Annotated in this window: 53 protein-coding genes (2 of these 53 cut by a window edge); 23 read left to right on the top strand and 30 right to left on the bottom strand. The window is 60.9% G+C overall.

Annotation, left to right across the window (positions count from 1 at the left end; genetic code table 11):
* A protein-coding gene (locus LOY68_RS13020; protein ID WP_265044991.1) for an MFS transporter crosses the window boundary here: on the bottom strand, positions 1–1443 show its 5' portion. Its footprint begins 222 nt before the window's first position; 1443 of the gene's 1665 nt are visible here — the first part of the coding sequence; it begins with the start codon at positions 1441–1443; the stop codon falls past the left edge of the window.
* Between the two features lie 293 nt (positions 1444–1736).
* Here LOY68_RS13020 and LOY68_RS13015 point away from each other — a divergent pair, with 293 nt between their 5' ends.
* The 7 genes from LOY68_RS13015 (at position 1737) to LOY68_RS12985 (ending at position 9002) form a co-directional block, all read left to right on the top strand.
* Positions 1737–3032, top strand: a complete 1296-nt coding sequence (locus LOY68_RS13015) for an OprD family porin (RefSeq protein ID WP_265044990.1) — start codon at positions 1737–1739, stop codon at positions 3030–3032.
* Between the two features lie 321 nt (positions 3033–3353).
* Positions 3354–4172 carry an NAD-dependent epimerase/dehydratase family protein gene (locus LOY68_RS13010; protein ID WP_265044989.1) on the top strand — a complete coding sequence of 273 codons (819 nt, stop codon included), beginning with the start codon at positions 3354–3356 and terminating at the stop codon, positions 4170–4172.
* A gap of 26 nt (positions 4173–4198) precedes the next feature.
* Positions 4199–5092 carry an SMP-30/gluconolactonase/LRE family protein gene (locus LOY68_RS13005; protein ID WP_265044987.1) on the top strand — a complete coding sequence of 298 codons (894 nt, stop codon included), beginning with the start codon at positions 4199–4201 and terminating at the stop codon, positions 5090–5092.
* 61 nt (positions 5093–5153) lie between these two features.
* Positions 5154–6125 carry a TRAP transporter substrate-binding protein gene (locus LOY68_RS13000; protein WP_265044986.1) on the top strand — a complete coding sequence of 324 codons (972 nt, stop codon included), beginning with the start codon at positions 5154–5156 and terminating at the stop codon, positions 6123–6125.
* Positions 6126–6203: 78 nt separating this feature from the next.
* A complete protein-coding gene (locus tag LOY68_RS12995; protein ID WP_163909693.1) occupies positions 6204–6731 on the top strand; it encodes a TRAP transporter small permease in 528 nt (175 codons plus the stop codon).
* Positions 6732–8012, top strand: a complete 1281-nt coding sequence (locus LOY68_RS12990) for a TRAP transporter large permease (RefSeq protein ID WP_163909692.1) — start codon at positions 6732–6734, stop codon at positions 8010–8012.
* Between the two features lie 123 nt (positions 8013–8135).
* The gene (locus tag LOY68_RS12985) at positions 8136–9002 is read left to right on the top strand and encodes an aldose 1-epimerase (protein ID WP_265044984.1); all 867 of its coding nucleotides are present in this window, start codon (positions 8136–8138) and stop codon (positions 9000–9002) included.
* Here the strand turns inward: LOY68_RS12985 and LOY68_RS12980 are convergent.
* The 13 genes from LOY68_RS12980 to pedF all read right to left on the bottom strand — a co-directional run bounded on the left by LOY68_RS12980 (position 8999) and on the right by pedF (position 22558).
* On the bottom strand, positions 8999–10726 hold the full coding sequence (locus LOY68_RS12980) for a NahK/ErcS family hybrid sensor histidine kinase/response regulator (RefSeq protein WP_265044982.1): 1728 nt from the start codon (positions 10724–10726) through the stop codon (positions 8999–9001). The genes LOY68_RS12985 and LOY68_RS12980 overlap by 4 nt on opposite strands.
* Complete coding sequence (gene ercA, locus LOY68_RS12975; protein ID WP_265044981.1) at positions 10710–11873, bottom strand: alcohol dehydrogenase-like regulatory protein ErcA; 1164 nt, start codon at positions 11871–11873, stop codon at positions 10710–10712. Before ercA ends, LOY68_RS12980 begins: the two co-directional genes overlap by 17 nt.
* 223 nt (positions 11874–12096) lie before the next feature.
* Positions 12097–13239, bottom strand: coding sequence for a pyrroloquinoline quinone biosynthesis protein PqqE (pqqE, locus tag LOY68_RS12970; RefSeq protein WP_265044980.1), 1143 nt, complete (start codon positions 13237–13239; stop codon positions 12097–12099).
* Positions 13217–13489, bottom strand: a complete 273-nt coding sequence (gene pqqD / locus LOY68_RS12965; RefSeq protein ID WP_265044978.1) for a pyrroloquinoline quinone biosynthesis peptide chaperone PqqD — start codon at positions 13487–13489, stop codon at positions 13217–13219. Before pqqD ends, pqqE begins: the two co-directional genes overlap by 23 nt.
* Entirely contained in the window at positions 13486–14238 is a 753-nt protein-coding gene (gene pqqC / locus LOY68_RS12960) for a pyrroloquinoline-quinone synthase PqqC (protein ID WP_265044977.1), read from the bottom strand. The genes pqqD and pqqC overlap by 4 nt, the downstream gene beginning before the upstream one ends.
* Before the next feature lie 141 nt (positions 14239–14379).
* On the bottom strand, positions 14380–15294 hold the full coding sequence (gene pqqB / locus LOY68_RS12955) for a pyrroloquinoline quinone biosynthesis protein PqqB (protein ID WP_265044975.1): 915 nt from the start codon (positions 15292–15294) through the stop codon (positions 14380–14382).
* Positions 15295–15349: 55 nt separating this feature from the next.
* Positions 15350–15421: a pyrroloquinoline quinone precursor peptide PqqA gene (pqqA, locus tag LOY68_RS12950; RefSeq protein ID WP_003253598.1), complete on the bottom strand. Its 72-nt coding sequence runs from the start codon at positions 15419–15421 to the stop codon at positions 15350–15352.
* A gap of 258 nt (positions 15422–15679) precedes the next feature.
* The gene (locus LOY68_RS12945; protein ID WP_163909686.1) at positions 15680–17200 is read right to left on the bottom strand and encodes an aldehyde dehydrogenase family protein; all 1521 of its coding nucleotides are present in this window, start codon (positions 17198–17200) and stop codon (positions 15680–15682) included.
* A 265-nt stretch (positions 17201–17465) separates the two neighbouring features.
* Positions 17466–19244 (bottom strand): PQQ-dependent methanol/ethanol family dehydrogenase, encoded by a 1779-nt coding sequence (locus tag LOY68_RS12940; RefSeq protein WP_265044973.1) that lies wholly within the window; start codon positions 19242–19244, stop codon positions 17466–17468.
* Between the two features lie 257 nt (positions 19245–19501).
* The gene (locus LOY68_RS12935; protein ID WP_265044972.1) at positions 19502–20440 is read right to left on the bottom strand and encodes a quinoprotein relay system zinc metallohydrolase 1; all 939 of its coding nucleotides are present in this window, start codon (positions 20438–20440) and stop codon (positions 19502–19504) included.
* Positions 20441–20456: 16 nt separating this feature from the next.
* The gene (locus LOY68_RS12930) at positions 20457–21218 is read right to left on the bottom strand and encodes a quinoprotein dehydrogenase-associated SoxYZ-like carrier (protein ID WP_265044970.1); all 762 of its coding nucleotides are present in this window, start codon (positions 21216–21218) and stop codon (positions 20457–20459) included.
* Positions 21218–22093 carry a substrate-binding periplasmic protein gene (locus tag LOY68_RS12925; protein WP_265044968.1) on the bottom strand — a complete coding sequence of 292 codons (876 nt, stop codon included), beginning with the start codon at positions 22091–22093 and terminating at the stop codon, positions 21218–21220. Before LOY68_RS12925 ends, LOY68_RS12930 begins: the two co-directional genes overlap by 1 nt.
* 3 nt (positions 22094–22096) lie before the next feature.
* Positions 22097–22558, bottom strand: a complete 462-nt coding sequence (gene pedF, locus LOY68_RS12920; protein ID WP_054047345.1) for a cytochrome c-550 PedF — start codon at positions 22556–22558, stop codon at positions 22097–22099.
* Between the two features lie 254 nt (positions 22559–22812).
* Here pedF and exaA point away from each other — a divergent pair, with 254 nt between their 5' ends.
* Both exaA and LOY68_RS12910 read left to right on the top strand, forming a co-directional pair.
* Entirely contained in the window at positions 22813–24705 is a 1893-nt protein-coding gene (exaA, locus tag LOY68_RS12915; protein WP_265044966.1) for a quinoprotein ethanol dehydrogenase, read from the top strand.
* A gap of 151 nt (positions 24706–24856) precedes the next feature.
* Positions 24857–25504: a pentapeptide repeat-containing protein gene (locus LOY68_RS12910; protein ID WP_265044965.1), complete on the top strand. Its 648-nt coding sequence runs from the start codon at positions 24857–24859 to the stop codon at positions 25502–25504.
* A 148-nt stretch (positions 25505–25652) separates the two neighbouring features.
* Here the strand turns inward: LOY68_RS12910 and LOY68_RS12905 are convergent, their stop codons facing one another.
* Genes LOY68_RS12905 through LOY68_RS12895 form a run of 3 tightly spaced genes read right to left on the bottom strand, consistent with a single transcriptional unit; the run spans position 25653 to position 27675 of the window.
* Complete coding sequence (locus tag LOY68_RS12905; protein WP_265044963.1) at positions 25653–26291, bottom strand: response regulator transcription factor; 639 nt, start codon at positions 26289–26291, stop codon at positions 25653–25655.
* Positions 26288–27550 carry a sensor histidine kinase gene (locus LOY68_RS12900; protein ID WP_265044961.1) on the bottom strand — a complete coding sequence of 421 codons (1263 nt, stop codon included), beginning with the start codon at positions 27548–27550 and terminating at the stop codon, positions 26288–26290. The genes LOY68_RS12905 and LOY68_RS12900 overlap by 4 nt, the downstream gene beginning before the upstream one ends.
* 2 nt (positions 27551–27552) lie before the next feature.
* A complete protein-coding gene (locus LOY68_RS12895) occupies positions 27553–27675 on the bottom strand; it encodes a hypothetical protein (RefSeq protein WP_265044960.1) in 123 nt (40 codons plus the stop codon).
* Between the two features lie 158 nt (positions 27676–27833).
* On the opposite strand from LOY68_RS12895, the gene LOY68_RS12890 reads away from it, so the two are divergent.
* The 6 genes from LOY68_RS12890 (at position 27834) to LOY68_RS12860 (ending at position 33039) form a co-directional block, all read left to right on the top strand.
* Positions 27834–29018, top strand: coding sequence for an ABC transporter substrate-binding protein (locus LOY68_RS12890; RefSeq protein WP_265044958.1), 1185 nt, complete (start codon positions 27834–27836; stop codon positions 29016–29018).
* 37 nt (positions 29019–29055) lie between these two features.
* On the top strand, positions 29056–30015 hold the full coding sequence (locus LOY68_RS12885) for a YVTN family beta-propeller repeat protein (RefSeq protein ID WP_265044957.1): 960 nt from the start codon (positions 29056–29058) through the stop codon (positions 30013–30015).
* Entirely contained in the window at positions 30012–30743 is a 732-nt protein-coding gene (locus LOY68_RS12880) for an ABC transporter ATP-binding protein (RefSeq protein WP_265044956.1), read from the top strand. The genes LOY68_RS12885 and LOY68_RS12880 overlap by 4 nt, the downstream gene beginning before the upstream one ends.
* Positions 30740–31531 carry an ABC transporter permease gene (locus LOY68_RS12875; protein WP_265044954.1) on the top strand — a complete coding sequence of 264 codons (792 nt, stop codon included), beginning with the start codon at positions 30740–30742 and terminating at the stop codon, positions 31529–31531. The genes LOY68_RS12880 and LOY68_RS12875 overlap by 4 nt, the downstream gene beginning before the upstream one ends.
* A 227-nt stretch (positions 31532–31758) precedes the next feature.
* Entirely contained in the window at positions 31759–32316 is a 558-nt protein-coding gene (locus LOY68_RS12865; protein WP_054615166.1) for a PQQ-dependent catabolism-associated CXXCW motif protein, read from the top strand.
* Positions 32317–32373: 57 nt separating this feature from the next.
* The gene (locus LOY68_RS12860; protein WP_054047333.1) at positions 32374–33039 is read left to right on the top strand and encodes a response regulator transcription factor; all 666 of its coding nucleotides are present in this window, start codon (positions 32374–32376) and stop codon (positions 33037–33039) included.
* A gap of 146 nt (positions 33040–33185) precedes the next feature.
* Here LOY68_RS12860 and nahK read toward each other — a convergent pair whose 3' ends face one another.
* From nahK to LOY68_RS12830, 6 genes are all read right to left on the bottom strand, one after another.
* Positions 33186–35819, bottom strand: a complete 2634-nt coding sequence (gene nahK / locus LOY68_RS12855; RefSeq protein ID WP_413787177.1) for a hybrid sensor histidine kinase/response regulator NahK/ErcS' — start codon at positions 35817–35819, stop codon at positions 33186–33188.
* Positions 35749–36912, bottom strand: a complete 1164-nt coding sequence (gene nosP / locus LOY68_RS12850) for a nitric oxide-sensing protein NosP (protein WP_054615168.1) — start codon at positions 36910–36912, stop codon at positions 35749–35751. Before nosP ends, nahK begins: the two co-directional genes overlap by 71 nt.
* A 260-nt stretch (positions 36913–37172) precedes the next feature.
* Complete coding sequence (locus tag LOY68_RS12845; RefSeq protein ID WP_265044951.1) at positions 37173–38357, bottom strand: porin; 1185 nt, start codon at positions 38355–38357, stop codon at positions 37173–37175.
* 209 nt (positions 38358–38566) lie between these two features.
* Positions 38567–39373 carry a sulfite exporter TauE/SafE family protein gene (locus tag LOY68_RS12840; RefSeq protein ID WP_054054405.1) on the bottom strand — a complete coding sequence of 269 codons (807 nt, stop codon included), beginning with the start codon at positions 39371–39373 and terminating at the stop codon, positions 38567–38569.
* Positions 39374–39382: 9 nt separating this feature from the next.
* Complete coding sequence (locus LOY68_RS12835; protein ID WP_265044948.1) at positions 39383–40627, bottom strand: FAD/NAD(P)-binding oxidoreductase; 1245 nt, start codon at positions 40625–40627, stop codon at positions 39383–39385.
* A 241-nt stretch (positions 40628–40868) separates the two neighbouring features.
* Positions 40869–41204: an ArsR/SmtB family transcription factor gene (locus LOY68_RS12830; RefSeq protein ID WP_054054409.1), complete on the bottom strand. Its 336-nt coding sequence runs from the start codon at positions 41202–41204 to the stop codon at positions 40869–40871.
* 104 nt (positions 41205–41308) lie between these two features.
* Between LOY68_RS12830 and LOY68_RS12825 the strand changes: the two genes are divergently transcribed.
* On the top strand, positions 41309–42172 hold the full coding sequence (locus tag LOY68_RS12825) for an MBL fold metallo-hydrolase (RefSeq protein WP_265044946.1): 864 nt from the start codon (positions 41309–41311) through the stop codon (positions 42170–42172).
* 120 nt (positions 42173–42292) lie between these two features.
* Here LOY68_RS12825 and bkdR read toward each other — a convergent pair whose 3' ends face one another.
* The gene (bkdR, locus tag LOY68_RS12820; protein ID WP_054054414.1) at positions 42293–42781 is read right to left on the bottom strand and encodes a Bkd operon transcriptional regulator BkdR; all 489 of its coding nucleotides are present in this window, start codon (positions 42779–42781) and stop codon (positions 42293–42295) included.
* 186 nt (positions 42782–42967) lie between these two features.
* Here bkdR and LOY68_RS12815 point away from each other — a divergent pair, with 186 nt between their 5' ends.
* The 5 genes from LOY68_RS12815 (at position 42968) to LOY68_RS12795 (ending at position 49193) form a co-directional block, all read left to right on the top strand.
* Positions 42968–44203 carry a 3-methyl-2-oxobutanoate dehydrogenase (2-methylpropanoyl-transferring) subunit alpha gene (locus tag LOY68_RS12815; protein WP_054054416.1) on the top strand — a complete coding sequence of 412 codons (1236 nt, stop codon included), beginning with the start codon at positions 42968–42970 and terminating at the stop codon, positions 44201–44203.
* Between the two features lies 1 nt (position 44204).
* Positions 44205–45263, top strand: a complete 1059-nt coding sequence (locus LOY68_RS12810) for an alpha-ketoacid dehydrogenase subunit beta (protein ID WP_054054417.1) — start codon at positions 44205–44207, stop codon at positions 45261–45263.
* A complete protein-coding gene (locus tag LOY68_RS12805) occupies positions 45264–46535 on the top strand; it encodes a dihydrolipoamide acetyltransferase family protein (protein ID WP_265044943.1) in 1272 nt (423 codons plus the stop codon).
* A 3-nt stretch (positions 46536–46538) separates the two neighbouring features.
* Positions 46539–47921 carry a dihydrolipoyl dehydrogenase gene (gene lpdA / locus LOY68_RS12800; RefSeq protein WP_265044942.1) on the top strand — a complete coding sequence of 461 codons (1383 nt, stop codon included), beginning with the start codon at positions 46539–46541 and terminating at the stop codon, positions 47919–47921.
* Between the two features lie 252 nt (positions 47922–48173).
* Positions 48174–49193 (top strand): branched-chain amino acid aminotransferase, encoded by a 1020-nt coding sequence (locus tag LOY68_RS12795; RefSeq protein ID WP_265044940.1) that lies wholly within the window; start codon positions 48174–48176, stop codon positions 49191–49193.
* Positions 49194–49348: 155 nt separating this feature from the next.
* On the opposite strand, the gene LOY68_RS12790 is transcribed toward LOY68_RS12795, so the two are convergent.
* Both LOY68_RS12790 and LOY68_RS12785 read right to left on the bottom strand, forming a co-directional pair.
* Positions 49349–50173, bottom strand: a complete 825-nt coding sequence (locus LOY68_RS12790) for a TIGR03915 family putative DNA repair protein (RefSeq protein WP_265044938.1) — start codon at positions 50171–50173, stop codon at positions 49349–49351.
* Positions 50170–51390 (bottom strand): putative DNA modification/repair radical SAM protein, encoded by a 1221-nt coding sequence (locus tag LOY68_RS12785; protein WP_054054427.1) that lies wholly within the window; start codon positions 51388–51390, stop codon positions 50170–50172. The genes LOY68_RS12790 and LOY68_RS12785 overlap by 4 nt, the downstream gene beginning before the upstream one ends.
* A 158-nt stretch (positions 51391–51548) precedes the next feature.
* Between LOY68_RS12785 and LOY68_RS12780 the strand changes: the two genes are divergently transcribed.
* Positions 51549–51890, top strand: coding sequence for a hypothetical protein (locus LOY68_RS12780; RefSeq protein WP_265044936.1), 342 nt, complete (start codon positions 51549–51551; stop codon positions 51888–51890).
* A 52-nt stretch (positions 51891–51942) separates the two neighbouring features.
* Here the strand turns inward: LOY68_RS12780 and LOY68_RS12775 are convergent, their stop codons facing one another.
* Complete coding sequence (locus LOY68_RS12775) at positions 51943–52704, bottom strand: ArsR/SmtB family transcription factor (RefSeq protein ID WP_163909661.1); 762 nt, start codon at positions 52702–52704, stop codon at positions 51943–51945.
* Between the two features lie 82 nt (positions 52705–52786).
* Between LOY68_RS12775 and LOY68_RS12770 the strand changes: the two genes are divergently transcribed.
* Positions 52787–53905 carry a cytochrome P450 gene (locus tag LOY68_RS12770; RefSeq protein WP_265044934.1) on the top strand — a complete coding sequence of 373 codons (1119 nt, stop codon included), beginning with the start codon at positions 52787–52789 and terminating at the stop codon, positions 53903–53905.
* Here the strand turns inward: LOY68_RS12770 and LOY68_RS12765 are convergent.
* The 3 genes in view from LOY68_RS12765 to LOY68_RS12755 are tightly spaced (at most 31 nt apart) and all read right to left on the bottom strand, a layout consistent with a single transcriptional unit that may run on beyond the window.
* Positions 53896–55095, bottom strand: a complete 1200-nt coding sequence (locus tag LOY68_RS12765) for an MFS transporter (protein ID WP_265044932.1) — start codon at positions 55093–55095, stop codon at positions 53896–53898. The two genes, LOY68_RS12770 and LOY68_RS12765, sit on opposite strands and share 10 nt — an antisense overlap.
* 11 nt (positions 55096–55106) lie before the next feature.
* Entirely contained in the window at positions 55107–55775 is a 669-nt protein-coding gene (locus LOY68_RS12760; RefSeq protein WP_163909658.1) for an HAD hydrolase-like protein, read from the bottom strand.
* Positions 55776–55806: 31 nt separating this feature from the next.
* A protein-coding gene (locus tag LOY68_RS12755) for a hypothetical protein (protein ID WP_265044930.1) crosses the window boundary here: on the bottom strand, positions 55807–56827 show its 3' portion. It continues 101 nt past the right edge of the window; only the last 1021 of its 1122 coding nucleotides appear in the window; the start codon falls outside the window, past its right edge; the stop codon is at positions 55807–55809.

Genomic DNA, 56827 nt, shown 5'->3' with positions numbered 1-56827 from the left:
CGGGTCGGCGATCAGCGAGCCCACCGCGTTGCCGCCGCTCTGCACCCGGGCGGCGACGCGCGGATCCATCATAGTCAGGTGTTCGACGATGTTGCTGGAATGGAATTTCTCGCGAACGATCTGGAACGTGCCCAGTAACGCCGCGCCGATCAAGCCGCCGAGGTTCTGGCAGATCCCGAACAGCACCGAAAAACTCACCAGATTGCGCGGGTTGGTCAACACCCGGCGCGTGCCGAGGACCATGGTCGGGCCGAGGAAAAACGTGCCGCCGAAGGCCAGCAAGAACTGGCTGAAATACATGTTTTCCGGGCGGGTCAGGTTGTTCGAATAACTGTCGATCACCGAGCCGACCGCCATCAGCGCCAGTGACACGATCAGTGGCATAAACAAGTGTTTGGGATCGATGGTCAGAGCGCTGGTGGCCAGACCCGCGATGCTGCCGAGCAACATCACCACGTACAGGCTGTGCAACTGCTGACTACTCATGTTCAGCATCTGCATGAAACCGACCGCGCCGGTGGACTGCTCGGACAACACCATGCGAATCAGGATCACCGCCAGGGCCAGGCGAATCATCACGCCGCTGCCGAGCCAACGGGTCATCAGCATCGGGTTGCTGCGGTTATGTTCGATGGCCAAACCGGCGAGAATCAGCACGATGGACGCCGCCGATGCCACGCCGATCCACGGCGCTTCCAGCCACCAGTCGATGCGTCCCAGGGACAGCACGGCGCACAGCAAGGCCACACCCGTGGCGAGGATAGCGAAGGTCAGGAAGTCGAGTTTTTCGAAGGTCTTGAAGCGGTCGCCCGGCGGCAACTTGAGCAGGAACACGCAACCCAGGGTCAGCAGCGCCATGCCCAATTCGAACAGGTACAAGCCGCGCCATTCAGCAATCTGCATCAGGTCTTCGGAGAACAACCGCGCCAGTGGCAGCGCCAGTTGCGACGTCCCCAGGCCCAGCACCAACGCCTTCATCCGCCATTTCGCCGGGAACGCCTGGATCATGTAATACAGGCCCAGGGAACTCAGCGCCGCACCGACCATGCCATGGGCCGCGCGCACGGCGATGGCCGAGCTCAAATCGTTGACGAACAAGTGGCCGAAGGTCACCAGCGCATAGAGCACCAGGAACACTTCGGTGAACGCGCGCAAGCCGAACTGCTGGCGAAACTTCACCAGCAGCAGGTTCATCGAGACGTTGGTCATCACGTAGGCGGCCGGCAGCCAGGCCATCTCGGCGGTGGTCGCGCCGAGCGCACCTTGCAGGTAAGGCAGGTTGGCGATCACCAGCGAATTGCCGAGGCCACCGGTCAACGCCACCAGCAAACCCACCAGCGCATACGCCAGGCGTTTGGGCGTGGAGTGATCGGGCGTCGAGGGAGAACCGGGCAAACTGGGCCGCTCGTGAGGCTGCCAGTCGCGCGGGGCGTAGTGATCCATTCAAGGGCCTTGTTCTGGGGACCGTGCCAGTTTGCCGGAAAATCACCGTCAACACACAAATCCCTGTGGGAGCGGGCTCGCTCGCGAAAGCGGAGTGTCAGGCGACATTGATGTTGGATGTGACGGCCTCTTCGCGAGCAAGCCCGCTCCCACAAGGGTTTGGGTTTAAGCCCTGATGTCATCGTACAACTTGTGATTGACATTCCCGCAAAGCCTTGCAAATAATCGCCGCCACGTTGTACGACGACGTATAACGAAAATAAAAACAACAAGAAACAGAAGGGAGCGTCACTGTGAGCAAACTCGTCCGCCATTCCTCCGTCTGCACCCCTCGCCCGACTTTCGTCCGCCGCCACACGTTGAGCCTGATCGGTTGCAGCAGCCTGGCACTCGCGTTACCCATGAGCAGCCACGCCGAAGGTTTCGTCGATGACGCCAGCGCCACGCTGAACCTGCGCAATGCCTACTTCAATCGCAACTACACCAACCCGGCCTACCCCCAGGGCAAGGCGGAAGAGTGGACGCAAAGCTTCATCCTCGACGCCAAGTCCGGCTTCACCCAAGGCACGTTCGGGTTCGGTGTGGATGTGCTGGGGCTGTATTCGAAAAAGCTCGATGGCGGTAAAGGCACCGGCGGCACGCAACTGTTGCCGCTGGATCACGACGGTCGTCCGGCAGACAATTTCGGTCGCACCAACGTCGCGTTCAAGGCCAAGGTCTCGAAGACAGAATTGAAGGTCGGTGAATGGATGCCGGTGCTGCCAATCCTGCGCTCGGACGACGGCCGTTCCCTGCCGCAAACCTTCCGTGGCGGCCAGGTCACTTCCAGCGAAATCGATGGCCTGAAGCTCTACGGCGGCCAGTTCCGCGCCAACAGCCCGCGCAACGATTCGAGCATGGACGACATGTCGATGAACGGCAAAGCGGCGTTCACCTCGGACCGTTTCAACTTCGGCGGCGGTGAATACACCTTCAATGAAAAGCGCACGTTGGTCGGTGTCTGGTACTCGGAACTCAGCGACATTTACCAGCAAGAATATTTCAACCTGAGCCACAGCCAACCCATCGGCGACTGGACCCTGGGCGCCAACCTCGGGTTCTTCACCGGCAAGGAAGACGGCAGCGCCCTGGCCGGCGATCTGGACAACAAAACCACCTTCGCCATGCTCTCGGCCAAATACGGCGGTAGCACCTTCTATGTCGGCCTGCAAAAACTCACCGGCGACAGCGCCTGGATGCGCGTCAATGGCACCAGCGGCGGGACCCTGGCCAACGACAGCTACAACTCCAGCTACGACAATGCCAAGGAAAAATCCTGGCAACTGCGCCACGACTACAACTTCGTCGCCCTCGGCATCCCCGGTCTGACCATGATGAACCGCTACATCAGCGGCGATAACGTGCACACCGGGGCGATCACCGACGGCAAGGAATGGGGCCGCGAGAGCGAACTGGCGTATACCGTGCAGAGCGGCGCGCTGAAGAACCTCAACGTGAAATGGCGCAATGCGAGCATTCGCAAGGACTTCAGCACCAACGAGTTCGATGAGAACCGGATCTTTATCAGCTATCCGATTTCGTTGTTGTAAGACAGGGATCGCTTCAAGACTGAAACCCTATTCGCGCGACAACTCACTTTCTGTAGCAGCTGGCGAAGCCTGCGTTCGGCTGCGAAGCAGTCGCAAAACCTGCGAACGCGGTTCTTCTGATACACCGTGCCGCATGGGTTCACGACTGCTCCGCAGCCGAACGCAGGCTTCGCCAGCTGCTACATCGATCGTGGGGCAGATAGACCCTCCGTCAATTTGAACCACCCACGCGTTGACAAGCACCGGAAAGCCTAACGATACTTCGCCCAAGTCATACGACAACTTACAACAACTGCAATGACTCTGTATTCAGGAACCGCCATGACCACGACTTCCCCTGCCCCTTTCAATCGCCTGCTGCTGACCGGCGCCGCCGGTGGCCTCGGCAAAGTGTTGCGCGAAACCCTGCGCCCCTATGCCAATGTGATTCGCCTGTCGGACATCGCCGACATCGCCCCGGCCCTCGATGACCGCGAAGAAGTCGTGACCTGCGACCTCGCCGACAAGCAGGCCGTGCATCAATTGGTCGAAGGCGTGGACGCGATCCTGCACTTCGGTGGCGTCTCCACCGAGCACTCTTTCGAAGACATTCTCGGTGCCAACATCTGCGGCGTGTTCCACATCTATGAAGCAGCGCGCCGCCATGGCGTGAAGCGGGTGATCTTCGCCAGCTCCAACCACGTCATCGGTTTCTACAAACAGGACGAAGTGATCGACGCCCACTCCCCTCGCCGCCCGGACAGCTACTACGGCTTGTCCAAGTGCTACGGCGAAGACATGGCCAGTTTTTACTTCGATCGCTATGGCATCGAGACCGTCAGCATCCGCATCGGATCCTCGTTCCCGGAGCCGCTGAACCGCCGCATGATGAGCACCTGGCTGAGCTTCGGCGACCTGACTCAATTGCTCGAACGCGCGCTGTACGCGCCGAACGTCGGCCACACCGTGGTCTACGGCGCGTCCGACAACCAGAACGTCTGGTGGGACAACCGCTACGCGGCGGGCCTGGGTTATGTGCCACGGGACACTTCCGAAGTATTCCGCGAAAAAATCGAAGCGCAACCGATGCCCGCCGCGGATGACCCGGCGATGGTTTATCAGGGTGGCGCCTTCGTGGCGTCCGGTCCGTTCGGCGATTGAGTCAACGTCCAAAGGAATGAGCTGCCATGCAAGCCGAATTGATTGTCGATGCCCGTAACGCGGTCGGTGAAAGTCCGGTCTGGGTCCCCGAGGAAAACGCCCTGTACTGGGTCGATATTCCCGCCGGGGGCTTGCAGCGCTGGAGTGCCGCCACCGGTCACGTGGATGCCTGGACCACCCCGGAGATGCTCGCGTGCATCACCCGTCACCGCGACGGCGGCTGGGTTGCCGGGATGGAAAGCGGATTCTTTCATCTGCGCCCGCACAACGACGGCAGCCTCGACAGCGAACTGCTGGCCCACGTCGATCACGCCCGTCCCGACATGCGCCTGAACGACGGGCGCTGCGATCGCCAGGGGCGTTTCTGGGCCGGCAGCATGGTGCTGAACATGGGCGCCAACGCCGCCGATGGCACGTTGTATCGCTACAGTCATGGCCAGCAGGGTCCGCTTGAGCCACGCCTGACGGGCTTCATCGTGCCCAATGGCCTGGGTTTCAGCCCGGATGGCCGGACCATGTATTTGTCCGACTCCCATCCCCTGGCCCAGCAGATATGGGCTTTCGATTACGACATCGACAGCGGCACGCCGAGCAATCGGCGGTTGTTCGTCGACATGAATCACTTCGAAGGCCGGCCCGATGGCGCCGCCGTGGATGCCGAAGGCTGTTACTGGATCTGCGCCAACGACGCCGGGAGGATTCACCGCTTTACCCCGGATGGCCGCCTCGACCGTTCCCTCGCCGTGCCGGTGAAGAAGCCAACCATGTGCGCCTTTGGTGGCAGTCGGCTGGACACCTTGTTTGTAACCTCGATCCGCCCCGGTGATGACCATGACGAACAGTCACTGGCCGGCGGCGTGTTCGCCCTCAACCCCGGTGTGAAAGGTTTGCCGGAACCATTGTTCAACGACTCGCTTTAACCCGCTCCTGCTGCATTGCTGTGCCTTGAATACAAAAATAACAAAATTGGAGAGACACCTCATGGACTTCAAACGCACCTTGCTCGCCGCTGCACTCCCCCTGGCTTTCACCCTCAGCAGTGCCGCCCACGCACTGGAAATCAAATTCGCCGACATCCACCCCACCGGATACCCGACCGTGGTGGCCGAGGAGCAACTCGGCAAAACCCTGGTCGCTGACAGCGACGGCAAACTGACCTTCAAGATGTTCGCCGGAGGGGTACTCGGCTCCGAAAAAGAAGTGGTCGAACAAGCGCAAGTCGGCGCGATCCAGATGGCCCGGGTCAGCCTCGGGATTGTCGGGCCAGTGGTGCCGGACGTGAACGTGTTCAACATGCCATTCGTGTTCCGCGACCAGGCACACATGCGCAAAGTGATCGACGGTGAGATCGGCGACGAAATCCTCGGCAAGATCACCAACTCCGAATTCAATCTGGTCGCACTCGCCTGGATGGATGGCGGCACACGCAACCTTTACACCAAAAAACCCGTGCGCAATCTTGAAGACCTCAAGGGCATGAAGATCCGCGTGCAGGGCAACCCGATGTTCATCGAAACCATCAACGCCATGGGCGGCAACGGCATTGCGATGGACACCGGCGAGATCTTCAGCGCCTTGCAAACCGGGGTGATCGACGGCGCGGAGAACAACCCGCCGACGATGCTCGAACACAACCACTACCAGAACGCCAAGTTCTACAGCCTGACCGGGCACCTGATTCTGCCTGAGCCGATCGTGATGTCGAAAATCACCTGGGACAAGCTCACGCCTGAACAGCAAGTGCTGGTGAAAAAAACCGCCAAAGCCGCACAAGCCCAGGAACGCATCTTGTGGGACGCGAAATCCACCAGTAGCGAAGAAAAACTCAAGGCCGCAGGCGTCGAGTTCATCACCGTCGACAAAAAACCTTTCTATGAGGCCACTGCCTCGATTCGCGAGAAGTACGGCGCGCCTTACGCCGATCTGATCAAGCGCATCGAAGCCGTTCAGTAACCCTCCCTGCATTTATGAAAGGCCCGGCGCCGCTGACGTGGGTATACGTCCGCGCGCGCCCGGTTACGGTGGAACCCGATGAAGAATCTGCTGCTGCGCATCAATGACACGCTTTACATGACCTGCATCTGGGTCGCCGGACTCTCCGTCCTGGCCATTGCCTTGATAATTCCATGGGGCGTTTTCGCCCGCTACGTACTTGGCACCGGCTCCAGTTGGCCGGAACCCACCTCGATCCTGCTGATGATGGTCTTCACCTTCATCGGTGCTGCGGCCAGTTATCGCGCCGGCGCACACATGGCGGTGGCCATGCTCACTGATCGCATGGCGCCCGAGCTGCGCAGGGCCATGAGTATTTTTTCCCAGTTATTGATGGCGACCATTTGCCTGTTCATGGCGATCTGGGGCACCAAGCTGTGCCTGTCCACCTGGAACCAGTTCATGAGCGCCCTGCCCACTTTGCGCGTCGGCATTACCTACATGCCGATCCCGATCGGCGGTGTGCTGACCCTAGTGTTTGTGCTGGAAAAACTCCTGCTCGGCGACCAGAGCAACCGGCGGGTCGTGCGTTTCGACCTGGTTGAAGAAAGTGAAGGGGCTGCCTGAATGGACGCTTTTATTCTGCTCGGCAGCTTTATCGCGTTGATCCTGATCGGCATGCCGGTCGCCTATGCCTTGGGGCTTTCGGCGCTGATCGGCGCGTGGTGGATCGACATTCCGTTTCAGGCGCTGATGATTCAAGTGGCCGGCGGCGTGAACAAATTCTCGCTGTTGGCCATCCCGTTCTTCGTCCTCGCTGGCGCGATCATGGCCGAGGGCGGCATGTCCCGACGGCTGGTGGCCTTCGCCGGAGTGCTGGTGGGATTCGTGCGGGGTGGGTTGTCACTGGTCAACATCATGGCCTCGACCTTCTTCGGTGCGATCTCCGGGTCTTCGGTGGCAGACACTGCCTCGGTCGGTTCAGTGTTGATTCCGGAGATGGAACGCCGAGGCTATCCCCGGGAGTTTGCGACCGCCGTCACCGTCAGCGGCTCGGTTCAGGCGTTGCTGACCCCTCCAAGCCACAACTCGGTGCTGTACTCGCTGGCCGCTGGCGGCACGGTGTCGATTGCCTCGCTGTTCATGGCCGGCATTGTCCCGGGCTTGTTGATGAGCGCAAGCCTGATGGTGCTGTGCCTGATCTTCGCGAAAAAACGCAACTACCCCAAAGGCGAAGTGATTCCGCTGCGCCAGGCACTGAAAATTTGCGGTGAAGCCCTGTGGGGCCTGATGGCGATGGTCATCATCCTCGGCGGTATTCTCACGGGGATTTTCACCGCCACTGAATCGGCGGCGATTGCAGTGCTCTGGGCGTTCTTCGTGACGATGTTCATCTACCGCGACTACAAGTGGAGCGAGCTGCCGAAACTGATGCACCGCACGGTGCGGACGATTTCGATTGTGATGATCCTGATCGGCTTTGCGGCGAGCTTCGGCTACATCATGACGCTGATGCAGATCCCGGCGAAAATCACCACGATGTTCCTGACCCTGTCGGACAACCGCTACGTGATCCTGATGTGCATCAACGTCATGCTGCTGTTGCTCGGTACCGTGATGGACATGGCGCCTCTGATCCTGATTCTGACCCCTATCCTGATGCCGGTGATTCTGGGCATCGGCGTGGACCCGGTGCAGTTCGGCATGATCATGCTGGTGAACCTGGGAATCGGATTAATCACGCCGCCGGTGGGCGCCGTACTGTTTGTGGGATCAGCCGTGGGCAAGGTCAGTATCGAGAAAACCGTAAAGGCGTTGCTGCCGTTCTATGGCGTGCTGTTCCTGGTGTTGTTGGCCGTGACCTACATTCCGGCGCTGTCGCTGTGGCTACCGCATTTGGTGTTGTAAGCCTTTAAAAGATCGCCGCCTTCGGCAGCGCCTACAGGATTGACGTTCGCCCGGACGTATTCGATCTCTGTAGGAGCTGCCGAAGGCTGCGATCTTTTCAACCCTTCACGCAGAACAAAAATCATGAAACTGCTCGAACTCGAAGACAACCTCACCCACCTCACCCTCGCCCCGGAACTCGGGGCGAGCATCGTCAACTGGACGGTTCGCAGCACCGGCCAGCCGCTGTTGCGCCACAACGACGCCCAAGCACTGAACACCGGCCTGCCCGGCAAACTCGGCTGCTATCCCTTGGCGCCCTGGTCCAACCGGATTTCCGAAGGCGGTTTCGACTGCCCCGAAGGCTGGCTCGCGCTGCAGCCCAACAGCCTCACCGATCCCCTGCCGATCCACGGCAGCGCCTGGCAACAGGCGTGGCGGATCGTTTCCCGGACCGCCAACGAAGCCGTCCTGCAACTCGACAGCACCAGCCCTTTCGCCTACCGCGCCGAGCAGCGTTTCCACTTGAGCGAAGGACGGTTGAGCATCGATCTGAAGGTCACTCATCTCGGCGAATACGCGGTGTGGCACGGCCTCGGTTTGCACCCTTACTTTCCACGCACCGCGCACACCCAATTGCAGGCCAAGGCCCGGCAAGTCTGGTTGTGCGATGCGGCAAAATTGCCGACCCAACTCAGCGCGATACCCGAAGCCTGGGATTTCCAGCAGCTCAAGGCTTTGCCTGAAACCCTGGTGGACAACGGCTTCTGCGAATGGGACGGCAACTGCCTGATCCAGCAACCGGAGTTGGGTTATGAACTCGAATGCCAAGCCACCGGCAGCGATTACTACCTGCTCTATTGCCCGGTGGGCCTGGGGTTTTTCTGCATCGAACCGGTGAGCCACCCAGTCAACGCGCACCACTTGCCCGGCCGGCCAGGTTTGCGTTTGCTGGAGCAAGGCCAAACCGCCGAACTGGGGTTCAGCCTGCAATACCGCGCACTCGCCTAACCCAGCAACTGACTCAACACCGCGCGCAACTTGCCGGGTTTCACCGGTTTGTTCAGCAGTGGCGCGTCGAGTCGTTGCAGGGAGCGGCGGCATTGGTCGGTGCGGTCGGCGGTGATGATCACCGCCGGAATGGCCCGGTCGAAATGCTCGCGCAAGTGCCGCACCACGTCACAGCCCACCACCCCATGGTCGAGGTGATAGTCCGCCAGAATCAGTTCCGGCGCGCGCCCCTGCAACGCTGCCAACGCCGAAAACTCATCGGTGGCGATCACCACTTCGCAGCCCCACTGCCCGAGCAACGCGCTCATGCTTTCAAGAATGCTGACTTCATTGTCCAGCACCAGCAAACGGCGGCCCGGCAACGGATTACCGGTGCCCGGTTGCGGCGCAGCGAGGCTGATCGGCAGCGGCACTTCATGGGAAATCGGCACGTCGATGCTGAACACCGACCCGCGTCCCGGCCATGAGCGCACCTGAATCCGGTAGCCGAGAATCTTCGCGATACGTTCGACAATAGCCAGGCCGAGGCCCACACCTTTGCGGTCAGCGGCGCGGCCAACGTCCAGTTGATTGAACTCGAGGAAGATCGAATCCAGCCGATCCGCCGCGATCCCGCGCCCGGTGTCCCAGACTTCCAGACGCAGGTTATCGCCCCGACGACGCGCGCCAAGCAGGATGCAGCCCTCGTCGGTGTAGCGGCAGGCGTTGCTGAGGAAGTTGCGCAAGATCCGCGTCATCAGGCGCAGGTCGGTGCTGATCGCAAAATCGCCCATGTGCACACGCAAGTTCAGCCCCGCCGCCTCGGCCACCGACTGGAATTCCGAGACCAGTGGCGCGAGTAATTCGTCGAGCCGATACAACGCGACGTCCGGCTTCACCGCTGCCTGATCGAGGCGCGAGATATCCAGCAAATCCGTGAGCAAATCCTCTGCGCCCTCGAGCGCCTGATGCGTGCGTTCCACCAGCACCTGCTCGACATCGGGCAACTTGCGCTCGCGCAGGGTCGAGATCAGCAACCGCGCAGCGTTGAGCGGTTGCAGCAGGTCATGGCTAGCGGCGGCGAGGTATTTGTCCTTGCTGCGATTGGCCGCCTCGGCAGCGTCCCGGGCATCGCGCAGGGCCTGGGCGATCTGTTTACGCTGGGTGATTTGCTGTTGCAGGTTGTGGTTGGCTTCGAGCAATTCGTCGGTGCGCGCGGTGACCCGCTGTTCCAATTCGTCATTGAGTTGTTGCAAGCGTTGCTGGGCAAGTTTGCGTTCAGTGATGTCGGCGACAAAGCCTTCCACCAGGCCTTCCTGATCAGGCTTGAGCAACAGGTTCATCAGCACGTCGAGGCTGCTGCCGTCCTTGCGCCGCAATTGGGTTTCATAGCCGTGCAGGCTGCGTTCGGTCTTGAGGATCTCGCCGATGCGTTCCAGCTCCTTCGCACCGCCGACAAACAGGTTGCTGGCCAGGTCCGCCAGGGAAAACAGCACCTCCTGCGGATTGTCATAGCCAAGCATCCGCGCCAGCGCCGGGTTGGCCGCGCGCATGCCTTCCAGCAGGCTGGCCTGGAAGATCCCGTGCACGGCGTTTTCGAAAAGCCATTTGTAGCGATTGCGTTCGGCTTCGAGCTCGTCGAGGCGCGCGTTGAGTTCCGGGTAGTGGCTCTTGCGCGCCGAGTGGCTGCCTAATCCCAGCAGTCCGGCGAGCGCCCGTTGCTGCTCGTCAGAGGGCTTCGCCATAGACGACCTCGACATCTCGCTGACTGGACTCGCGCGGGTTGGTCAGGATGCACGGGTCGTGCATCGCGTGCCGCGACAGGAACGGAATGTCCGCCATGCTCACCCCGTGCAGGCCCAGGGTTTCGTGGAAGCCGATCGCGTGTTTCAACGCGATCAGGTGTTCCACCAAACGCCCACAGATCTGCCGGTGATTCAGGCCCCGGCAATCGATGCCGAAGGTCTCGGCGATCACCTTGAAGCGATCTGGCGCCGAGTTGTAGTTGAACGCCACCACGTGTTCCACCAGCACCGCGTTGCACAAGCCGTGGGGCAAGTCGAGAAAGCCGCCGAGGCTGTGGGACATCGCGTGCACCGCGCCAAGGATCGCGTTGGAGAACGCCAGCCCGGCCTGCATGCTGCCGAGCATGATCTTTTCGCGCAGGGCGATGTCCGTCGGGTTGGCGATCATCTGCACCAGGTTGCCGTTGATCAGGCGCATCGCCTCCAACGCATGCGGGTCGGTCAGCGGCCCGTGACCGGTGGAGACGAAAGCTTCGATGGCGTGCACCAACGCGTCGATGCCGGTACAAGCCGCCAGGAACGGGTCCATGCTCAGGGTGGTTTCCGGGTCGATCAGCGACACGTCGGGCACCACGGCTTTGCTGACGATGGAGAACTTCATGCGTTCTTGCTGGTTGGAAATGATCACGAATTGCGAGACGTCCGCCGAGGTGCCGGCAGTGGTCGGGATCAGGATCAACGGCGGGCTCGGTACGCGGATGGTGTCTACGCCCTCGAATTCCAGAATATTGCGCCCGTGGGCCACGACGATGCCGATGCCTTTGCCGCAATCCATCGGGCTGCCGCCACCGATCGCCACGATCACATCGCAGTGATTTTCCTTGTACAACTCGGCGCCGAGCATGACTTCTTCGACCCGGGGGTTGGGCGAGACATCGCTATACAGGAAGTAATCGATGCCCTGGGCTTGCAGGCTGGCCTCGACATCCGCGACCCAACCGGCGGCAATCACCCCGGGGTCGCTGACCACCAGCACCTTGCGGGCGCCGAAGGTCTTGGCGTAATTGCCGACGTTGTGCCGGCAACCGGCACCAAAAATGATTTCAGGCGAAACGAATTTACGCAACTGGCTGAGATTCTGGCTCATTGGAAAGCCTGTTTTTATTGTTTTGGAAGGTAGATCCACACTAAAGCATCCGGCTGCGAATGCAATCAGACCAATGGGTAGCACGATCTTGAATCCACCGCTGGTCTCCTGTGGGAGCGAGCCTGCTCGCGAAGGCGGTGGGTCAGTTGAGATGGATGGTGACTGACACACTGCTTTCGCGAGCAAGCCCGCTCCCACAGGGGGATTTGTGTCAACTCCAGACTTATCCGCGATAGATCAGCCGCGAAGCCTTTTCATTGCGCAACGTCAGGTGCTCCATGCCCTGCCCCGGCGCGTCGGCCTCCTCGCGGGCCTTGAGGATCACCCCGTGGTGTGGCGACTTGCTGCACACCGGGTCGGCATTTTCGGCATCGCCGGTCAGCATGAACGCCTGGCAGCGGCAACCGCCCAAGTCCTTGTGCTTTTCATCGCAGGAACGGCACGGTTCCTTCATCCAGTCGTCGCCGCGAAAGCGGTTGAAACCGAAGGAGTCGGTCCAGATGTGTTCGATGCTGTGCTCGCGCACATTGGGAAACTGCACCGGCAGTTGTCGGGCGCTGTGGCACGGCAATGCGGTGCCGTCCGGGGTGATGTCGAGAAACAGGTTGGCCCAGCCGTTCATGCAGGTTTTCGGGCGTTCTTCGTAATAGTCCGGGGTGACAAAGATCAATTTGCACGGGTGGCCCTGGGCTTCAAGCCGTTCGCGGTACTCGTTTGTAATACGCTCGGCGCGCTGCAACTGATCGCGGGTCGGTAACAGCCCGACGCGGTTGAGTTCGGCCCAACCGTAGAACTGACACGTAGCCAGCTCGACGAAATCCGCCTCCAGCTCCAGGCACAAGTCGATGATCCGGTCGATTCGGTCGATGTTGTGCCGGTGGGTGACGAAGTTCAGCACCATCGGATAGCCCTGGGCTTTCACGGCGCGAGCCATCGCGAGCTTCTGGGCGAAGGCCTTGCGCGAGCCGGCGAGCATGTTGTTCACCGCTTCGTCGGCGGCCTGGAAACTGATCTGGATATGGTCGAGCCCGGCGACCTTGAAGTCGCGGACCTTTTGCTCGGTCAGGCCGATGCCGGAGGTGATCAGGTTGGTGTAATAACCCATGTCCCGCGCAGCCTTGATCAGCTCGGCGAGGTCTTGGCGCACCAACGGTTCGCCACCGGAGAATCCCAGTTGCGCGGCGCCCATGTCCCGCGCTTCGCGGAACACGCGAATCCATTCTTCGGTGCTCAGTTCCTCACCGGATTGGGCGAAATCCAGCGGATTGGAACAATACGGGCATTGCAGCGGGCAGCGATAGGTCAGTTCTGCCAGCAGCCACAGTGGCGGCCCCGGTGGCGCATCACTCGATCCAGAATTGCGCACGGGCCACCTCCAGAAACGCCAGCACGTCCTCGTCGATGTCCGATACACCGGGAAAACTCGCGCACAGCAAATTGATAATCGCCGCCACACTGCGTTTGCCATCCACCAGATCGAGGATCTGCCCGGCGCTGGCGTTGAGTTTGATCATGCCTTCGGGGTACAGCAGCACGTGGCAATCCTGCCGGGGTTCCCATTGCAGGCGAAAACCCTGGCGCAAGGCCGGTAACTGTTCGCGGCTGATCAGTCTCACAGGGCAATCCCCCGGTGCCAGACGTTTTCGCGGGTGACGCTGTGGTATGGCGGGCGTTCCAGCTCGTAGGCCATGCTCATCGCGTCGAGCATGCTCCACAGCACATCGAGTTTGAACTGGAGGATTTCCAGCATCCGTTGCTGACTTTCGAACGTGACGTAATGCGCCAGGGTGATGCGCAAACCGTGCTCGACATCGCGCCGCGCCTGACTCAGACGCGTGCGGAAATAGTCGTAGCCACTGACGTCGATCCACGGGTAATGAGTCGGCCACGCATCGAGTCGGGATTGGTGGATGTGTGGGGCGAACAGTTCGGTCAACGAGCTGCTGGCCGCTTCCTGCCAGCAGGCGCGACGGGCGAAATTGACGTAGGCGTCCACGGCGAAACGCACACCGGGAAGGACCAGTTCCTGGGAGAGGATTTGTTCGCGGTCCAGACCTACCGCTTCGCCCAGGCGCAGCCAGGCTTCGATCCCGCCTTCGCTGCCGGGCGCGCCGTCGTGGTCGAGAATCCGTTGCAGCCATTCCCGGCGCACGTCGCGGTCCGGGCAGTTGGCGAGGATCGCGGCGTCCTTGAGCGGGATGTTGACCTGGTAATAGAAGCGATTGGCGACCCATCCCTGGATCTGCTCACGACTGGCGCGGCCGGCGTACATGGCTTGGTGGAAGGGATGATGGATGTGGTAATAGGCGCCTTTGGCGCGCAGGGCCTGTTCGAATTCGCTGGGGGACATTGGAGGGGTGGGCATTGCTTATCTCCGGATTTTGCGGTGATTGGGCCGGCCTCATCGCGAGCAAGCTCGCTCCCACATTGGTCCGGTGTGAGCACAGATTTTGTGTACATCCACAATCCCCTGTGGGAGCGAGCTTGCTCGCGATAGGGCACTTCGCTACAACTCAATACTCATGCCATCAAACGCCACTTCTATCCCCCGCCGCTCCAGCAACGCCCGCTCAGCCGAGTCTTCATCCAGAATCGGATTGGTGTTGTTGATGTGGATCAGCACCTTGCGCTGACGCCCAAAACCTTCCAGCACTTCGAGCATCCCGCCAGGCCCGCTTTGCGCCAGATGCCCCATTTCACTGCCCAGGCTCTGCCCGACTTCACACACGCGCATTTCGTCGTCGCGCCACAACGTGCCGTCCAGCAGCAGGCAATCGGCACGCTGCATCCAGCTCAAGACTTCTTCATCGACCTGCCCCAGCCCCGGCGCATAGAACACCGAGGCGCCAGTGCGCAGGTCTTCGATAAACAGGCCGATGGTGTCGCCCGGCTGCGGGTTGCCACGGTTGGGCGAGTACGGCGGTGCGTTGCTGACCAGGGGAATCGCGTGAAATTGCAGGTGCGCGCAAGCCGGGATGCTGAGCGGCTCACGCGCCAGTCCAATCGGTTGCCACTGCAAGCCGCCGTTCCAGTGCTTGAGCATGCTGAACAACGGAAAGCCGCTGCTCAAATCCTCATGCACCCGCTCGGTACACCACACATCATGTGGGCAGCCTTCGCGCAGGCTCAACAGGCCGGTGCAATGGTCGATCTGGCTGTCCAGCAGGATTACTCCGGCGATGGCGGTATCGCGCAATCGGCGCGCCGGTTGCAGCGCCGGGAAACTTTCCAGTTGCGCACGAATGTCCGGTGAAGCATTGCACAGCACCCAGTCCACGCCGTTGTCGCTGACCGCAATCGACGACTGCGTGCGGCGTTGTGCGCGCAGGCTGCCGTTGCGCACGCCGGTGCACTGGCGACAGTTGCAGTTCCACTGCGGAAAGCCACCACCAGCGGCGGAACCGAGAACCCGGATATGCATGAGCAATGCTCCAGAAGGCAGGCCCGGCCAACGCTGCGGCTGGCCGGGTGATCAATCAACGGTTGGCGAAATACATCGTCACTTCGAAGCCAATACGCAGATCGGTAAACGCGGGTTTAGTCCACATGGGTCAATCCTCTTCTTGTGCCGGGCAATTCCGGTAAAGCCATTAATGCACGGCGCGCCAAGGGCCCGAATGCTACTTTCGAAGGAGGTGGCGGCGTGCATTGGTAGGGGGTGTTGCGGGTTTTTCAGTACACATGAAACCCATGTGGGAGCGAGCCTGCTCGCGAAGAGGCCAGCACATTCAACATTGATATTGAATGACAGACCGCATTCGCGAGCAGGCTCGCTCCCACAGGGTGATTGCGGTGTTGTTACGGGATTAGAAGAACCCCATCGGATTGATGTCGTAGCTCACCAGCAGGTTTTTGGTCTGTTGGTAATGGTCGAGCATCATCTTGTGGTTTTCACGGCCAACGCCGGACTTCTTGTAACCACCGAACGCGGCATGGGCCGGGTACAAGTGGTAGCAGTTGGTCCACACGCGCCCGGCCTTGATCGCCCGGCCCATGCGGTAGGCGCGGTTGATGTCGCGGGTCCACAGGCCGGCGCCGAGGCCGAACTCGCTGTCGTTGGCAATCGCCAGGGCTTCGGCTTCGTCCTTGAAGGTGGTGATGCCCACCACCGGACCGAAGATTTCTTCCTGGAACACGCGCATTTTGTTGTGGCCCTTGAGCAGGGTCGGCTGGATGTAATAACCCGTCGACAAATCGCCCTCAAGGCGTTCCGCCGCGCCGCCAGTCAGCAGCTCCGCGCCCTCCTCCTGGGCGATTTTCAGGTACGAGAGGATCTTGTCGTATTGCTGCTCGGACGCCTGGGCGCCAACCATGGTTTCGGTGTCCAGCGGGTTGCCGCGCTTGATCTTGACGATCTTCTGCATCACCACTTTCATGAAGTCGTCGTAGATCGACTCCTGCACCAGCGCCCGGGATGGACAGGTGCAGACTTCGCCCTGGTTGAAGAACGCCAGCACCAGGCCTTCAGCGGCTTTCTCGATGAACTGTGGCTCGGCGTTCATGATGTCTTCGAAGAAGATGTTCGGCGACTTGCCGCCCAGTTCCACGGTGCTCGGGATGATGTTCTCGGCGGCGCAATGCATGATGTGCGCGCCCACTGGGGTGGAACCGGTGAAGGCAATCTTGGCGATGCGCTTGCTGGTGGCCAGGGCTTCACCAGCTTCGCGGCCAAAACCTTGCACGATGTTCAACACGCCGGCCGGCAGCAAGTCGCCGATCAGCTCGGCGAAAACCATGATCGACAGCGGCGTTTGCTCGGCAGGCTTGAGCACCACGCAGTTGCCGGCAGCCAAGGCCGGGGCGAGTTTCCACGCGGCCATCAGCAACGGAAAGTTCCACGGGATGATCTGCCCGACCACGCCCAACGGCTCGTGGAAATGATAGGCGGTGGTCAGCTCGTTGATCTCGGCGGCGCCGCCCTCTTGTGCGCGGATGCAACCGGCGAAGTAACGGAAATGGTCAGCGGCCAGCGGCACGTCGGCGTTGAGGGTTTCGCGCACGGCTTTGCCGTTGTCCCAGGTTTCGGCGACGGCGAGGATTTCCAGGTTTTGTTCGATGCGGTCAGCAATTTTCAGCAGCACCAGGGAGCGATCCTGGGCCGAGGTCTTGCCCCAGGCATCGGCAGCGGCGTGGGCAGCGTCGAGGGCTTTGTCGATGTCGGCGGCGCTGGAGCGCGGGAACTCGGCGATCACTTCGCCGTTGACCGGCGAGGTGTTGGTGAAGTACTCGCCATTGACCGGCGGCACGAATTCGCCACCGATGAAATTGCCGTAGCGCGGCTTGAAGGAAACGACGGCGCCGGGTGTGCCTGGTTGTGCGTAGATCATGGTGGGCCTCTGTCTGGGTCGATGCCTGTCGGGCAAACAGGCGATGCACCGATAGTAGAGAGCCCCGCGCGCCAGACGAATGCGCCGTTGGAGGGGGGACTCTCGTTATTTGGTAGTAGGTCTGGCGCAAATCCCCCTGTGACAAATAACCCTGTGGGAGCGAGCTTGCTCGCGATAGCGGTCTGTCTGACACATCAATGTTGAATGTGCAGCCATCATCGCGAGCAAGCTCGCTCCCACAGGGGTTATGCAGAGGGGCAGGGTTTTAGTGTTTGGCCACTACCAGGTCTTTCGGCAATTTGAAGGTCCAGAGCATGCCGCCCTGGTTGAAGTCCTTGATGCGCTTAGCCACTTCGCCACCCCACAGCGGCACCGCGCCGCCCCAGCCGGAGAGCACCGAGACGTACTGTTCGCCATCCATTTCCCAGGTCACAGGCGAGCCAAGCACGCCGGAGCCGGTCTGGAATTCCCAGACCTTTTCACCGGTCTTGGCATTGAACGCCTGGAGGAAACCTTCCGGCGTGCCGGTGAACACCAGGTTGCCCTTGGTGGTCAGCACCCCGCCCCACAGCGGCGCGAAGTTCTTGTGGCGCCAGACTTCCTTGCCGGTGACCGGATCGATGGCGCGCAGCACGCCGATGTAGTCTTCGTTCAACGGTTTGATGGTGAACCCGGCGCCGAGGAACGCCGCGCCTTTCTTGTAGGCGATGCCTTCGTTCCAGATGTCCATGCCCCACTCGTTGGACGGCACGTAGAACAGCTTGGTGTCCTTGTTGTAGGCCATCGGCATCCAGTTTTTCGCGCCGAGGAACGCCGGGGCGACGAATACAGAACTGCCCTTGGCTTCAGAGCCGGGCGCGCCGGGACGGCTGGCTTCGTTGTAGATCGGCCGACCATCCTTATCCAGGCCGGTGGCCCAGGTGATCTTGTCCACGAACGGGAAGCCGCGGATGAACTTGCCGTTGGTGCGGTCCAGTACGTAGAAGAAGCCGTTGCGGTCAGCGGTGGCGGCGGCTTTGATTTCCTTGCCGCCCTCGGTGTAGTTGAACGACACCAGCTCATTCACGCCGTCATAGTCCCAACCGTCGTGGGGCGTGCTCTGGAAGTGCCATTTGATCGTGCCGTCGTCCGGGTTCAGCGCCAGGCGCGACGAGGAGTAGAGGTTGTCGCCAGGGCGCAGGTGCGAGTTCCACGGCGCCGGGTTACCGGTGCCGAACAGCAGCAGATTGGTTTCCGGGTCGTAGTAACCGCCAAGCCACGGTGCCGCACCGCCGGTTTTCCACAAGTCGCCGGGCCAGGTCTTGCCCGCTTCGCCGCCGGAGATGCCGTTCTCTACCGCTTTGCCGTCCTTGTAGACGTAGCCCATGTGGCCTTCGACCGTTGGCCGGGTCCACAGCAGCTCGCCGTTTTTCGGGTCATAGGCGGAGATCTTGCCGACCACGCCGAACTCGCCACCGGCCACGCCGGTGATCAGTTTGCCGTTGATCACCAGCGGTGCGGCGCTGATGGAATAGCCTTCCTTGTGATCGGCTACCTGCTTGCTCCACACCACTTTGCCGGTGTCTTTGTTCAGGGCCACAAGCTTGGCGTCGAGGGTGCCGAAGAACACCAGGTCGCCGTACAGCGCCACGCCACGGTTGATCACGTCGCAGCACGGACGGATGTCATCCGGCAGGCGCGCGTCGTATTGCCAGAGTTTCTTGCCGGTGCGCGCGTCCACCGCGAACACCCGCGAGTAGGAGCCGGTCATGTACATCACGCCGTCCTTGATCATCGGCTGCGCTTGCTGGCCGCGCTGTTTTTCACCGCCGAAGGAAAAGGCCCAGACCGGCCGCAGGTCCTTGACGTTGTCGACGTTGAGGGTGTCCAGCGGACTGTAGCGCTGACCCTGGACGCCCAGACCGTTGGTGACGATCTGCTCCGGGTTCTTGGGGTCCTGGAGAATGTCCTGGTCAGTGACGGCGGCCAATGCCGAGCCGGACAACAGCATGGCACTGAGCAGCACGCTCAAGACGAAGGGTTGGCGACGTGCGGGTTGGGTCATGACGGCTACCTCTGCGGTTTTTGTTATACCCGGGAAATTTTCCCGGTCTGGTGCAGATTCTTGGGCGCCGCCGCCTCTGCAACAATTGCCCGCAGTGTTGAGATTGCTAGTTCCTTAGTACGGGGTCGATGTAGCGACCGACATGGAACCCCTGTGGGAGCGGGCTTGCTCGCGAAGGCGGTGTGTCAGACGACAATGATGTTAAATGTGCCGGCCTCTTCGCGAGCAAGCCCGCTCCCACAGGGGATTGATGGTGTTTATTTTTGCGCGGTGGAATCGATGCGGGTCATTTGGGCGCGTTCGTAACGCGGGTACAGGTGGCTGACACTGCGAATCAGCTCATACCGACTCAGGCTGATCCCGCCAAAGCGCTCGGGAATCGGGCTGCGGATCATCTCCGCCATGTCGCTGCCATTCACGGCGCCGTCGCGCAGCAGTTGATCGAGCCAGGTCAGGTAGTCGCGCATTTGCTCGAAGGGTTTGGCATCCGTAGCCACCGGTCCGTGGCCGGGCACGATCAGGGTCCAGGGCAAGCCTTGCAGGGTGGCGATGTCCGCCAGCCACACCGCCAGCCCCGGACTGTTCGGGGTGGTCAGGGCTCGCTGATAAAACACCAGATCCCCGGCAAACAGCACGCCGGTTTGCTGGTCGAGAATAGCCAGATCAGCGCCCGTATGCCCACCCAGGCTTAGCAGGCGCAAATCGTGATTCCCAAAACTGCGTACGCCCGGTGTCAGCGTCTCGTTGGGCAACACCACTTCGGTGCCACGCATCCAGTCGCCCACCAGGCGATACATGTTCTCGGCCATCGCATCGCCCTGCTGATGCAGCAGCTCGGTGGTGCCGGCCAGCGCACCAATCGGCACGTCGGTGAAGGCCTGATTGCCCAGTGCATGGTCGGGGTGATGATGGGTCAGCAACACTTCGATCACCGGTTTATCGGTGACCGCCGCAATCGCCTTGCGCAGCGCTTCGCCGTAGCGTTTCGACGGTCCGGTGTCGATCACCACCACCCCGCGCTCGGTAACGATGAACCCGGTGTTGACGATGTTGCCCCCGTTGGCCTTGGCGAAATTGTCGGTACTGCCTTCCAGCAACCAGGTGTCGGCAGCGATCAGCCGAGGCTTGAGCGAGTATTCCAGCTCCGCCAGGGCCGGCAGGCTCAGACCGATCAACAACAGCCACATCCAACGCATGACGCGCTCCTTTGGGTCAGGGTATCGCCGCATCGAATTGATTGCCGCTGTTGTCGCGCAACAACAGGCGCGTCTGCCCTGCCCCTTCGATGTCGAAGGTCAGGTTGGGGTTTTCGCTGACGGCGGGAAACAGTTCCAGACGCGCCAGCAGTTGATCGTTCTGATCCCGCAGTTCGGCGTGATTGATGAAGAATTCCGGGATGCCGCTGACCATACCGTTGTCCATCGGGTGCGCTACCTGCAAGCGCACGCGGCTGTATTCGCCACGGGGATAACGCCCGCCGAGCACTTCGCCGATGTGTTCTTCCCAGCCCGGTTGAGTACGCACCACGCTCGGCGCCGTACAACCGCCGCCCGCCGCATCGATCAGGGTCGAGCCGACGTGCCACACCCCATCGCGGGTCAGCACCGCTGCGCGCAATGGTGTGGCTTGCTCGATGCGGATGCGGATCGACAACCACGGCAGCACCCGCTCCAGCGGTTGGAAATCGACGATTTTCGGCAACGGGTTGAGTTCGGCCCAGGCGAGGATTTTTACCACTTCGCCCTTGAACGCCCGGGCGTCGATTTCCAGCGGCACCTGGCGCGCATCTTCAGCGAACGGCGGCGCCAGCAGCTTGACCCGCGCATCGAACACGAACGGGGCGTCGCCGAGCATTTGCTTGTGATAGAACGCCCACATCACCGACGGCACCGGGTCTTTACCCGGATCGATCTCCGCTGCATGGGCAGCCATCGGCAGCCAGCAGGCCAGCAGGCAACTCGCTCGCCAGTTCACTATTGGTACATCTCCGGCACTTCGTATTGCAGGCCGTAACCGGCGTAAATCGCTTGCACCTTGCCTTCACGGATCAACGCTTCCAGCGCCTCTTCCACGGCGTACGACAATTGCCGATTGCTTTCATGCACCGCCATGCCGATTTCCCAGCGTTGCTTGCCCATGTTCGGGTAGGCGTTCTCCGCCAGCGCCACTTGCGGGTCGTGGGCCTCATGCACTTGCCAGTCGACTTCGCCGCGCATCGCCATCACCGCATCGACTTCACCAGCCTTCATCGCCGCAAAGGCCTGGGGCACGCCGGGGTAGTGGTGGGTCTTGGCGGCGAGCATGCCGTTGAACACCGAGGTCAGGTAGAACGACGGCACGCTGTCGACTTCGACGCCGATCGGGTGCTGCTCAAACACCGCGACGCTGCCTACCGAATCCAGGCGACGGCGGTCAAATGCGACTTGCCATTGTTCATTCTGGTAGGGGCCGAACATCACCACGTGATCGTTTTCCAGCTCACCGAGTTCGTTGCGCTTTTGTGAGTAATCGCGGTCATACGGCACGCGCATCATCAGGTCAGCCAATTGCTGATTGTGCAATTGGCTGCTGCGCCAGATGTAATCACGCAGGTCGTCGTCGAGCTTCTCGCCGGCCGGCGCCCAGATCAGTTTGAGCTTCACGCCCAGCGCCGTGGCCAAGGCTTGCGCCAGATCGACATCAACGCCCCGAGCCTGACCGGCATCCTCGAAACTGTAGGGGGCGAAATCCTTGTAGACCGCGACTTTCAGCTCCCCCGCGGCGATCATTTGGTCATAGGTACGGACCTGCGCCTGCGCCACCTGGCAGCACAGCAACACAGCACTGATCAACACAGCGAGCAGGCGCATGGATTACTCCTCGACGTGCACGCTGTCCAGGTAAGTACGCACCGCCCACAGGGCTTCCTGACTCAGGTAATCGGCCATTTTCGGCATGTAGACACGACCATCGCGCACCGCGCCGTGACGCACCCGTTCGACGAACCACTCATCACCGGCATCGCCGACATCGAGCATGCGCAAGTCGGGAGCGATGCCGCCGGATTTGGCTTCCAGGCCATGGCAGGCCGCGCAGTTCTGGTTGTAGGCCGACGAGCCGATTTCCACCGCTTTATCGTGTTGCGGCGAGGTGCGATACGGGTTGACTGACGCCCAGCCATCGGCATCCAGCGGCACGCCGGCGTCCTTGATCGGGGTCAGGCCCGGAGTTGCCACCGCTTGCGGCACCACGTTGCCATGGGCCCAGACCGAACCTGCGCTGATAAAACCGGCCAGCAGCCCGGCAACCAGCAAGGCGTTGCGTTTTGTTGTCATTGTTATGCCCTCAGGATTGCACGCAAAACCTCTTTGAAGAGGCTATGGCAACCATCTTAGGAAGCACTTCGCCGCAACCCCATGCTGCTTTGGTGGCCGCCGCCCAGTACCTTGGTAGTAGGGCTTGTGGCGCACACCCAAATCAGGTGCGGTTTGGGAAGTCTTCCCGGCAACAGCGGGACTTTTTCCGTATCCGCCCAGCCGCCCGGCGCACCACCCTGTGCAGGCCAAAACCTCCACTGGGAACTGCAACCATGACAATAAGATCGCTACCCGCCCTTTCCCCCCTGTCTATCGCCGTGCAGGCTTTTCTGCTGGTGGGCAGCCTGTCCCTGAGCGCTGCCGGCCATGCCGCGAGCGAACCGGCCGCCGCCACGCACAACGTCAGTTGGGAAGACATCGCCAACGATCACCTGACCACCAAGGACGTGCTGCAATACGGCATGGGCACCAACGCGCAACGCTGGAGCCCGCTGGCCCAGGTCAACGACAAGAACGTGTTCAAGCTGACCCCGGCCTGGTCCTACTCGTTCGGCGACGAGAAGCAGCGCGGCCAGGAATCCCAGGCCATCGTCAGCGACGGCGTGGTCTACGTCACCGGTTCCTACTCGCGAGTGTTTGCCCTCGACGCCAAGACCGGCAAGCGCCTGTGGACCTACAACCATCGCCTGCCGGACAACATTCGCCCGTGCTGCGACGTGGTCAATCGCGGGGCGGCGATCTATGGCGACAAGATCTACTTCGGCACCCTCGATGCGCGACTGATCGCCATCGACAAGAACACCGGCAAAGTGGTGTGGAACAAGAAATTCGGTGACCACGCCGCCGGCTACACCATGACCGGCGCCCCGGTGCTGATCAAAGACAAAGTCACCGGCAAGGTGCTGTTGATCCACGGCAGTTCCGGCGACGAATTCGGCGTGGTCGGGCAGCTGTTTGCAAGGGATCCGGACACTGGCGAAGAAGTCTGGATGCGCCCCTTTGTCGAAGGTCACATGGGCCGTTTGAACGGCAAGGACAGCACCACCACCGGTGACGTGAAAGCACCGTCGTGGCCGAATGACCCGACCACCGAAACCGGCAAGGTCGAGGCCTGGAGCCACGGCGGCGGCGCGCCTTGGCAGAGCGCGAGTTTCGATGCGGAAACCAACACCATCATCGTCGGCGCCGGCAACCCCGGCCCGTGGAACACCTGGGCGCGCACCTCCAAGGACGGCAACCCACACGATTTCGACAGCCTCTACACCTCGGGCCAGGTCGGCGTCGATCCGAGCACCGGCGAGGTGAAATGGTTCTACCAGCACACCCCGAACGACGCCTGGGATTTCTCCGGCAACAACGAGCTGGTGCTGTTCGATTACAAGGACAAGGACGGCAAAGTGACCAAGGCCACCGGTCACGCCGACCGCAATGGCTTCTTCTACGTGGTGGACCGCAACAACGGCAAATTGCAGAACGCCTTCCCCTTCGTCGACAACATCAGCTGGGCCAGCCACATCGACTTGAAAACCGGCAGGCCGGTGGAAAATCCCGGCCAGCGTCCGGCCAAACCGTTGCCGGGAGAAACCAAGGGCAAATCCGTGGAAGTCTCGCCGCCGTTCCTCGGTGGCAAGAACTGGAACCCGATGGCTTACAGCCAGGACACCGGGCTGTTCTACATTCCAGGCAACCAGTGGAAAGAGGAATATTGGACCGAAGAGGTCAACTACAAGAAAGGCTCGGCGTACCTGGGCATGGGTTTCCGCATCAAGCGCATGTATGACGATCACGTCGGCACCCTGCGCGCGATGAACCCGACCACCGGCAAAGTGGTGTGGGAGCACAAGGAACACTTGCCGTTGTGGGCCGGGGTGCTGGCGACCAAGGGCAACCTGGTGTTCACCGGGACGGGCGACGGTTTCTTCAAGGCGTTCGATGCGAAGACTGGCGAGGAACTGTGGAAATTCCAGACCGGCAGCGGCATCGTCTCGCCGCCGATCACCTGGGAACAGGATGGCGAGCAATACGTCGGCGTGACCGTCGGCTACGGCGGCGCGGTGCCGTTGTGGGGCGGTGATATGGCCGAGCTGACCAAGCCAGTGGCTCAGGGCGGGTCGTTCTGGGTGTTCAAGATTCCGAGTTGGGATAACAAGACCGCCCAGAAGTAACGCCGCCAACCTTGCCGATACGACTCACGTAGCAGCTGTCGAGTGAAACGAGGCTGCGTTAGCGGTGTGTCAGGCACACCGTCGACGCAGCCTCGTTTCACTCGACAGCTGCTACGTGAAGGCCTACCGATACCCACTTAGAGGTTTCGTGATGAGATATCTGCCTTTATTGCTGCTCTTGACCCTTCCCCTCGCTTACGCCGACGACGGCGACGACGCCCCTCTCATCATCAACGGCTGCACCCTCGCCGAGCACAGCCAATGCCCCGGCGCGAATCTCAAGGGCGCGAACCTGAGCAATCAGGACCTGCGCAGCATGAACCTCAGCGGCGCCGACCTGCGCGATGCCGACTTGCGGCACGCCCGCCTCGATCTCGCCAACCTGGAAAAAGCCCAACTGCAAGGCGCCAACCTGACCCGCGCCAGCCTGCAACAAAGCAACTTGCGCCTGGCCGATTTCACCGGCGCGACGCTGATGGCGATCCAGGGTTGGGGCCTGTTCGCCCAAGGCGCGCAATTCGAAAACGCCAACCTCAGCGCCGCCTACCTGCAATTCGCCCGTCTCTCCGGGGCCAGACTGCACAACGCCAACCTGCGCGCCGCCGACCTGGAAATGACCTGGCTGAGCAAGGCCGACCTCAAGGGCGCCAACCTCAGCGATGCCAATTTGCAAGAGGCCAAGTTCGGCGAAAGCAACCTGGAACAGGCGAACCTCAGCGGCGCGCGGCAGCATTATGCGAATTTTCAGGATGCGAATATGGAGGGGTGCAAAGGCTGTCCAACCACTTGGGACAAGTAACCCAAACCCCCGATACAACACCAAACCACTGTGGGAGCGGGCTTGCTCGCGAAGGCGGTGTGTCAGGCAACATCAATGCTGAATGACACACCGCATTCGCGAGCAAGCCCGCTCCCACAGGGGACCCTTTTTTGCCTGTCAGACAGAGTCAGCCCGCTTTGCGCACCACCCCCATATCAATCCCCAAATGCACCAGCTCCGTATGGGACGTCACCTGCAACTTGCTCTTCAGCAACGTCAGGTGATTGGAAACCGTCTTGCTGCTTATATTCAGCTGCTCGGCAATCAACCGCGCCGGCGTGCCTTTGGCCAGCATCACGAAGATCTCCAGTTCGCGCTGGGTCATGCTCTGCAAGCGCGGATCGCTGGCGTCCTGTTGCGGGTGGCACGCCAGTTGAGTGGCCAGTGGCTGCTCGATATAGGCATGCCCGGCGAGGATCCGCCGTACCGCTTCGATCAATACTTCCGGTGCCGAGCTTTTGGTCAGGTAGCCCGAAGCCCCCGCCTCCAGCGCCTGACGCACCAACGGCAGTTCATCGTGCATGCTGAAAAACAGCACGCGCAATTGCGGCAAGCGCTGGCGCAGGCGTCGAGTGGTTTCGAGGCCGCTGATACCCGGCAAACCGAAATCCATGATCACCAGGTTCGGCACCGCTTCCTGGACCCGGATCAGCGCTTCTTCACCGGTAGCGGCTTCGCGCACTTCCATCGCTGGCAACAGCGCCCGCAACAAACTGGCGTAGCCCTGACGGACCACCGCATGGTCATCGACCAGCAGAATATTCATGACGCCTCCAAAGGCATGCTCAAGGCCAGCGCCCAACCGGCGCCGGGGTGGCTGATGATCCGCAGTTCGCCGCCAAGGCTGCGGGCGCGTTCGAACATCGAGTACAGCCCCACGCCTGGCCGTTGCGGCTGGGCGGCACCGCGCCCGTTATCGCGGATCAGCAATCGCAAGCGCCCGCCACGATGCTGCAATCGAACCCGCACCTGACTGGCCTCGGCGTGGCGGGCAATGTTGGTCAAGGCTTCCTGCAGCAGGCGATACAGATGGGTTTTGCTCGGCCCCGACAACGCCGGTAATTGCGCGCTGACCCGCAATTGGCAATCGATGCCCTGGCGGCCCTGCCATTGCTCCACCAGCAAACCGAAGGCTTCGGACAACGGCAGGTGTTGCAGCACCACCGGGTACAAGTCGTGCACCAGCGCGCGGAAGCCCTGTTGCAGATGCTCACAGTTGTGCTCCAGCTCGCGCACCGTGCGTTCGACGGTGTCTGGCTGATCCGCCACCAGGCGCAACAAACAGGCTTGCGCGCGAATCCCGGCCAGGTACTGACCGAGGTCATCGTGCAGGGTCTGCGCCAAATGCGTGCGTTCCTGCTCCTGCACCGCGAGCAAGGTTTGCGTGAGTCGGGTGTTATCGGCGCGTGCCTGTTCCAGCGCGCCAGTCATGCGATTGAAGTGGGTCGCCAGTTGCCGCGCCTCGGGCACACCTTGCCCGCGCAGCCTTACGTTGAGCTGGCCGGCGGACACCTGCTGCAAGGCGCGGAGCAATTCGTCGAGCAGGCCCATGCCCCGGCGCACCGCCCAGCGAATGGCCAACAGACTCACCAGCAACGCCAAACCGCAGAGGAACAGCACTTGTTGCAGCGAATCCCAGACCTCATCGATCTCGTCTCGCGGATCGACCGCAATCATCACCCGCCGGCCATCCTTCAAATCCAACACCTGGGCGCTGTGACGGGCGTCGGCGAACAGCAGCCGTCCGAGCCAGGCATCCAGGCCGTCCTGCACCGGCAGCCGCGCGGCTTCGCCCGGTTCCAGCCAACGCACCCGTACGTGGCGCAAACTGCGGGTGAGGCGCGGTTGCAGGCTGACCGGGTCACGCTCGGCGGTTTCGCTCAAATACTCGACCACCGCTTCGGCGGATTGCAGCTCACGTTCCACATCCGCCAGCGCCTGATGCACCAGCAACGCCATGCACGCCAGGGTCACCAGGGCGAAAAAGCCGCAGACCCACAGGTTGATCCGCCACAGCGCCGACACGCTTAGCGCCCCGGCAACGCGGGCGACATCTGCACCAGCGTCGGTCGCGGGCCGTGCAGTTTGTCGACGCCGATCAGGGTCAAGATCAGCAGCAACGGCAGGAGCAGCGCCTTGAGAATACGCATGGTCGATCTCCTCCTCAGTGATGGCCGTTGAAACCCATGCTAAAACCGCGCCGCCCGGGATGAGCTACTACCTTGGTACTGGCTTAGCGGTACTTTCTGCATATTTCCTCTGCCCCTCGGGCTTCCTATGCTGGCGCTACCTGTAACGGAGTGCCCTAATGCGCCAGCTTGCCCCTTACGCCTTGATCTACCTGCTGGCGATTGCCTGCGCCGCCGGGCTGGCGACCCAGAGTCAGGCCGCCGACGCGCCGTTGCAGGTGCAGATCGGCTACCTGGGCTATCGCCCCGATCCGGGGCCGCTGCTGTCGAATGTGATTCCCGAACCCGCCGATGCCGGCCTGCGCGGCGCTGAACTGGCGATCACCGACAGCAACAGCACCGGACGTTTTCTCAACCACAGCTACAGCCTGATCAGCGCCAGCACCGACAACCCGGACGCTCTGATCGAAGCCGCCAAGGCCCAGCACGCTCAAGGCCTGCGCCTGTTTGTGGTGAACGCACCGGTGGAAACCCTGCGCCGGCTCAGCGCGGTGCTGACCGACAGTTTGCTGTTCAACGCCGGCAGCCCGGATGACAGCCTGCGCACCACCGACTGCTTGCCGAACGTGCTGCACACCTTGCCGAGCCGGGCAATGCTCGCCGATGCGCTGGCGCAATTCCTGGTGGTGCGCAAATGGCAACGGGCGCTGCTGATCGTCGGCCCGACCCCGGACGATCAAGCCTATGCCGCCGCCCTGCGCCGCGCCGCCAAGCGCTTCGGTCTGAAACTGGTGGCGGAAAAAGCCTGGAGCTTCGACAACGATCAACGCCGCAGCGCCCAGGCCGACATGCCGCTGTTCACCCAGACCGCCGAATACGACGTAGTGCTGGTGGCGGACGAGCGCGGCGACTTCGGCGAATACGTGCCTTACCAGACCTGGTATCCGCGTCCGGTCGCCGGGACTCAGGGCCTGACCCCGGTGGGCTGGCACAAAACCGTGGAAACCTACGGCGCCGCGCAACTGCAAAAACGCTTCGAGGCCATGGCCGGGCGCTGGATGAATGACCGGGATTTCGCCGCGTGGATGGCCGTGCGCAGCATCGCCAGTGCCGTGAGCAAACTGCGACAGGTCGATCCGATGGCGATCCGCGCGCTGGAGATCAGCGATCAATTGCCGCTGGACGGTTTCAAGGGTCGCAAGCTCAGTTTTCGGCCGTGGAACGGCCAGTTGCGCCAACCGATTCCCATCGTGCAACCGCGAGCGCTGGTCAGCACCTCGCCCCAGGACGGTTTCCTGCACCCGTTCAACGAAATGGACAGCCTGGGCTACGACAAGCCCGAAGTGACCTGCCGCTTTCCCTGATTTTTTCCATCACAACGACAATAAAAAGGAATCCGCCATGCGCCGTACCCTGCTCTCATGCGCCCTGCTGCTTGCCGCCGGGCACGCCGTGGCCAGCACTGCCTGGATCTCCAACGAAAAGGACAACAGCCTGAGCCTGATCGACATGCAGACCCTGCAAGTCACCGATACCCTGCCCGTCGGCCAGCGCCCGCGCGGTCTGTTGCTGTCCCACGACAGCAAGTTGTTGTACATCTGCGCCAGCGACTCGGACCGGGTCCAGGTGATGGACGTGGCCACGCGCAAGATCATCAAGGAGCTGCCGTCGGGCAAAGATCCCGAACAATTCGCGCTGCATCCGAATAACCGCTGGCTCTACGTTTCCAACGAAGACGATGCGCTGGTGACGGTGATCGACACCGAAACCTCCAAGGTGCTGAGCCAGATCAACGTCGGCGTCGAGCCGGAAGGCATGGCCGTCAGCCCCGATGGCAAATGGGCGGTGAACACCAGCGAAACCACCAACATGCTGCACTGGATCGACACCAGCACCCAGACCCTGGCCGACAGCACGCTGGTGGATCAGCGGCCGCGCTTCGTCGAGTTTTCACCGGACGGCTCGCAGCTGTGGGCCTCGGCGGAAATCGGCGGCACGGTGACGATTCTCGACGTGGCGACGCGCAAGGTCCTCAAGACCGTGAACTTCCAGATCAAGGGCGTGCACCCGGACAAGGTGCAGCCAGTGGGAATCAAACTCAGCGCCGACGGCAAGTACGGCTTCGTCGCCCTCGGCCCGGCCAACCATGTGGCGGTGGTCGACGCCAAGACTTTCGAAGTGCTGGATTACCTGCTGGTCGGCCGGCGCGTGTGGCAGATGTCGTTCACCCCGGATCAGAAGCAATTGCTTGCCACCAACGGCGTCAGCGGCGATGTGTCGGTGATTGATGTCGACAGCCTCAAGGTCAGCAAATCGGTCAAGGTCGGGCGCTATCCGTGGGGCGTGGTGGTGACCCCATGAACGCCCTGGAAGTCAGCGAGCTGAGTTTCGCTTATGGCGCAAAAGAAGCGCTGCGCCAGGTGAGTTTCAGCCTGGTGCCGGGGCGCTTTGCGGCGTTGCTGGGGCCGAACGGTGCGGGGAAATCGACACTGATTGCCCTGCTGACCCGACTCTACGATCTACAGCGGGGCGATATCCGGGTCGGCGGCTGCTCGTTGCGCGATGCCCCGCGCCCGGCGCTCAAACAGTTGGGTGTGGTGTTTCAACAAAGCACGCTGGACCTGGACCTCAGCGTCGAACAAAACCTGCGTTATCACGCGGCGCTGCACGGCATGTCCCGGCGCCAGACCGGCCTGCGTGTCGACGCTGAACTGGCGCGCCAAGCCCTGACTGAACGCCGTCGCGAAAAAGTGCGCGAACTGAATGGCGGCCACCGGCGCCGGGTGGAAATCGCTCGGGCGTTGCTGCATGAGCCGCGTTTGTTGCTGCTGGACGAGGCCAGCGTCGGCCTCGACCCGGCCAGTCGCCTGGCGCTGAATCAACACATCCGCAGCCTGTGCCGCGAGCAAGGCATCAGCGTGCTCTGGACCACGCATTTACTCGATGAAGTGCAGGCCAGCGATGACTTGCTGATCCTGCATCAAGGCCGGCTGGTCGCCGCCGGACAAGCCGACGCCCTGAGCCTGGAACACGGCGGTGACCTCGGTTCTGCCTTCGCCCGACTGACCACCGCAGGAGCCGCCCGATGAATGCGTATTGGCAGTGTTTCAGCGGCATCGTGTTGCGCGAATGGCTGCGTTTTGTGTTGCAGCGCACGCGGTTTCTCAGCGCTTTGGTGCGGCCGTTATTGTGGCTGCTGGTGTTCGCCGCCGGGTTTCGCGCGGCGCTGGGCATTGCGATCATCGAGCCTTACGACACCTACATTCCGTACGAGGTGTACATCATTCCGGGGCTGGCCTGCATGATCCTGCTGTTCAACGGCATGCAGGGTTCGCTGTCCATGGTCTACGACCGGGAGATGGGCAGCATGCGCGTGTTGCTGACCAGCCCCCTGCCGCGGATTTTCCTGCTGTGCAGCAAATTGCTCGCGACCTCGCTGATTTCGCTGTTGCAGGTGTATGCGTTCCTGGGGATTGCCTGGGTCTACGGCGTGCAACCGCCGGCCATGGGCTTGCTGATCGCGTTGCCGGCGTTGTTGCTGGTGGCGTTGATGCTGAGTGCGCTGGGGTTGTTGCTGTCGAATGCGATCCGCCAGTTGGAAAACTTTGCCGGGGTGATGAATTTCGTGATCTTCCCGCTGTTTTTCCTGTCGTCGGCGTTGTATCCGCTGTGGAAAATGCGTGAGTCGAGTGAGTGGTTGTATTGGTTGTGTGCGTTGAATCCGTTTACCCACGCTGTCGAGCTGGTGCGGTTTGCCTTGTATGAACGCTTCAACCCGCTGGCCCTGGCGGTGTGCGTGGGCTTGACGCTGGTGTTTGTGCTGCTCGCCGTGCTCACCTTCAACCCGCAACACGCCGCCCTGCGCAAGGCTGGCTAACAACACAAATCCCCTGTGGGAGCGGGCTTGCTCGCGAATGCGGTGTGTCAGTTGACATCAATGCTGACTGATACACCGCATTCGCGAGCAAGCCCGCTCCCACAATTAGATCTCCATCAAACTTGGGGAAATTACTACTTTAGTACTGCTTTACCTGTCTATCGTCGCATTCCCTTCACACCGCGACTGGCATGTAATGGGTTCATAACTATAAGGATTGAACCCCCATGCCGCGTGCCCGACGTCGTCTGCTACGCCCTTGCCTCGCTGCCCTGTCGCTCAGCCTGTTGCTGAGTACCGCGCAGGCCGAAACCCCGCTGTTCTCCGCTGACGGCTACCGCATCAGCCTGTACCGCAGCCCGACGCCGAATCAGTTGCAAGGCGCGACCATCCTCGACACCCCCGCCCTGCAAACCCTGCTCAACCAGACACCGCGCCCGGTGCTGATCGACGTCTACCGTCGCCAGTGGCTGCAAGGACGGTTCATCGAAGACCAGCCCCACGCGAACCTGCCCGGCAGCCATTGGCTGGCCAATACCGGTGACGGTGATCTGACGCCTGACTGGCAGGCTTACTTTGCGCGTAATCTGGACACATTCACCGACGGCGACCACCAGCAACCGCTGGTCTTCTACTGCCGCTCCGATTGCTGGTTGAGCTGGAACGCGGTAAAACGCGCCACCGCCATGGGCTATAAGTCAGTGTATTGGTATCGCGATGGCCTGGATGCCTGGCAAGCGGCGAACCTGCCTGTTGCGCCGGCCCAGCCCGAGCCCTTCCCCTGACCCGAACACTTGCATGTTGTTGCCCCACCCAAAAACACAATAATGAGGTGAAAGGCTATGTACAAAATTCTGATTGCCGATGATCACCCGCTGTTTCGCGAAGCCATTCATAACGTTATCAGCGACGGTTTCCCCGGCAGCGACGTGATGGAAACCGCCGACCTGGACAGCGCCCTGCTGCTGACCCAGGAACACGACGACCTGGACTTGATCCTGCTGGACCTGAACATGCCCGGCATGCACGGCCTCAATGGCCTGATCAACCTGCGCAACGAGGCGCCGACGATTCCGGTGGTGATCGTCTCGGCCGAGCAGGACAAGCAGATCGTGCTGCAAGCCATCACCTATGGCGCGGTGGGTTTCATCACCAAATCCTCGCCACGCCTGCAAATGACCGAGGCGATCCAGCAGATTCTCAACGGCAATGTGTACCTGCCGCCGGACATCATCCGCACGCAAAAACCCGGCACCCATCGCCGCATGAACGACAACCCGAGCTTCCCGCCTGAACTGCTCCAGGCCCTGACCCGCAAGCAGTTACTGGTGTTGGAACGCATGACCAAGGGCGAATCGAACAAACAGATCGCCTACACCCTGGAAATAGCCGAAACCACGGTCAAGGCGCATGTGTCGGCGATTTTGCGCAAGTTGAATGTGCACAATCGGGTGCAGGCGATATTGAGTGCCGGGGATATAGATTTCGGGTCTTATCTGCGGCGCTGAAGTTTGTCTGGAAGACCGCGTCGCGCCCTTCGCGAGCAAGCCCGCTCCCACATTTGATCTTCAGTGAACACAGAGTTTGTGTACAACGCAGATCCAATGTGGGAGCGGGCTTGCTCGCGAAGGGGCCCTCACAAACACCGCAAGTCTCAAGGCCTACCGAGCAAATGACTCATCGCAGTCTTGAGCTTCATCGGCCGCACCGGTTTATGCATCAAGGTGTGCCCCAACTCGCGAATCTGCAGCTTGAGTTCATTGCTGTAATTGGCGGTGATCATCATCGCCGGAATGGCTGACCCACGCCGCGCATTGATCCGGGCCACGGCGTCGACGCCGTTCTGGTCGTCGTCCAGGTGATAGTCGGCGATCAGCAAATCGGCCTCTTCGTGATAGTTGTCCACTTGCCGCGCCAAATCCTGCTCCGACAACGCCGTCACCACCAAACAGCCCCAACCTTCCAGCAACGTGCGCATCCCCGCGCAAATCGCCGCGTCGTTGTCCAGCACCCACACCCGTGCACCGCGCAACCGTTCGAGCATCGGCTCGCTCATCAGCAAACTCGGCAACGCCTTGGGCGCGGTGGCGCTGAGCGGCACTTCGACAGAAAACATTGAGCCCTTGCCCGGCCACGAGCGCACGTGAATCCGGTGCCCGAGGATCCCGGCGATTTTCTCGACAATCGCCAGGCCCAAACCCAAGCCGCGATCCTGATCCGGACGCTGCACATCGCCACGCTTGAACTCCTGGAAAATTTCCTCCAGACGATCTTCGGCAATGCCCATGCCGCTGTCCCAGACTTCGATCGACAAGCGCTGATGATGGCGCCGGCACCCGAGCACCACGCGCCCGCTGTAGGTGTAGCGAATCGCATTGCTCAGCAGATTGCGCAGGATCCGCGCCAGCAATTGAATGTCGCTGCGCACCAGCGCCGAACACGGGATGAAATGCAATTCCAGCCCTTCGCTGCGCGCCACTTGGGTGTATTCGGCGGCGAGGTTTTCCAGCAATTCGCTGAGGGCGAACGGCGCGATATCGGCCTTGATCACCCCAGCATCGAGTTTGGAAATATCGACCAACGTGCCCAACAGGTTTTCCACGTCTTCCAGGGAATTGCTGACGTTACGCACCAGAATCGCATTGGCCACCGGCTCCCGGCGTTCGAGCAAAGCGCTGGTAAACAGCCGCGCGGCGTTGAGCGGTTGCAGCAGGTCGTGGCTGACGGCCGCAAGAAACTTGGTCTTCGACAGGTTGGCCTGCTCGGCTTCGAGTTTGGCCTCGCGCAGGCGTGATTCCGCACGGCGACGCTCGTCGATCTCGCGCAGCAGTTGATCGTTGAGGGTGGTCAGTTCGGTGGTGCGTTCGCGCACCCGCAACTCAAGGTTTTGATAGGCCTGGTGCAGCGCTTCGGCGGTGCGGCGGCGTTCAGTGATGTCGCGGATCAACACGAAAATCCCCACCACTTCACCGGTGGCCAGGCGATTGGGTACATAGGAGCGCAGCATGTAGCGCTCCTGATTGTTGATGTTGGTTTCGGCGAACTCGAAGGTCACGCTCTCCCCGGCCAACGCCCGGGCGACGTAGGCTTCCAGGCGCTGGTAATGCTGCTCGCTGTGCACTTCGCGCAGGCTCTGCCCGAGCATCACGCCCCGGGGCCAGCAGTACCATTCTTCGTAGACTTTGTTGGTGAACTCGTAGACCAGATCGGCGTTCAGGTAGGCGATCAGCGCCGGCACATGGTCGGTGATCAAGCGAATCCAGCGTTCGCTTTCGCTGAGCGCTTCGGCGTGCTGGTAGCGTTCGGTGATGTCGGTGAAGGTGTTGACGAAACCGCCGGTGGGCAGCGGATGGGTGCGGATTTCCAGGACCCGGCCATCGTAGAGGCGCTGTTCGCACTCCTGCACCGGCCGCCCGTTGCTGTCGCGACTGGCCGGGGTCAGCAGGTTCAGTTCGCTGTCGGCGATCACCTCGGCGAACGGCCGATGGGCCGCCACTGGCGCGAGGCCGCTGAGTTCAAGGAAGCGTCGGTTCCACAGTTCCAGAATGCCGTCGGCGTTGACCATCGCCACGCCCTGGGACAGGTTGTCCACCGCCCGTTGCAACAGGTGGGATTTCTGCGCCACCGCTTGCTCGCGGCGCACGGTTTCGCTGAGTTTGACGTCGGTAATGTCGGTGAACAGGATCACCCGCCCGCCTTCCTGGGTCGGCCGTTCGCTGACTTGCAGCCAGCGACCGTTTTGCAGGCGATACAACAGATTCTGATCGGCATGCCCACGCGGTTCTTCGGTGAATAACCCGGTGGCCGTCATCAGGCGCTTGACCTCGGCCAGGTGCATGCCGGCGATGATCCGCACCCGGCTGTTGCCCCAGAACGCCTTGAAGCGGCTGTTGAACAGCACGATGCGCTGGTCCTCATCGAACAGCACGAAGGCATCGGAAATGCTCTCGATGGCATCGATCAAATGTTGATGGGCGGTTTCCGCCCGCAGGCGTGCGTCACTGAGCAAGTGATTGCCAGCCTTGAGTTCGGCCATGGCCTGGTTCAGCGCGTCGGTGCGTTCGCGGACCTGCTCGGCCAGCACCACCGAATGCTGGAACGCCGCATACGGGTCGTTGCCCCGGGTGATGCCGGATTCGATGCGTTCGATCAGCGCGCCATTGATGCGCTGCAGTTTGTGATTGTCGCGCTGCAGGCTGGCGATTTGCGCCTGGAGCTCAACGGTGTCCAGGGGAACGGCCTCGGGCAATGGCAACCCCGGTGAAGGTCTGGTTGATGTGCATGCCATTGAACTGTTCTCCGTAGGTGTTGAAACCCATCACCCGATGCTCACGCAAAAACGCCCCGATCGGCTCCAGACTGCCGCGATCTTCCAGTTCCAGACGTCGCAGAAAACAGTCGCAGCCGATGGTCAGCAACAAGTCGCCGAGGCGTTGTTCCAGGCCTTCGAACAACGCTTGCAGGTTCGGCAGCATCGGGCCGGGGGTCATGGCGGTGAGGACGATGCCGTTTTCCACGGCGCAGTAGAAACTCAAGCTCAGGTCCGGGTGCACCTGCTGGATGGCGCGCACGTAGTACTGGTCGTTGATCCGCACGGCCAGCGGGTGCGCGGCGAAGATCCGGTGATCGAGCTCGGCCACCGGCACGCCGATGTGCCGGGCGTACTCCTCGGCGGCGGGTTCGGCGTTGAGTTCGAAGACCCGCCGCGAGGCGCTGTCGGCGCCGGTGACCACCAGTTTCTCTGCGCGGGGCAGGATGTGGTGGGTGGTGAACACTTCGAAATCCAGCCAGGTATTGACCAGCACCACCACCGCAGCGCCGCTGTGGAACTCGCCGCCGAAATACACGTGGGTGTGGGTCAGGTAGTTATCGTCACCAGCGGAACCACCGAAATGCGGGATGTCGCCCAACGCCGCGCTTAATGCAGCGAGGACCATTTCTTCACGGCTGGACAGGCCATCGAGCAGGGTCAGGGCAAAACTGTTGCCCTTGATCGGCGCCAGGGTGTTGCTGCGGCAGCCGCTGACCAGTCGTTCGACCATCTGCTGGGCGTCGATCAGGCTGAAGCGTTCCATTTCGTCGATCAGTTCGATGGCGATGGAAAAGTGCCGATGATCGAAGCCCACCGCCGTCACGCAATTGCGACCGTAACCTTGCGGGGTGATTTCCCCGGCGCTGGTGCAACCCACCAGGCGAATCCCGCCGAAGCTCTGCTGCAAGGCCTGGCCCAGCGCCTGCAAGTCGTACTCGGCCGAACAGAAAAACAGCACAAACCCCAGGTGCGGATGCAACAGCTGTCGCGCCAACTCCTGCGCCGCCTGCTGCGCGTCGGTGGCCTGGGACATCGCGCTGACCACGCCTTCACTCTGGACCTGCTGCATCGTCGCCTCCCGCAGGTGCGCATGTATGAGGTCCGAGTGTACGAAGCCTGCGGGCCGGGACGTATGCTACTTGGGTAGCGGTCTTGGGCTTCGATGGGATGAGAGCGTTTGCGTAGGTTCCCCCAAACACCACATATCCCTGTGGGAGCGGGCTTGCTCGCGAATGCGGTGGGTCAGTTGACATAAATGCTGACTGACACGACGCCTTCGCGAGCAAGCCCGCTCCCACAGGGGGATTTTGTGTGATGCAAGTTGCATCGTTACCAGGTCAACACCGCCCCCACCGCAAACGTATCGGTGTCTTCGTTCTGCGCACTGGTGTCGTGCCCGTCGATGCTGAACTGGTTGTACTCCGCCACCAGTTTCAGGTTGTCATTCACGTCATGGAACAGCGCAATCCCGCGCGTCTTGTAGTCCGCGCCGCTGCCCACCACGCCGTTGCCATCGTCATCGGTCTTGCCGTAGGACAGCGCCACGCGGTTCTTGCCGAGTTTGTAGGAGCCCTGCATCAGGTAACCGGTGCTGTCGACATTGCGCAGCGTGGCTTCACCGGCGTTGTTGGTGAAGAACGGGTTGATGCCCTTGGCCTGGAAGCCGGAACCGGTCAACGACAACCCGCCCATTTTCGCCTGCACGCCGTAGCCAAGGCCTTTGGAGGTGACGGACTGGACGGTGGAATCGGTGTTGTCCGAAGTCTGGTAGCTGCCGTTGACCCAGCTGTAGATCTTCGCCCCGGCGACGTCGAACTGGTAGGTGATCTCGCTCTCGGTGCGCGGGTTTTCCTGATAAGCCTTGCCCAACGGGCTGCTGTCGTTGGTGTCCACCGGGTCCATGATCCCCACCGCTACGCGCAAGCCGTCCATCACCGGGGTTCGGTAGGTGATTTGCGAGGTCGGAAACGGATACGGATAACCGCTGCCGATGTTGCCGAACGACACCCCGCCACCGTCCACTAACCCCAAGCTGTCGCTGACCTGGCCGTAACCGGCGAGCAGTTCATCGAGCAGGATATTGGAACGGGCAAACAGGCCGAAGTCCTTGCCGATCAGCACTTCGCCCCACTCCGGATTGGCCACGGTGCCGTAGAACTGCCGCACATCGATGGCGGTGTCGGTGCCGTTAGTTTCGCTGTCGTTGATGGTCACCCAGAACGAAGCACGGGCGCCGAGCTTGAGGTCATCGATCTGCTTGCCCATGTTGAAGCCCAGGTAGTTGGGCAGAAAACCCATCTTGACCCGCGCCTGGCGACGGTCGAACTGATCGCCGGCGCGGTCGACCTTGCTGTTCACATAGAAGGCGTTGATGTAGCCGTCGGTGGAAAACGTGGTCTGGTCCTTGTCGTACAGCATGATCTCGGCTTCGGCAAATGAGCTCAGGCCAAGGGACGACAGGCCGGCGATAACGGCAGGCAGGATTCGATGCGAGAAGTTTTTATTGTTGTGCATGACGCGCTCCGCAACAGGGGACAAGTTGTCGGAGGCGATTATCGAAAGCTGACCGGCGGCGTCATACGCTGCCTTGGCGGCGGTTTTGAAGTGCTTTGGAGGGGCCGGGGATGCGCGGCAAATTCGGTGTAAGACCGGGCCGTGGCAAGGCCCGGAACTTTGGGTGTACGCCTGCGAGCGCTACTGACGTGCGGAGGAACCGGTCCTGCCTAGACGCCCGCTCTAAACAGCATGTAAGCGGCGACCACGATGCAGACGCTGGCGAAGCCGACTTGCAGGGCGCGGGCCGGAACCCGGGCGCACAACTGGCGGCCAATGATCATGCCGACGATGCTGGCGACGATAAACGCCACGCCCAAACCATCAATTCTGACGCCTGCATGGAACGCACCGATCACGCCAATGGCCGAGATCAAACTGATGACCATCAACGACGTGGCGACGATCCCGCGCATCTGCACATCGGTCAGTTGCTTGAACGCCGGGACGATCAGGAAACCGCCGCCGACGCCGAGCAACCCCGAGACCACGCCGGTCACCGCGCCGAGGGCCGCCAGGGTTGCGGTGCATTTGGCGGTCCAGGAAAAGCGCCCGGTCTGTTGATCGAGCATGCAATTCTTCTGGCCCCAGTTGGCGTGGCCGTGGTCGCTCGGGCCTTCGTCCTGACGCTCCCGGCGCAACATGCGCCAGGCCACCATGACCATCAGCAGGCTGAACAGAATCATCAGGATTTTTTCCGGCAACTGATGGGCGAAGTAGATGCCCAACGGCGAAAAAATCGCGCCAAGCAAGGCAATCAGCAACGCCGCGCGATAGCGCACCAGGCCATGCCGTAAGCCGTCGATGGCGCCAACGGCTGCCGCGCTACCCACCGCAAACAACGCGACCGGCGCCGCTTGGGTCATGCTCCAGCCGAGCCCGAGCACCAATGCCGGCACCGCCAGAATCCCGCCTCCGGCCCCGGTCAAACCGAGGACCAGGCCCATGAGCACACCAAAAAAACTTGCCAGCAACATAGGGTTCTCTCAGTCGACCTTGGACACAGCGGTCAGCCACTCGCGGCCCTTGAGCATGCCGTTCCAGTAGAACCACGGCAGCAAGCTCGCCTTGAGCCACCACGCAGAACGACGGGGCACGGTCGGGTCGAGGGGAAAGGTCGGCAGCAACTTACCGGCATAACCGAACTCGGCGAGGATCACCTTGCCCTTCTCCACCGTCAGCGGGCAGGAACCGTAGCCGTCGTATTTGAGTGGCAGCGGTTGTTGCTTGCGCAGGGCCAACAGGTTTTCCGCGACCACCACGATTTGCTTGCGCACGGCGGCAGCGGTTTTTGCGTTGCTGGTGGAACAGATATCGCCCAGGCCGAACACCTCGGGATAACGCACGTGTTGCAGCGTGTGCATGTTGACTTCGCACCAGCCGGCGGCGTCGGCCAAGGGGCTTTGGCGGATGAAATCGGGAGAAACCTGAGGTGGCACGACGTGCAGCAGGTCGAAGGTTTTCTCTTCAACCGTCACCGCGCCGGCAGCATCCTTGACCTCGAACCACGCGGTTTTCGCCGGGCCATCGACCTTGATCAGGTTGGAAGTGAAGGCCAGCCGGGCGTTGTATTTTTCGATGTATTTCATCAGCGGCGGCACGAAGGTCGGCACGCCGAACAGTGCAGCGCCGGCCAGGTTGAACTCAACGTCGATGTTGTTCAGCACACCGCTTTTCAACCAGTGATCGCAGGACAGGTACAGCGCCTTTTGCGGCGCGCCAGCGCATTTGATCGGGATCGGTGGCTGGGTGAAGATCGCCTTGCCGCCGCGCAAACCCTTGACCAGTTCCCAGGTGTAGGCCGCGTGTTGATAGCTGTAGTTGGAGGTCACTCCGTGCTGGCCGAGGGTTTCCTGCAAGCCTTCGATCTTCTCCCAGGCCAGGCGCAGGCCGGGGCAGACGATGAGGTTTTGATAGCCAACGGTGCGACCGTCGTCGAGGGTCAGGTGTTTGCTGTCGGCGGCGATGTCAGTCACCGACGCCTGCAGCCATTTGGCTTGACGCGGCATCACGCTGGCCATCGAACGCACGGTGTCTTCCACCGCATAGGCGCCACCGCCGACCAGGGTCCAGGCCGGCTGATAGAAGTGCTGGGCGTTGGGTTCGATAACGGTGATGTTCAACGACGGATCGCGCTTGAGCAGGCTGGCGACAAAACCAATCCCTGCCGTGCCGCCGCCTATCACCACGATGTCTGCACTGATGGTTGGGCCCCAGTGTTGATCGTTCATAGGTTGTTTCCTTTTTTACTGCTGCACGCATTGAGTCAGGTCAGGCACGCTCTGTGTAGCAGCTGCCGAGGTACGAGGCTGCGTTCGGTTGCGAAGCAGTCGTCAAACCTGAGCACGCGGTTTACCTGAAACACCGCGCAGCCTGATTTTACGACTGCTTCGCAACCGAACGCAGCCTCGTGCCTCGGCAGCTGCTACATCGGCCGAACGCAGCCTTCGGCAGCTGCTACAACGGGCATCGTCATGCAAAGCTTTTCAGTACCGCTCCGCAATACAGACCGGACAAGGTTTTCATCACTTGAATCACTTCGTGGCTGGCCAGACCATAGAAAATGTATTTGCCTTCGCGACGAGTCGCGACCAGACCTTCATCACGCAAAATGCCCAGCTGTTGGGACAGTGTGGGCTGGCGCACGCCGGTCATGGTTTCCAGTTCGCCGACATTGCGCTCGCCCTGGGTCAATTGGCAGAGGATCAGCAAGCGATCTTCGTTGGCCAAAGCCTTGAGCAGCGCGCAAGCTTTGGAGGCTGAAGCGCGTAATTGGGCGACTTCACATTCGGTCAGACTGGATTGCATTTGCAGGATGCCTTCGACGTCACTTAAGCTGCAGACATTATGTGTAAACATAAAGTGTTGCAACCAGTTACTGTCTTCCTACCCTTTTCACAGGTCCGTGTCCCATGCCCGCGCTGATTGAAGCCTTCCTCGACCCCGCCTCGTCGACCTACAGCTACGTCGTCTACGAGCAGGACGGCGGGTACTGCGCGATCGTCGACCCGGTGCTCGATTACGATCCGGCCGCCGGGCGCACCACCACTGTCCAGGCCGACCGCGTGATCGCTTTCGTGCGCGAGCATCAGTTGCAAGTGCAATGGCTGCTGGAAACCCACGCCCACGCCGATCACCTGTCCGCCGCGCCGTATCTGCGCCGGGAGCTGGGCGGGAAGATTGCGATTGGTCAGTCGATCAGCAAGGTTCAGGGCGTGTTCAAGACCCTGTTCAATCTGGAGCCGGAATTCTGTGTGGACGGCTCGCAGTTCGATCACCTGTTCGCGCCGAACGAATCGTTCATGATCGGCAACCTCAAGGCCACCGCCCTGCACGTGCCTGGCCATACCCCGGCGGACATGGCGTACTTGATCGACGGCGATGTGATTCTGGTGGGCGACACGCTGTTCATGCCGGATGTCGGCACGGCGCGTTGCGATTTCCCCGGTGGCGATGCCCATCAGATGTTCGCCTCGATCCACAAGCTATTAGCTTTCCCCGCTGGCGTGCGGCTTTACGTTTGCCACGACTATCCGCCAGAGGGGCGTGAGCCGCAGTGCCAGACCACGGTGGGTGAGCAGCGTAAAAGCAATATTCATGTGCATGACGGTGTTGATGAGGCGGCGTTTGTGCAGATGCGCACCCAGCGTGATGCCGGGTTAGGCATGCCGAACCTGTTGTTGCCGGCGATTCAGGTGAATGTGCGGGCGGGGAATATGCCGCCGGCGGAGGACAACGGCGTGACCTACCTGAAGATCCCCCTGAACAAACTGTAAACGCTGGGGGTGGGAGACCTTGTGGGAGCGGGCTTGCTCGCGAAAGCGGTGTGTCAGGCAACTTCAAATCGACTGACACGGCCCCTTCGCGAGCAAGCCCGCTCCCACAGGGGAATGCGTTTAGGTGCCGAGGGTTAACCCATTCGCCGGCAACGGCAGTGCAGTTTTGTAGCGCACTTGCTTCAGCGCAAAACTCGATCGAATGTTGGCGACGCCGGGGACTTTGGTGAGGAAGTCCATCATGAAACGCTCCAGCGACTGAATCGTCGGCACCAGCACCCGGATCAGATAATCCGGGTCCCCCGCCATCAAGTAGCACTCCATCACTTCAGGCCGATCCGAAATCGCCTCTTCGAAATGCGCCAGCGCCTCTTCCACCTGCTTCTCCAGGCTGACGTGGATGAACACATTCACGTGCAGCCCCAGCAGGTCGGCGTCCAATAGCGTCACTTGCTCGCGAATCAGCCCCAATTCCTCCATCGCCTTGACCCGGTTGAAACACGGGGTCGGCGACAGGTTCACCGAACGGGCGAGGTCGGCGTTGGTGATACGGGCATTCTCCTGAAGGCTGTTGAGAATGCCGATATCGGTACGGTCCAGTTTGCGCATGAGACAAAACCACCTGTTATTTTTGTTTATGCAGTTTTTTTATCCTCAAATGATCGCCAACGCAACGAAACACAGATAAATATTCTCCTGCGCCGGGCCTATGATGTTTGTAGGACAAGATTTCCAGCACCCATGGAATGACCGTCAGCTCACTACAAGAAATTCACAAGATCGAGCGTAGAAGCCATGAACCAAGCGTACGAACCGTTGCGCCTGCACGTTCCCGAACCTTCGGGCCGTCCCGGCTGCAAAACAGACTTTTCCTACCTGCATCTGACCGACGCAGGCCTGGTGCGCAAACCCCCAATCGACGTTGAACCGGCCGACACCGCTGATCTGGCCAAGGGCCTGATTCGCGTGCTCGATGACCAGGGCAACGCGCTTGGCCCATGGGCCGAAGGCGTGCCGTCGGAGATCCTGCGTAAAGGCATGCGCGCCATGCTCAAGACGCGGATTTTCGACAACCGCATGGTGGTCGCCCAGCGTCAGAAAAAAATGTCGTTCTACATGCAGAGCCTTGGCGAAGAAGCCATCGGCAGCGCCCAGGCCCTGGCCTTGAACATCGACGACATGTGCTTCCCCACCTACCGTCAGCAAAGCATCCTGATGGCCCGCGAAGTACCGCTGGTGGACCTGATCTGCCAACTGCTGTCCAACGAGCGCGATCCGCTCAAGGGCCGTCAGTTGCCTATCATGTACTCGGTACGCGATCACGGCTTCTTCACCATTTCCGGTAACCTCGCCACCCAATTCGTACAAGGTGTGGGCTGGGGCATGGCGTCGGCGATCAAGGGCGACACCAAAATCGCCTCGGCCTGGATCGGCGACGGCGCTACCGCTGAATCCGACTTCCACACCGCCCTCACCTTCGCCCACGTTTACCGGGCGCCGGTGATCCTCAACGTGGTCAACAACCAGTGGGCGATTTCCACGTTCCAGGCGATTGCCGGTGGTGAAGCCACCACGTTTGCCGGCCGTGGCGTTGGCTGCGGGATTGCCTCCCTGAGGGTCGATGGCAACGATTTCGTCGCGGTCTACGCCGCCTCTGCCTGGGCCGCCGAACGCGCGCGCCGCAACCTCGGTCCGACCATGATCGAGTGGGTCACCTACCGCGCCGGCCCGCACTCCACCTCTGATGATCCTTCGAAATACCGTCCCGCCGACGACTGGAGCCACTTCCCGTTGGGCGATCCGATTGCGCGCCTCAAGCAGCACTTGATCAAGATTGGCCAGTGGTCCGAAGAGGAACACACCGCCGTCAGCGCCGAACTGGAAGCCGAAGTGATCGCCGCGCAGAAAGAAGCCGAGCAGTACGGCACCCTCGCCGGTGGCCAGACGCCAAGCGCCGCGACCATGTTCGAAGACGTCTACAAAGAGATGCCGGAGCACTTGAAGCGCCAGCGTCAAGAGTTGGGGATCTGACATGAACGACCACAACACCAGCATTGAATTGGAAACCGCCATGACCACGACCACCATGACCATGATCCAGGCCCTGCGCTCGGCCATGGACGTGATGCTTGAGCGCGACGACAACGTCGTCGTATTCGGTCAGGACGTGGGTTACTTCGGCGGCGTGTTCCGTTGCACCGAAGGCTTGCAGAGCAAGTACGGCACCTCCCGCGTCTTCGATGCGCCGATCTCCGAAAGCGGGATCGTCGGCGTTGCAGTCGGCATGGGCGCCTACGGTCTGCGCCCGGTGGCCGAGATTCAGTTCGCCGACTACGTGTACCCGGCGTCGGACCAGATCATTTCCGAAGCCGCGCGCCTGCGTTATCGCTCGGCCGGTGAATTCACCGCACCGATGACGTTGCGCATGCCTTGCGGCGGCGGCATCTACGGCGGCCAGACCCACAGCCAGAGCATCGAGGCGATGTTCACTCAGGTCTGCGGCCTGCGCACGGTCATGCCGTCCAACCCCTACGATGCCAAAGGCTTGCTGATCGCCTCCATCGAAAACGATGACCCGGTGATCTTCCTCGAGCCAAAACGCCTGTACAACGGCCCGTTCGACGGCCACCACGACCGCCCGGTAACCCCGTGGTCGAAACACCCGGCCGCACAAGTGCCGGACGGCTACTACACCGTGCCGCTGGACGTCGCCGCCATCGCCCGTCCGGGCAAGGAAGTGACCATCCTGACCTACGGCACAACGGTTTATGTGTCGCAAGTCGCTGCTGAAGAAAGCGGTGTCGACGCTGAAGTCATCGACCTGCGCAGCCTGTGGCCGCTGGACCTTGAAACCATCGTCAAATCCGTGAAAAAAACCGGCCGCTGCGTGATCGTTCACGAAGCCACCCGCACCTGCGGTTTCGGCGCCGAACTGGTCGCGCTGGTGCAAGAGCATTGCTTCCACTACCTGGAAGCGCCGATCGAACGCGTCACCGGTTGGGACACCCCCTACCCGCACGCGCAAGAGTGGGCGTATTTCCCAGGGCCGTCCCGAGTAGGCGCGGCGTTGAAACGGGTTATGGAGGTCTGAATGGGCACGCACGTTATTAAAATGCCGGACATTGGTGAAGGCATTGCAGAAGTTGAATTGTCGGTATGGCACGTCAAGGTTGGCGACATGGTCGTCGAAGATCAGGTGCTGGCCGATGTGATGACCGACAAGGCGATGGTCGACATCCCTTCCCCGGTGCACGGCAAGGTGATTGCGTTGGGCGGCCAGCCGGGCGAAGTCATGGCGGTTGGCAGCATTCTGATCAGCATTGAAGTCGAAGGCGCGGGCAACGTTAAAGAGTCCGCGCAGCCTGTCGCTGCTGTTAAAGAAGCACCGGCTGTAGCGCCTGCCAAAGTTGAAGCCGTTGCTGAAAGCAAACCCGTAGCAGCGCCGCGTCCTGCGGTTTGTCAGGGTCCGATGGTTGCCCGTGAAGCCGACGAACGTCCGCTGGCCTCGCCGGCCGTGCGCAAACATGCGCTGGACCTCGGCATCCAGTTGCGCCTGGTGCGTGGCTCTGGCCCTGCTGGTCGCGTGCTGCATGAAGACCTCGACGCGTATCTGGCTCAAGGTCAGTCGAACGCTTCGACACCGGTGGCGGCTTACGCCCAGCGCACCGATGAACAGCAAATCCCGGTGATCGGCATGCGCCGCAAGATCGCCCAGCGCATGCAGGACGCCACCCAGCGTGCCGCCCACTTCAGTTATGTCGAGGAAATCGACGTCACCGCTGTGGAAGAACTGCGCGCCCACTTGAACGAAAAACATGGCGCGACCCGCGGCAAGCTGACTTTGCTGCCGTTCCTCGTTCGCGCCCTGGTGGTTGCCCTGCGTGACTTCCCACAGATCAACGCCCGTTACGACGACGAAGCCCAAGTCATCACCCGCCTCGGCGCGGTGCATGTTGGCGTCGCCACTCAAAGCGATATTGGGTTGATGGTGCCGGTGGTGCGTCACGCCGAAGCCCGCAGCCTGTGGGACAGCGCTCAGGAAATCTCCCGCTTGGCCACCGCCGCGCGTAACGGCAAGGCCAGCCGCGAAGAGCTGTCCGGCTCGACCATCACCCTGACCAGCCTCGGCGCGTTGGGCGGCATTGTCAGCACGCCGGTGTTGAACCTGCCGGAAGTGGCGATCGTCGGCGTAAACAAAATCGTCGAACGCCCGATGGTGGTCAAAGGCCAGATCGTGATTCGCAAGATGATGAACCTCTCCAGCTCCTTCGATCACCGGGTGGTCGATGGCATGGACGCGGCGCAATTCATCCAGGCCATCCGTGGCCTGCTCGAACAACCCGCCACCTTGTTCGTGGAGTAAGAGATGCAAACTTTGAACACCACACTGCTGATCATCGGCGGCGGTCCTGGCGGTTATGTGACGGCGATTCGTGCCGGCCAGTTGGGCATTTCGACCATTCTGGTGGAAGGCGAATCGTTGGGCGGCACCTGCCTGAACATCGGCTGCATTCCATCGAAGGCGCTGATTCACGTCGCCGAACAGTTTCACCAGACACAGCATCACAGTCAGCATTCGGCTTTGGGCATCAGCGTTTCGGCGCCGACCCTCGACATCACCAAAAGCGTCGAGTGGAAGGACGGCATCGTTGATCGCCTGACCACCGGCGTCTCGGCGCTGCTGAAGAAGCACAAGGTCCAGGTCATTCAAGGCTGGGCCAAGGTGATCGACGGCAAGACCGTTGAAGTCGGTGACACGCGGATTCAGTGCGAACACCTGGTGCTGGCCACCGGTTCGAAAAGCGTGAACCTGCCGATGCTGCCGATTGGCGGGCCGATCATTTCCTCCACCGAGGCGCTGGCGCCGAAGTCCGTGCCTAAACGGCTGATCGTGGTCGGTGGTGGGTACATCGGTCTGGAGCTGGGGATTGCCTATCGCAAACTCGGCGCCGAGGTCAGCGTGGTCGAGGCTCAGGATCGGATCCTGCCAGCTTATGACGCGGAACTGACGCATCCGGTGCACGAAGCGCTGAAGCAACTCGGCGTGAAGCTTTACTTGAAGCACAGCGTTCAAGGCTTTGATTCTGCTAGTAATACACTGCAAGTTCTTGATCCGGATGGCGACACCATTAACCTGGAAACCGATCAGGTACTGGTCGCGGTCGGCCGCAAGCCGAACACCCAAGGCTGGAATCTCGAAGGCCTGAACCTGGCGATGAACGGTTCGGCGATCAAGATCGACAACCGCTGCCAGACCAGCATGCGCAACGTCTACGCCATCGGCGACCTGAGCGGCGAACCGATGCTCGCGCACCGGGCCATGGCCCAGGGCGAGATGGTCGCCGAGCTGATCAGCGGCAAAACCCGCGAATTCAACCCTACCGCCATCGCTGCCGTGTGCTTTACCGACCCGGAACTGGTGGTGGTCGGCAAGACTCCGGACGAAGCCAAGGCTGCGGGCCTGGACTGCATCGTTTCCAGCTTCCCGTTCGCGGCGAATGGCCGGGCGATGACCCTGGAATCGAAAACCGGCTTCGTGCGAGTGGTCGCTCGTCGGGACAATCATCTGATTGTCGGCTGGCAAGCGGTGGGTGTTGGCGTGTCGGAGTTGTCGACCGCATTCGGCCAGAGTCTGGAAATGGGCGCACGGCTGGAAGACATCGCCGGCACCATCCATGCGCATCCGACGCTGGGTGAGGCGGTGCAGGAAGCAGCGTTGCGTGCGTTGGGGCATGCGCTGCATTTGTAATTCCGGGAAATTGATGGTGTAGGTGATGGCCTCTTCGCGAGCAAGCCCGCTCCCACATTTGATCTGTGTCGTACACAAATCCACTGTGGGAGCGGGCTTGCTCGCGAATTCTCAAGGGCGACATCATTTATCTGCCAATCACCCGATAGTCCGGGCTGCGAAACCACCCCGGAATGAAGTATTGTTGTCCCCATCCAAAAAACGTCAGAAGCCTTGAACCGTTTCGGCGGTTGTTAAGTGATAGAGGGTGTCATGGGTAACGAAAGCATCAACTGGGACAAGCTGGGTTTTGACTACATCAAGACCGACAAACGCTATCTGTCGTACTGTCGTAATGGCGAGTGGGACGCAGGCACCCTGACCGAAGATAACGTGCTGCACATCAGCGAAGGCTCGACTGCCCTTCACTATGGCCAGCAATGCTTCGAAGGCATGAAGGCCTATCGTTGCAAGGACGGCTCGATCAACCTTTTCCGCCCGGACCAGAACGCCCTGCGCATGCAGCGCAGCTGTGCACGCCTGCTGATGCCGTTCGTCGAAACCGAGCAGTTCATCGAAGCCTGCAAAGCCGTGGTTCGCGCCAACGAGCGTTTCATCCCGCCTTACGGCACCGGCGGCGCGCTGTACTTGCGTCCGTTCGTGATCGGCGTGGGTGACAACATCGGCGTGCGTACCGCCCCCGAGTTCATCTTCTCGATTTTCTGCATTCCGGTCGGCGCCTACTTCAAGGGCGGCCTGACCCCGCACAACTTCCTGATCTCCAGCTACGACCGCGCGGCCCCACAAGGCACCGGCGCAGCCAAGGTCGGTGGCAACTACGCCGCCAGCCTGATGCCTGGCTCCCAGGCCAAGAAGGCGCACTTTGCCGACTGCATCTACCTGGACCCGATGACCCACACCAAAATCGAAGAAGTCGGCTCGGCCAACTTCTTCGGGATCACTCACGACAACAAGTTCGTCACCCCGAACTCGCCGTCGGTACTGCCGGGCATCACCCGTCTGTCGTTGATCGAGCTGGCTAAATCGCGTCTGGGCCTGGAAGTGGTTGAAGGTGACGTGTTGATCGACAAGCTGTCGGACTTCAAGGAAGCCGGCGCTTGCGGTACGGCTGCCGTGATCACCCCGATCGGTGGCATCAGCTACAACGACCACCTGCACGTGTTCCACAGCGAAACCGAAGTCGGCCCGGTCACCCAGAAGCTCTACAAAGAGCTGACCGGTGTACAGACCGGCGACATCGAAGCGCCAGCGGGCTGGATCGTCAAGGTTTGACCTGACGCCAGCTGCACCAAAGCCCTCCATCGAGTGATCGATGGAGGGCTTTTTGTTGGAAAGGGCAAGATCAAAAGATCGCAGCCTTCGGCAGCTCCTACAGGGTGAACACCAGTCCCACGTAGGAGCTGCCGAAGGCTGCGATCTTTTGATCTTTACCTCTTCATGCCAATCCGCTTCCCCTGCCTCCCGGCAATCCCACTGGCCTGCCCATCCTGTTGCTTGCCGGTACGCGCCTGGGTGATCAACCCCGGAATCAACGCCCCTTCCGGCAGGTTCTTCCAGAACCTTGCCGGCAGATGCCCCTGCATCACCTTCGGATTCAGCCGCGCCGGGTTGAAGATGTGGCTGTAGTAGGTCAGCCACATATCACCGTGAGGATCGTCAACGTTCTGCGCCAGCCGTTGCCATTCAATCGGGCATTGGCGTTGGTGAATCAACTGCTGGCCATCGTAGTAGACCCCGTCGCGAGGCGTGGCGATCAGCCAGCGGTGGCGACCCATGCGGGCAACGAAATGCTCGCTGGCGCTGTGCAGGATGTCGTGAGCCGGTTCATGCCACGCGACATATTGCGGGCCTTCGCTGGCTTGAGGTCGCTCGACGAAACGCACGAAAGCATGCAGGTGATGGGCTTCGCGCTGCACTTGCTTGATCCGCCGTTGCAGTTCGCTGCCGAGCTTATCGCCGGCCAGCATCGCCGTGCGGTCGCCGTGACTGACCCGCCACAACACCTCATACAGCAAACTCCAGCGTTGATCGCCGCGATAGCGTGCGGCGCTTTCAAGAATACCCAGCAACGCCAGCGGGATTCGTGCCTGAAACGGGCCATTGCCCTCGGGCGGCGCATCATCGCTGGCGAACAGGTCAGTGACACCCTCCGACGCCCAACTCACCAGACTCGGATCGACCTCATGGCTGAGCAGCCAACGGGCCTGCTGACGCCAGGTCTCGAACAGGTCGTCGCAATCCAGATTGATCATCCCCATAACCCCATCTGTTGCGGCTGCGGCCGGTCACGCAGTTGTTGATACAGCAAATGGCTGGTGACTTCAGCCTGCTGTGGGTGGTAATCGCTGGTGATGATGAATGGCTTGGCCTTGGCCAGCACGCAGCGCATGCGTGCCAGGTCTTCGTAGCGAATGCGCCGTTGCTGGCGCAGTTCCACCAGACGCTCGGTAGTGCGTAGACCAATCCCGGGGATGCGCGCAATCAATGACGCCGCTGCGCGGTTGAGGTCCAGTGGAAACACCTCGCGATTCTCCAATGCCCAGGCCAGTTTCGGGTCAATGTCCAGCGCCAGATGCCCCGGCCCCTTGAACAACTCGCCAGCGGTGAATCCGTAGCTGCGCAGCAGAAAATCAGCCTGATACAAGCGGTGTTCGCGCATCAACGGTGGTGCGGCGAGCGGCACGCTTTTCGGACTGTTGGGGATCGGGCTGAACGCGGAGTAATAGACCCGGCGCAGACGGTAGTTGCCATACAACGCCTGGGCGCTATGCAGAATGGTGCTGTCGTCAGTGTCATCGGCGCCGACGATCATCTGGGTGCTCTGACCGGCCGGAGCGAATTTCGGCGCCCGAGGTTCGTTGAGCACGGTTTGCTCGCCGGTGTAGATGGTTTGCATCGCTTGTTTGATCGAGCCCAGCTGCTTTTCCGGGGCCAGGGTTTGCAGGCTGGCATCGGTGGGCAACTCGATGTTGACGCTCAGTCGGTCGGCATAGCGCCCCGCTTCCTCGATCAGCGCCGGATCGGCTTCGGGAATGGTCTTGAGGTGGATGTAGCCCCGGAACTCGTGGTCTTCGCGCAGCAACTTGGCCACGCGGATCAACTGCTCCATGGTGTAGTCCGCCGAGCGGATGATCCCGGAACTTAAAAACAAGCCGCTGACGCAGTTGCGCCGGTAGAAATCCATGGTCAGCGTGACCACTTCTTCAGGCGTGAAGCGCGCCCGGGGCACATCGCTGGAACGGCGGTTGACGCAGTACTGACAATCGTAGAGACAGAAATTGGTCAGCAGGATTTTCAGCAGCGAGACACAACGCCCGTCCGGCGTGTAGCTGTGGCAAATGCCCATGCCATCGGTGGAGCCCAGGCCACTCTTGCCCTCGGAGCTGCGCTTGGGCGCACCGCTGCTGGCGCAGGACGCGTCGTACTTGGCCGCGTCGGCGAGAATGCTGAGCTTGTCGATGAGTTCCATAGTCAACGCCTGATACTGTTCGGATATACAGTATAGAGTCGACCTTGCGGACACAAGCCATCAACGCACCTCTCATCGGACAGGATGAAATCGACGCCCTGCCCGATTCGTCACTAGACTTGCCCCGTGCACTCGCAATCGACAGGTGTCAAGAAACCATGGGCAAACTCTGGCGAAAGTATCTGGCCTTGCTGGACACCGACTTCACCACGCAGGTGTTCGATAACATCAAGAACCTGCTGGTCTGCGCGTTGCTATTCGCGGCGGGCACCAATGCGTTGCACAGCGAGCACCATCCTTACATGGGGCTGCTCACCTCGGATGTGGCGGGCTGGGCGTTGATCGCGGTGTCGGCGCTGCTGATGCTGCTCAGCGTCAGCGACGGTTTGCGGCGCTTGTCCCGACTGCCGTATCACACGGCGTTCCAGGTGGTTTTGTTTTTGATCTACCTGGTGCTGGCGGTGCGGGTGGTCGAGTATGTCTGGGATTTTCGGGCGTAGGGCAGATCAAAAGATCGCAGGCTGCGCCAGCTCCTACACCGGTTTCCCTGAATCACACCGCCCCCGTAGGAGCTGCCGAAGGCTGCGATCTTTTGATCTTGATCTGTTGAACTGACTGATCCGGCAACACCAGCTCAAACCGCGCGCCCATCTCCTTGCGCCCCGCCGCCGTCAACGCCAATGCCCGACTGTCCAGGTCCTGGGTCACCCATTTACGCTTGATCGCCACCTGTAACAATGCCGCCCCCAACGAACCGCCCAGATGCGGCCGGCGCACGCTCCAGTCCAGGCACGGACAGGCGAAGCGGCGACGCATCGTGCTCAAATCCTTGACCTCGATACCCAACCCTTCGAAAAACGCTTCGCCGCTGTCGCTCAGTTGATAAACCTGCTCGTCGGTTTCCAACACCCACCCTGCCTCGATCATCCGGTCGTGCAGCAACACCGCCAGGGTGCCGGCCATATGGTCGTAGCAGGTGCGGGCGAATTGCAGGCGATCCGGCGTGCGCGGGTTGAAGGTCGGCGCAGCGTTCTGGCCAATCACCATCAAGGCTTCCAGCGCCTGAGCCACCCGTTTGTCAGCGAGGCTGTAATAACGATGGCGGCCCTGGACGTGCAGCCGCAACAGCGCCAGTTCCCTGAGTTTGGCCAGGTGCGCGCTGGCCGTGGAGGCACTGACCTCGGCAATCGTCGCCAGCTCGGTACTGGTGCGGGCGTGGCCGTCCATCAGCGAACAGAGGATTTTCGTCCGGGCCGGCTCCGCAATCGCGGCCGCCACCTGAGAGACGCCGATGTCGTGTTGTTCAACGTTCATATTTCGCTCCCGGACGAATCAAGGCCCTTGTGAACTGGAGATAGTAGCAACACTTCTCCCACCACGAACAAGGCTGCGACCCATGGACCCGATCATCGCTGCGACTCACGCCAATCCATATCCTTATTACGCACAACTGCGTGCCGAGGGCGGACTGGTTTTTCATCAAGGACTGAAACTGTGGGTGGCCAGCAGTGCCGCGACCGTGGCAGCGGTGCTGGCGCATCCGGATTACCATGTGCGCCCTTTGGGCGAGCCGGTGCCCAAGTCGATTGCTGACGGGTTGGCTGGCGAGGTGTTTGGCCAGTTGATGCGCATGAACGAGGGTGAACGGCAGCGTTGCCCTCGCTCGGCGATTGAGCCGGGGCTTGCATTGATCGATGTGAATGAAGTGCAGGCGTTGGTCAGTGCGCGATTGATAACTGCGGATGCGGAGGGTTTGTCCAAGGCGATGTTTCGCGGGCCGGTCGGCGTGGTCGCTGCGCTGTTAGGGTTCTCACCCGCTCAAGCCCGATTTGTCAGCGAGTTGACCGCCGATTTCGTGGCTTGCCTGTCGCCGCTGAGCAATCCCGCTCAACTGGACGCTGCCCACGCGGCGGCTGAACAGTTGCGGGGCAATTTCATAGAGTTGCTGGAAGATCCGGATACGCAGAGTCCGCTGTTGAACGGCATCAAACAGCGATTCGCGTCATCGGATAATGAAATGCTGATCGCCAACCTGATCGGGCTGTGTTCGCAAACCTATGAAGCCACGGCGGGGTTGATCGGCAACGCACTGATCGCGATGATTCGAAACCCGTCATTGCAACGCGATTTGTCCTCCACTGATGACCTGATCGCAGAAACCCAGCGCTTCGATCCATCAGTACAAAACACCCGCCGCTTCGTCGCCGCATCTTGTGAAATCGACGGCGTGCGCCTGGAGCCCGGCGATGCGATTCTGGTGCTCCTGGCCTCGGCCAACCGCGATCCGCAGATCAACGACCAACCCGACGCGTTCATCCTCGACCGTCCGAATCGTCGCAGTTTTACCTTCGGCAGCGGCCGCCATCAATGCCCTGGGCAGACACTGGCCTTGAGCATCGCCAGCGCAACGTTGACGCAGATACTGGCGATAAAACCCAAACTGGACGGTTTGACCTGGCACTACCGCCCTTCGCTGAATGGTCGGATTCCGATGTTCAGCGAGGCTCAAGGCTGAGCGATCCGATGTCGCTGCTGATTAAACATGACCAAGCCGAGCAGCAGCACCAGAATGCTCGCCATCACAAGGGCTGAGTCCGCGCCTTGAAACCGCGCGATCATCCCCCAGGCCAGCGCACCGAGCGTTCCTCCGAGGTAGTTTGAAAAAAAATACAAGGACAGCCCGAATGCTCGTTGTGCTGGCGCGAAGGCTCGCGTCAGTCTGCCACACAGTCGCACGAACAGGATGAACAGCGCGCAACCGCAACACAGCAGCGCCATGCTGTGGATCACCCATTGCGACGTTAGCGCGAACAGTGTCGTGCTAGCCGAGAAAATCAGCGTCAACACAACCCTTTCATACCGGCCGAACAGGCGCAGTGAAAATCGCCCGGAAAACGTCCCCAGCAAAGCCCCCACACCAAAAAACACCATCAACAAGGTGTAGAGGGTCGCGTTGTCACCGAAATGGAGCCTGACCAGGGAAGGCAGTAAGGTTTGGACGCTGCAACAGCCAAATGCCAATGCGCCGACCAGGAACAGGTCCTTCACGGACGCCGGATCGATACGTGGAATTGCGGATACCGGGGCCAGTCCATGGCTGCTGCTTGTACGCCATCCGGCTTTATCCCAGGCTACGATGACCATCACCGTCCAAAGGCAGGCCACAATACCGGCGAGCGCTGGTAACGCCGTGAGGCTCTGGTGAATGACAAATGCGACGAATAGCGGGCCGGCCAGTTTTGCAATGCTGACCGCCAGCCCGTGGACTGACAGCACTGTATCCACATCATCTTTGCCGAACAGGGAAATGATCGTCGCTTGATAGGACGGCCCCCTGATCGAAATGCCGGCATTCAGGATCAGTAACGCGCACAGTCCCAGAGCGAAACTCGGGTTTCCCATGAAGTAGACGGCACTCAATACAAAACCAAGGCCAATCAAGATCTGCCCGATGAAGTGCAGCCCTTTTCGAGAGTAGCGATCCCCCAGGTATCCGACAAACAGCGTGAGTATGGCGAAAGGTGCATTGCTGGCGACGTAGACCCAGAAAGCCCCGTCGACCTGCCCTCCGCTCCACGACCAGGCAAACAGCAGCGTTTGAGTCTGGAAGACGATCTGAAGGACCAACGTGCCAAACCAATACCCGGAGAAAGTCGGGTTTTTCATGATTTCAAGCAAGCGGCCATCGTGGGTGATGGGGGTCATGTTGCTCCTTGTCAAACGGTCGGCAGCAGGCCTTCGACAACGCCGGGCAACGCCCAGGGTGTGTCAGCCAGGGCGCAGGCTCCGCTGTCCTTCAACTCATCGACGCAACCATAGCCCCAAAGCGCGCCCACCGGGATCACTGCATTTCTCTGGGCGGCCACCATGTCATCACGCTTGTCGCCAATCATGAATACGCTGGAGGGTGGCTTTGCAAGCGTTGCCAGTAACTTCTTCAAGAGGTCAGCCTTGTCATCCAGCAGACCGTCTGGCGAGGTACCGAATATCGATTGGAAAGACTCGGACAATCCATTGCAGGCGAGCATTTTTTCAGCGAACTCCTGGCGTTTCGAGGTCGCAACGAAAAGCGAATAGTCATGCTCCGAAAAATAGCGCAGTGCATGGCTGATACCGGCGTAAGGCAGGCTTTTGTAAAGCCCTTGCTCCCTGTAGTGAGTGCGGTACAGATGGACACACTCGTCCACTCGATCATCGGCAAACGGCGCGAGCAACTCGGCGACTATCTGGTTCATCGGAGGGCCAAGCAACCGTTGCGTTCCGGCGTCTGGAACAAAGTCATGGCCCAGTTGACGTATGGCGTGGGTCAGACTCTCGACGATTCCGGGGGCGGAGTCGAGGACGGTTCCATCCAGATCGAAAATGATGACTTTGAAATCAGTCACGCAGGGACCTCCTGGTCGCAAAGGAGCTGCTTCACAGGGGCTGACGCCTGATCGTGTTTTCAAGCACGCTGGCGACCGCTCCATCGTTGAAATAGCCGTTTAAAAAATACCATGGCCGTCGGCACAGCGCCGAGATGACAGGTTCTGGCAGAGGTTTGGCTGTCAGGTCGAATATGGAAGAAGGAAAGGCAGTGTCTTCATTCAGGACCTGATCCAGCAACAGCGTGCGTTTATCGTGGTGGATCTCTTCAATACTCACTGCGGTATCGACCTCGGGGCGCAGTCGAGGAATGACGACCGCATCAATGCGTCCATGAGATCGCATCGGCGAATCGAAGAGTCTGGCCAGCAAGCGAGGAGATAGTGAAGCTTTTTTGAAGGGAAGCATCTTTGACCAGAATCCGATCTCACCGCTTGGCCTTGAGTATTTCTGATTCGCGGGCAAGTTGAATTCGGCAACTTCATGTAGATGAAATTCGCCCACCTGACTTTGTATGGGGCTTCCGTGGGCCGTCAAACGATTGCCGTCCAGGTAAACCAGGCTCCTGTCGTTGGCGCAAAAGCTGCTGCCGCCGTGGCGCAAACTGTTGATCAGCAGGGACGTCTTTCCAGCACCGGCGCCGCCAAGTACCAGGCATCCACTCTGTTCGAATGAAATAAAGCCCCCATGGATCCTGAGCAGCTCATGTTCGCTGAACGCAATCATCACTTCCCGGGACAAGCGCACGGCGAGCAACAGCGCCGAAACTTCGTCGCTGATACACCACACGATAACCGAGCTTGCATTGAACAGCATCCAGCCAGCGTCCGCCGCGCGTGCCAGGCGAAAATCGCCAACACGCAACACCTGCATGGTCGCGCCGAAGTACCAAGGCATCGTTTCAGCCCGTGCCGCAAAGTCATGGGTCAGTCGTTCAAGCTCGGCAGGTATCGCGGCGGTGTTGACCTTTACCGTATACCTGACGGGAGACTTGCCTTCCGGCTGCCGCATCGCGAAGTAAGGCGATACATAAGCGCTGAACAGGTTCAAGGTATGCGCATCCGCCAGGGTT

The sequence above is a fragment of the Pseudomonas sp. B21-053 genome, assembly GCF_026016365.1.
Taxonomy (GTDB): domain Bacteria; phylum Pseudomonadota; class Gammaproteobacteria; order Pseudomonadales; family Pseudomonadaceae; genus Aquipseudomonas; species Aquipseudomonas nunensis.
Note: the sequence above shows the minus strand (reverse complement) of the source record. Positions and strands in the feature narration are given on the sequence as shown.

Excerpts from the sequence above, each read along its gene's own strand:
- bkdR (WP_054054414.1), bottom strand. The coding sequence starts at position 42,781 with ATGCGCAAACTGGACCGTACCGATATCGGCATTCTCAACAGCCTTCAG.
- LOY68_RS12980 (WP_265044982.1), bottom strand. The coding sequence starts at position 10,726 with ATGGCGAAGCCCTCTGACGAGCAGCAACGGGCGCTCGCCGGACTGCTG.
- LOY68_RS12805 (WP_265044943.1), top strand. The coding sequence starts at position 45,264 with ATGGGCACGCACGTTATTAAAATGCCGGACATTGGTGAAGGCATTGCA.
- ercA (WP_265044981.1), bottom strand. The coding sequence starts at position 11,873 with ATGAGCCAGAATCTCAGCCAGTTGCGTAAATTCGTTTCGCCTGAAATC.
- LOY68_RS12995 (WP_163909693.1), top strand. The coding sequence starts at position 6,204 with ATGAAGAATCTGCTGCTGCGCATCAATGACACGCTTTACATGACCTGC.
- lpdA (WP_265044942.1), top strand. The coding sequence starts at position 46,539 with ATGCAAACTTTGAACACCACACTGCTGATCATCGGCGGCGGTCCTGGC.
- LOY68_RS12825 (WP_265044946.1), top strand. The coding sequence starts at position 41,309 with ATGCCCGCGCTGATTGAAGCCTTCCTCGACCCCGCCTCGTCGACCTAC.
- pedF (WP_054047345.1), bottom strand. The coding sequence starts at position 22,558 with ATGACAACAAAACGCAACGCCTTGCTGGTTGCCGGGCTGCTGGCCGGT.
- exaA (WP_265044966.1), top strand. The coding sequence starts at position 22,813 with ATGACAATAAGATCGCTACCCGCCCTTTCCCCCCTGTCTATCGCCGTG.
- LOY68_RS13000 (WP_265044986.1), top strand. The coding sequence starts at position 5,154 with ATGGACTTCAAACGCACCTTGCTCGCCGCTGCACTCCCCCTGGCTTTC.
- LOY68_RS12905 (WP_265044963.1), bottom strand. The coding sequence starts at position 26,291 with ATGAATATTCTGCTGGTCGATGACCATGCGGTGGTCCGTCAGGGCTAC.
- LOY68_RS12910 (WP_265044965.1), top strand. The coding sequence starts at position 24,857 with ATGAGATATCTGCCTTTATTGCTGCTCTTGACCCTTCCCCTCGCTTAC.
- LOY68_RS12880 (WP_265044956.1), top strand. The coding sequence starts at position 30,012 with ATGAACGCCCTGGAAGTCAGCGAGCTGAGTTTCGCTTATGGCGCAAAA.
- LOY68_RS12925 (WP_265044968.1), bottom strand. The coding sequence starts at position 22,093 with ATGCGCCTGCTCGCTGTGTTGATCAGTGCTGTGTTGCTGTGCTGCCAG.
- LOY68_RS12860 (WP_054047333.1), top strand. The coding sequence starts at position 32,374 with ATGTACAAAATTCTGATTGCCGATGATCACCCGCTGTTTCGCGAAGCC.
- LOY68_RS12785 (WP_054054427.1), bottom strand. The coding sequence starts at position 51,390 with ATGGAACTCATCGACAAGCTCAGCATTCTCGCCGACGCGGCCAAGTAC.
- LOY68_RS12815 (WP_054054416.1), top strand. The coding sequence starts at position 42,968 with ATGAACCAAGCGTACGAACCGTTGCGCCTGCACGTTCCCGAACCTTCG.
- LOY68_RS12845 (WP_265044951.1), bottom strand. The coding sequence starts at position 38,357 with ATGCACAACAATAAAAACTTCTCGCATCGAATCCTGCCTGCCGTTATC.
- LOY68_RS12775 (WP_163909661.1), bottom strand. The coding sequence starts at position 52,704 with ATGAACGTTGAACAACACGACATCGGCGTCTCTCAGGTGGCGGCCGCG.
- nosP (WP_054615168.1), bottom strand. The coding sequence starts at position 36,912 with ATGCAGCAGGTCCAGAGTGAAGGCGTGGTCAGCGCGATGTCCCAGGCC.
- LOY68_RS12810 (WP_054054417.1), top strand. The coding sequence starts at position 44,205 with ATGAACGACCACAACACCAGCATTGAATTGGAAACCGCCATGACCACG.
- LOY68_RS12895 (WP_265044960.1), bottom strand. The coding sequence starts at position 27,675 with ATGCGTATTCTCAAGGCGCTGCTCCTGCCGTTGCTGCTGATCTTGACC.
- pqqB (WP_265044975.1), bottom strand. The coding sequence starts at position 15,294 with ATGCATATCCGGGTTCTCGGTTCCGCCGCTGGTGGTGGCTTTCCGCAG.
- LOY68_RS12780 (WP_265044936.1), top strand. The coding sequence starts at position 51,549 with ATGGGCAAACTCTGGCGAAAGTATCTGGCCTTGCTGGACACCGACTTC.
- LOY68_RS12935 (WP_265044972.1), bottom strand. The coding sequence starts at position 20,440 with ATGCGTTGGATGTGGCTGTTGTTGATCGGTCTGAGCCTGCCGGCCCTG.
- LOY68_RS13010 (WP_265044989.1), top strand. The coding sequence starts at position 3,354 with ATGACCACGACTTCCCCTGCCCCTTTCAATCGCCTGCTGCTGACCGGC.
- LOY68_RS12865 (WP_054615166.1), top strand. The coding sequence starts at position 31,759 with ATGCCGCGTGCCCGACGTCGTCTGCTACGCCCTTGCCTCGCTGCCCTG.
- pqqC (WP_265044977.1), bottom strand. The coding sequence starts at position 14,238 with ATGCCCACCCCTCCAATGTCCCCCAGCGAATTCGAACAGGCCCTGCGC.
- LOY68_RS12835 (WP_265044948.1), bottom strand. The coding sequence starts at position 40,627 with ATGAACGATCAACACTGGGGCCCAACCATCAGTGCAGACATCGTGGTG.
- LOY68_RS12770 (WP_265044934.1), top strand. The coding sequence starts at position 52,787 with ATGGACCCGATCATCGCTGCGACTCACGCCAATCCATATCCTTATTAC.
- LOY68_RS12945 (WP_163909686.1), bottom strand. The coding sequence starts at position 17,200 with ATGATCTACGCACAACCAGGCACACCCGGCGCCGTCGTTTCCTTCAAG.
- LOY68_RS12875 (WP_265044954.1), top strand. The coding sequence starts at position 30,740 with ATGAATGCGTATTGGCAGTGTTTCAGCGGCATCGTGTTGCGCGAATGG.
- LOY68_RS13005 (WP_265044987.1), top strand. The coding sequence starts at position 4,199 with ATGCAAGCCGAATTGATTGTCGATGCCCGTAACGCGGTCGGTGAAAGT.
- LOY68_RS12885 (WP_265044957.1), top strand. The coding sequence starts at position 29,056 with ATGCGCCGTACCCTGCTCTCATGCGCCCTGCTGCTTGCCGCCGGGCAC.
- LOY68_RS12830 (WP_054054409.1), bottom strand. The coding sequence starts at position 41,204 with ATGCAATCCAGTCTGACCGAATGTGAAGTCGCCCAATTACGCGCTTCA.
- LOY68_RS12840 (WP_054054405.1), bottom strand. The coding sequence starts at position 39,373 with ATGTTGCTGGCAAGTTTTTTTGGTGTGCTCATGGGCCTGGTCCTCGGT.
- nahK (WP_413787177.1), bottom strand. The coding sequence starts at position 35,819 with ATGGCATGCACATCAACCAGACCTTCACCGGGGTTGCCATTGCCCGAG.
- LOY68_RS12790 (WP_265044938.1), bottom strand. The coding sequence starts at position 50,173 with ATGATCAATCTGGATTGCGACGACCTGTTCGAGACCTGGCGTCAGCAG.
- LOY68_RS12990 (WP_163909692.1), top strand. The coding sequence starts at position 6,732 with ATGGACGCTTTTATTCTGCTCGGCAGCTTTATCGCGTTGATCCTGATC.
- LOY68_RS12940 (WP_265044973.1), bottom strand. The coding sequence starts at position 19,244 with ATGACCCAACCCGCACGTCGCCAACCCTTCGTCTTGAGCGTGCTGCTC.
- LOY68_RS12985 (WP_265044984.1), top strand. The coding sequence starts at position 8,136 with ATGAAACTGCTCGAACTCGAAGACAACCTCACCCACCTCACCCTCGCC.
- LOY68_RS12795 (WP_265044940.1), top strand. The coding sequence starts at position 48,174 with ATGGGTAACGAAAGCATCAACTGGGACAAGCTGGGTTTTGACTACATC.
- LOY68_RS12765 (WP_265044932.1), bottom strand. The coding sequence starts at position 55,095 with ATGACCCCCATCACCCACGATGGCCGCTTGCTTGAAATCATGAAAAAC.
- LOY68_RS12890 (WP_265044958.1), top strand. The coding sequence starts at position 27,834 with ATGCGCCAGCTTGCCCCTTACGCCTTGATCTACCTGCTGGCGATTGCC.